The organism is Saccharopolyspora sp. NPDC045941 (assembly GCF_056431445.1).
Genome location: NZ_JBWKKU010000007.1, coordinates 103,469 through 159,077 on the forward strand (window position 1 = coordinate 103,469; position 55,609 = coordinate 159,077).

The window sequence follows — 55,609 nt, forward strand, 5'->3', positions numbered from 1 at the left end:
GGGGGGGTGGTTGTGTGTGGTGCGTGACGGGGGGGGGGGGGGGGGGGGGGGGAGAGAGGGGGGGGGGGGGGGGGGGGGGGTGGGGGGGGAGGGGGGGGGGGGGGGGTGGGTCTTCTTCTTGGGAGGGAAACCCCCCACCCCGTTCTTCTGGAGGCACAGATGGAGAATCCGCGTTGGGTGCGGCGTCCCGAGGGGTCCAACTGGGGCGATTTCGGGCCGGACGACAACCTGGGGCGGCTGAACCTGCTCACCCCGGAGAAGGTCCGGGAGGGCGTGGCCGAGGTCGTCGAGGGCGTCACCCACTGCCTGAGCCTGCCGCTGGACCTGCCCGGCGGCACCGCGCTGAACCCCAACCGGCTCCCGCCGGTCCTGCGGCCGAACCGGCGCGCCGGCGAGGTCAACTACAACTTCGAGATGGACCGCATCGACCCCGGGCACACCGACGTGCTCTGCGACGACCTCGCCGTCCTGCACCTGCAGTACTCGACGCAGTGGGACTCGCTGGCGCACGCCGGTTCGATGTTCGACGCCGACGGTGACGGGGTCGCGGAACCGGTGTTCTACAACGGTTTCCGCGCCGCGGAGCACGTCGTCGGCCCGGCCGGGCTCGACGATGCGGGCATGCAGACCCTGCACGGCGCCAGCACGTCGTCGGCCGGGCCGCTCGGGATCGACCACATGGCGCGGAAAGCGGTGCAGGGCCGGGCCGTGCTGATCGACCTGCACGCCCACCTCGGCGGCGAGCGCACCCTCGTCGGCTTCGATGCGCTGGCCGAGATCATGGCCGCCGACGACGTGGTCGTCGAACCGGGCGACATCGTCTGCCTGCACACCGGCTTCGCCGAGAAGAAGGTGCTGTCGATGCGGGGGAATCCCGATCCGGACGTGCTGCACGGGTTCGGCGCCGTCCTCAACGGACGTGACCCGGAGCTGCTGCGCTGGATCACCGAGTCGGGGCTGGCCGCGCTGGTGGCCGACAACTACGCGGTGGAGGCGTTCCCGGCTCCGGCGGCGCCGGGCCCCAACGCCGCGCTGCCGCTGCACGAGCACTGCCTGTTCAAGCTCGGCGTGCACCTCGGCGAGCTGTGGCGGCTCACGCCGCTCGCCGGGCACCTGCGGGCGAGCGGCCGCAGCCGCTTCCTGCTCACCGCCCCGCCGCTGAACCTGCCGGGCGCGGCCGGTTCGCCGGTCACCCCGGTGGCCACGCTCTGACGCATTTCGCACCGGGAAGGTCCCGGCGCGCTAGGGAAAGCACAGATGACCAAGATCGCCAACTTCTTCACCGAGCTGATGCGCCGGTACCTGCCCGATCCGTTCGTGTTCGCCATCGGGCTGACCTTCCTGACCCTGCTGCTGGCGCTGACGGTGGAGGGCAAGGGCTTCCTCGAGATCACCGAGGCGTGGGGCGACGGGTTCTGGAACCTGCTGTCGTTCACCACGCAGATGGCCGTCATCCTGGCCATGGGGTACGTGCTGGCGAGCGCGCCGGTGACCGACCGGCTGCTCGACGCGGTGGTCGCCCGGGTGCACCAGCCGCGCACGGCCGTCGCGGTCGCCACCCTGATCGGCGCCGTCGGCTCCTACCTGAACTGGGGCTTCGGCCTGGTCATCGGCGGGATCGTGGCGAAGAAGCTGGCGCTGAAGGTGCCCGGCGTGCACTACCCGCTGATCATCGCCGCCGCCTACAGCGGGTTCACCATGTACGGCCTGGGGTTGTCGGCGACGATCCCGCTGACCATCTCCACCAGCGGGCACTCGCTGGAGAGCAAGATGGGCGTCATCGCCCTGGGGCAGACGATCTTCTCGCTGCCGATGCTGCTGACCGCGCTCGCCGTGCTGATCACGCTGCCGGTCCTCAACGCGATGCTGCACCCCAAGCCGGGCCAGCCGGTCAAGGAGATCGACCCGGCGCTGCACACCGAGAGCAAGTCCGCGGCCGTCGAGTCCGCGGACTTCGGCGGCGTCACCGTCGCGTCGCGGCTGAACAACAGCCGCGTCCTGAGCCTGCTGATCGGCGCGCTCGGCATGGTCTACGTGGTCGTCTACTTCGTCAAGGGCGGCGCGGCGGACCTGAACCTGGTGAACTTCTTCATCCTGTTCCTGGGCATCCTGCTGCTGGGCACGCCGCAGGCCTACGTCGCCAAGCTCGGCGAGGGCATCAAGACGATCTCCGGCATCGTCCTGCAGTACCCGTTCTACGCGGGCATCATGGCGATCATGGCCGCCTCCGGCCTGGTGGGCACGATCTCGCAGGTCTTCGTGGACATCTCCACCCCGGAGACGCTCGGGTTCTGGGGCCTGATCAGCTCGTTCGTCATCAACTTCTTCGCGCCCTCCGGCGGCGGCCACTGGGTCATCCAGGGCCCGTTCATGGTCGACGCGGCCAACGCGATCGGCGCGCCGATGCCCGACGTGGCGATGTCGGTCATGCTCGGCAACGCCTGGAACGACCTGGTGCAGCCGTTCTGGATCCTGCCCGCGCTGGCGTTGTCGCGGCTGCGCCTCAAGGACGTCATGGGTTACACGGTGATCATGATGTTCTGGGTCGGGTTGATCTACATCGCCGCGATCCTGCTCTGGGGATTCCTCGGCTGAGCCGTTGTTCGCCGGCCCGGTGCGCCCGCTGTGCTTTCGGGCGCACCGGCCGCTGTCCGACTAGGAGGGTGAAATGCCTTATTTCATCGAAACATTCGACAAGCCGGACCACCAGCAGGTGCGGCTGGACAACCGCCCCGCGCACCTGGCGTTCCTCGAGGAGCACAAGGAGCTGCTGCTGGCCTGCGGCGCGAAGCTGGCCGACGACGGCGATGCGGCCACCGGCGGCGTCTACCTGCTCGACGTCGAAACCCGGGCGGCGGCCGAGGAGTTCATCGCCGCGGACCCCTTCGCGAAGGCCGGCCTGTTCGCCGACACCAAGATCCTCCGCTGGCGCAAGGCCTACCTCGACGGCAAGGGCTACCTGTAGTCCTCACGAGCCGGGCCTGGCGCGGAATGCGAGGAAGCCGCTCGGCCCGTTCCGATCTGCTGGAAGCCGGCCGAAGGCTATCCGGCCGGAGCCGGATAGCCGTCCACATCGGACCATGCCGCCAGGCTCCGGCGGGTCTCGAAGCGGCGCCGCCGGCCGCTGATCGGGTCGGTGAACTCCAGCGCCCGGGCGAGGAGCTGGAGGGGCGCGGTGAAGTCGCCGGCGGCGCGGTCGCGGACGACGGGGTAGAGGTCGTCGCCGAGGATCGGGATGCCCAGGCCGTTGAGGTGCACCCGCAGCTGGTGGGTCCGGCCGGTGCGCGGCAGCAGCCGGTACCGGCCGAGGCCGTCGCGGTGCTCGATCAGCTCGATGCGCGTTTCGCTGTTCGGCTCGCCGGGTTCCTCCCGGGCGGCGAGCACGCCGCGGTGCTTGACGATCCGGCTGCGCACCGTGCGCGGCATCGCCAGCCCGGGGTCGAAGCGGGCGACGGCCTCGTACTCCTTGTGCACCAGGCGGTCGTGGAACAGAGTCTGGTAGGCGCCGCGCAACTCGGGCTTGAGCACGAACATGACCAGCCCCGCGGTCAGGCGGTCCAGCCGGTGCGCCGGGCTGAGCTGCGGCAGGTCCAGGTCGCGCCGCAGCCGCACCAGCGCCGTCTCCACGACGTGCCCGCCGCGCGGCGTGGTGGCCAGGAAGTGCGGCTTGTCCACGACCAGCAGGCCGTCGTCGCGGTGCACGACGTCCAGGGCGAACGGCACCGGCGTCTCGTCGGGCAGGTCGCGGTGGAACCAGACGAACCCGCCCGGCGCGTACGGCGCGTCGGGCGCGAGCGGGCCGTCGACGCCGACGATCCGGCCCTCGCGGAGCATGGCGTCGAGGCGTTCCGGGGCGAGCTTCGGTATCCGGTCGACGAGGTGGTCCCGGACGGTGGCCCAGTGGCCGTCGGCGGGCAGTCGCAACCGGACGGGGTCCAGGCCGTGCCGCTGGGGCAGCGGCGATCTGAGCTTGCGTCGCATCGCCCCGCCAGCGTAACCGGCGGTCACAGCCGGAGCTTGTAGCCCACGTGCGAGGCCTCGAACCCGAGCCGGTCGTAGAAGCGGTGCGCGCCGGAGCGCTGCCTGTCCGTGGTCAGCTGGACCAGGGCGCAGCCACGTCGGCGGGACTCGGCGATGGCCCAGTCGAACATCACGCGCCCGAGGCCGCGGCTGCGGTGCCGTTCGTGGACGCGGACCGCTTCGATCTGCGCGCGCAGCGCGCCCCGCCGGGCCAGCCCGGGGATGAACGTCAGCTGCATGGTCGCCACGACCTCGCCGCCCGGCGTCGCGGCCACCAGCAGCAGCTGCGCGGGATCGGCCTCGATCGCCTCGAAAGCCCGCTGGTAGGGGGCCAGGTCGGCGGCGGACTCCCGGGTCGAGCCGAGCTGGTCGGCGGCCAGCAATCCGACGATCGGCCCGAGATCGTCGCCGGTCGCCCGGCGCAGCAGGTACGTTCCGGACCCGGTGGACAGCTCGACCGGTACGCTCAATTGATCCTCCACTGTGGACTCGGCATCGGGATTCACCCCACCGGACCCTAACTCGGCGGCGCGGGGAGCGCGAAAAACCGGCGGCGCGCGCCGGCGGGTCTTGGCATGATCGTCGGGGACGCCGGAGGAAGGACGGGTATGCCCGAGGTCGCGACGGATCGGCGGCCGGTGGCGGCGCGGTTGGCGGTGGCCACGCTGTTCCTGGTCAACGGAGCGAGCTTCGCCAGCGTCGTGCCCCGCTACCCGGAGCTCAAGGACGCCCTGGCCCTGTCCAACGCCGCGCTGGGCACCGCGATCGCGGCGCTGCCGCTGGGTTCGCTGGTCGCCGGCCTGCTGGCCGGGCCGATCCTGGCCCGCTGGCGGTCGGCGGTCGTCGCGGTCGGCTGCTCGGTGCTGCTGGCGGCGGATCTCGTGCTGATCGGGTTCGTGGGGCACTGGTGGCAGCTGGCGGCGGCGTTCTTCCTCGCGGGTGCGATGGACGCGATCGTGGACGTGGCGATGAACGCGCACGGGCTGCGGGTGCAGCGGCGCTACGGGCGGTCGATCGTCAACTCCTTCCACGGGATGTGGAGCGTCGGCGCGATCATCGGCGGCGCGGCGGGCTCGCTGGCCGCCGGGGCGGCCCTGCCGGTACCCGCGCACCTGACGGCGGCCGCCGTCGTCCTGGCCGCCGCAGCGGTCGTCTGCGTCCGGTTCCTGCTGCCCGGCCAGGATGACGCCGAGCGCACGGGCGGACACCGGGGGAGACCGCGCTTCAAGCTGCTGCTCGCGTTGCTGGCGCTGGGCACGCTGTGCGCCGCGGCGGCGCTGGTCGAGGACACCGCGGCGTCCTGGGGTGCGGTGTACCTGCGCGATTCGCTGGATGCCGTGCCGGTTCTCGCGGGCATGGCGTTCATCGCGCTGCAAGCGGCGCAGACGATCGGCAGGCTCTCCGGCGATCGTCTGGTGGACCGGTTCGGCAACCGGGCGGTGGCGCGCATCGGCGGCACCGCGGTGCTCGTCGGCGTCGGCTCGGCGCTTTTGTGGCCGTCGGTCCCGAGCACGCTGGCCGGATTCGCGCTGGCCGGCTGGGGCGTCGCCACGATCATCCCGGCCGGGTTCCACGCGGCCGACGAGCTCCCCGGACTGCCGGCCGGAACCGGGATCGCGGTCGTCGGCTGGGTCTACCGGCTGGGCATCCTGGCCGGCCCGCCGGTCGTCGGGCTGCTCGCGGACGCGGTCAGCCTGCGCCTCGGCCTCGTGGTCGTCCCGTTCGCGGGGGTGCTGATCGTGCTGCTGGCGTCGCGCCTGCCGCGCCGGCGCCCTAGAGCGGGCTGACCGGTGGCATGGTGAACTCACCCGCCAGTACTTCCGGGCCAGGGACGTAGGACCGAGCGAACAGGATGAAGTTCTTGCCGTTCGAGGGGCTCGGTAGCCAGTTCGCGGTCTGCTGTGCGGGTTCGGTGGCTTGCACCGCGATATCGATGGTTCCGTCGGGATTGGTGACCAGCCCCCGGGTCTCGCTGCTGATGACGTAGCGGTCGATGGGGTTCGGCGTGGGGAACTGGCCGTTGTCGCGAACCTCGTACAGGGTGATCGACCAGAATGCCTTCGACGGGATGCCGCCGGGCGGGAGGCGCAGGACGTAGTTCTGCGTGCCGCGCAGCGGCGCGCCGGCGGCGTCGGTGAAGGTTATCCAGTAGTTGGCCTCGTCCCTAACCATTCCGAGCATGCCGCCGCCGGTTGCGAGCGCGAACGCGCGCAGGTCGTAATTCTTCTGCGCGGTGGTGCCGAGGAGGTTCCCGGGCGGGCTGTGGTCGGTCCAGCCCGTTGCGCGGCCGGCCTTCTCGAGCCGCTCGAAGTAGCGGCCCAGGTTGGGGAATTCCGTCGTCCACGCTGCTTTCGCCGCTGCCGGCAAGCCATCCCAGCCGCATTCCGATCCGCAGATGCCGACCTCGCGGAACCGGTCGACGAGCCCAGCCTCCCCGGCGGGTGGTGGATCGAGGGCCATCATCTGGTTGACGACGTCGACGTAGCTCTTCGGATCACCTTCCACGGGCCGGATCCGCTTCGGTCCGGGTCGGGGCGCCGGTTGCGCCGGGGTGAACCGGAATCCGTCCTGCACGGTGTTCGTCGCGGCCTGGTCGGAGGGGCCGTCGGTCTGGATCCGCAGGTTGACGTACACGTCGTTGGTCGAGGAGCGCACCAAGGTCGCGTCCGCAGGTGCCTGGCCCTGCCAGTCCGGCCCGACGATGAAGTACTTCTGCGCCTGCGTCCCCGTCGTGCGTTCACCGGCGTAGAAGAAGGTGTTGGAGTAGAAGTCGATCAGGGTCAGCACGTAGAAGCGGTCCCCCGTGTCCGGGGTGTCGAGGTGGACAGGGCCTTGTGCGAGATCCAGCCAAGCGGTCGAGTACAGCACGTCTTCGCTCGGCCCGTTCGCCCAGGTGTCATCGGGGCCGGGAAGCGACCGGGAGTGCGCGAAGACGTTCAGGGTCGTGGCGGTTCTGCTGCCGGGTGTTTCGAGCGCGTTCCACCGATGCCGCGACAGTTCGTACAGCGGGAATGCGTATGCGTAGGCTTCTTTGACGGCAGTTCCGAGATCGGGTGACGCCGGATCGCTACCGCTTCGGTGAAGTGTCATTCGTCGTTCCTTCCTTCGGCCCACTACCAGGACCGGTCGCCGCGCAGGACCGCGTCGGCGCCGCCGTCGACGAACACCACCTGGCCGGTGATGTGCGAGTTCTCGGGGGAGGTGAGCCAACCGAGCAGCGGCGCGATCTGCTCGGGCCGGGCGTGGCCGTGCAGTGGCATGGGGACGCTGCCGTCGATGGCCCGGCGACCGGCTTCGGTGTCGAGCATGTCCTGGATCATCGGCGTGACGATGGTGCCGGGAGCGATGGCGTTGAGCGGTATTTCCGCGCCCGCCCACTCCGGGGTGATCGCGGTTCGGCGTACCCATCGCGCGATCGCGGCCTTCGATGACGCGTATACCTGCGCGCCGTCGCCGCGCTCCACCGCGGCGCGGGCGGCAGCCACGGCGGCGTCCTCGTCGCTTGCGAGTGCGGCGTCGACGATGCCGGAATCGGTCGGGTGCAGCGACGCGACCGACGAGATCACGACCGCGCGAGGATCGGTGCCGCGGGCGAGGAGCGGACGCAGGCCTTCGAGGGCGGCGACCGCGCCGAAGTGGTTGACGCTGATCGTCAGCGGGTCGAACAGCGCGATGCCGGCGCACGCGATCACGCCGTCGAGTCGGCCACCGGTCATGTCGTGGGCTCGGTCGACGAGCGTGGTCCGTCCCGCTTCGGTGGCGAGGTCGGCGGTGATGTCGGCGTCACGCAGGTCGGCGCCGATCACCCGGGAGCCCTGTTCGCGTAGATGTGCGCTGGTCGCGGCGCCGATTCCGGAGGCGCTGCCGGTGATGAGGAAGGTGCGGGGCATGTTTCTGCCCTTTCGTGGCGATTGCGCTAGAGGTGCGCATCTGTGACAGGTCGTCAGCCTGTGCCACGATGCTAATGTGTGTCAAGACACAGTCAGGAGGAGATGTGATCCAACCGGAGTCGTCCTTGCTGGATCGGCGGCGGCTGGCCACGAAGCTGGACATCGCGGCCGGCGCGAACCGCCTGTTCCTGGAGCGCGGGTTCGAAGCGACCTCGGTGGAGGACATCGCGCGTGCCGCCGGGATCTCGGTGCGAACCTTCTACCGGCATTGCGATGCCAAGGAGGACACGCTCACCCCGATCGTGGTCGCCGGGATCCGCGACTTCGTCGGCTACCTGGCGGACAGGCCCGCGGAAGAACCGGTGAAGACGTCCGTGCACGCGGCGTTCGTAGAAGCGTTCCGCCGGGATCGCTACGCGCATGTAGTCCCCACGAGGGACCTCTTCGTCGTTCTGACCTCGGTGCCGGGAATTCGCGCGCGGTGGATGGTCGCGGCCCATGAGCTCACCGACGAGTTGCGTCCCGTCCTCGGCGAACGCGCCGGGCTCGACCCGCAGGGCCTCGAAGCCAGGTTGCTGTCGCACACGCTGATCGGTGCCCTGACGGTCGCGTTGGAATACTGGGCCACCTCCGAACCCGAACCCGCTGAACGGGGCGACGTCACCGACCTGGCCGCGTCGGCGCTGTCGGTAATCCGGTTCGAGCGCCTGTGACCGCTTCGGCTTTCAGAGCAGGCCCCGGTCGCGGAATTCCTCGTGCGCGACCGTCCAGGCGCGGGCCTGGTCGCTGATCGTCACGCCGAGCCCGGGACGGCTGGAGATGTGCATCCGGCCGCCGGAGATCTCGAGGTGCTCGTCGAACAGCGGGTCCAGCCACCCGAAGTGCTCGACCCACGGCTCGCGGGCGTACGCCGCTGCGAGGTGGACGTGGATCTCCATCGCGAAGTGCGGCGCGAGCAGGAGGTTCCGGTCGTCGGCCAGCGCCATCACCTTGAGGAACTGGGTGATGCCGCCGACGCGCGGGGCGTCCGGTTGCACGCGGCGTCGTGATCGGGATGCTGGTCGGGGTGCTGCCCGGTCTCGGTCCGGCCGCGACGATCGCGATCCTGCTGCCGCTGACCTTCGACGTCGAACCGGTGACGGCGATCATCATGCTGGCCGGCATCTTCTACGGCGCCCAGTACGGCGGCACCATCACGTCGGTGCTGCTGCGGCTGCCCGGCGAGGCGTCCTCCGTCGTCACGGTCTTCGACGGCCACGCCCTGGCCCGGCAGGGCAAGGCCGGCACCGCGCTCGGGACCGCGGCGATCGGGGCGTTCGTCGGCGGCACCGCCTCGATCGTGGTGCTGTCGGTGCTGGCGCCCCTGATCGCCGGGTTCGCGCTCGACTTCGGTCCGCCCGAGTACACCGCCCTCGCCCTGCTCGGCATCCTGTTGGTCGCCACCGTGAGCAGCGGCGGCCGGCTGAAGGCGATCGTGGCCGCCTGCATCGGGCTGCTGCTGGCGGTGGTCGGCCGGGACGCGTTCACCGGCGCCGAGCGGTTCACCTTCGGCCTGCTGCCGCTGTCGGACGGGCTCGACTTCGTCCCCATCGCGATGGGCCTCTTCGGGCTCGGCGAGATCCTCCACGGCCTGGAGGAACGGCCCAGCGCCCGCGAGGCGCGGTCGTCGTCGAACATGGCCTGGGCCGGGTTGCGCGTCGTCGCGCCGGGCTCCTGCACTGGGGTTCACTACCCGCACCGCCACGCAAAACGAGTTCTCGAACAATTCCTTCACAGGAGGTCGAGCAGCGCGTGCAGGGCTGGGTTGTCGTTCGTTCGGCGCCAAACCAGGTGCAGTTCAACGGGATTCGGTTCGGGGAGCCGGACCTCGCGGAACGTCACGCCTTCGAAGTGCAGCAGGGCCGCGGTGGCCGGCACCAGGGCGGTGCCGAGGCCGACCTGGACCAGCGCCAGGGCCGTGTGGATCTGGCTGACGTGCTGCACGTAGGTCGGCTGCGCGTTGGCGTTGCCGAAGCCCGAGAGCCAGGGAACCGCCGGACAGGCGGTCGATCTGGTCGCGGGTGACCAGCTCGTGCAGCACGACGTCCACCTGCGGCAGGTGTTCGCGAACGGTCGCCAGCAAGCCGCCCAGCACCCCGTACGCCGAGGTCGCGGTGAATCCGATCCGGATGATGCCCGCCTGGCCCGAGGTCACCCGCCGCACCGACAACGCCGCGTTGTCGGCCTCGTGCAGCAGGCGCCGCGCGTCCTGCAGGAAGGCACGCCCGGCCGGTGTCAGCCGCACCGTGCGGCTGGTGCGGTCGAACAGCTGGACCTTGAGCTCCTTCTCCAGTTGCTGGATCTGCCGTGTCAGCGGCGGTTGGGTCATGCGCAGGGCGCTGCGCGGCGGCCAAAGTGCTGTTCTTCAGCCACCGCGACGAAGCCGGTGAGCTGGTTCAGGGTGAACAATGATGCCGTCCCGGTATTGGTGAATGCATTGTTGGACTTGGACGTGCATTGATGGCTCACCTTACTGTCATCCGCAGCCGGTTTCCCCGGGCGCGGCGCTCCGGCGGAGCTGGGGGAACGACCGCCGGTGCCCACCGCCGCCAGGGCCGGCGCAGTCAGATGAATCCGCCCGATGAAGGAGATCTGCCGATGTCCGCGTATTCGCCCACCGATGTGGCCCGGCAGCTGGCCGGCGGGCTGTTGTCCTTCCCGGTGACGCACTTCCGGCCCGACCACGGCTTCGACGAGGCCGCGTACCGGGAGAACATCGGCTGGCTGGGCGGGTTCGGGGCGGCCGGGCTCTTCGCGGCCGGCGGCACCGGTGAGTTCTTCTCGCTGACCCCCGCCGAAGTCGAGTCGGTGGTCACCGCGGCCGCGCAGGAGGCGCCCGAGGGCGTGCCGGTGATCGCCCCGGCCGGTTACGGCACCGCGATGGCCGTCGAGATGGCCCGCTCCGCCGAACGCGCGGGGGCCGACGGCCTGCTCCTGCTGCCGCCGTACCTGACCGAGGCGGACCAGGACGGGCTCGCCGCCCACGTCCGCGCGGTCTGCGCGGCCACCGGCCTCGGCGTGATCCTCTACAGCCGCGCCAACGCGGTCTTCGACGAGACGACCGTCGCCGCACTGGCCGAGGACTGCCCGAACCTGGTCGGGTTCAAGGACGGGGTCGGCAACATCGAGAAGATGACCCGCCTGTACTCGAGGCTGGGCGACCGGCTCACCTACATCGGCGGCCTGCCCACCGCGGAGACCTTCGCGCTGCCGTACCTGGAGCTGGGCGTCACCACGTACTCGTCGGCGATGTTCAACTTCGTGCCCGAGTTCGCGATGCGCTTCTACCGGGCGGTGCGCGACCACGACCGCGCCGCCGTGTACCGGTACCTCGACGACTTCGTGCTGCCGTACTGCGACATCCGCAACCGGCGCGCCGGGTACGCGGTGAGCATCGTGAAGGCGGGCATGAAGGTCATCGGCCGCCCAGCCGGGCCTGTGCGCCCGCCGCTGGTCGACCTCGGCGAGTCCGAGCTCGCGCTGCTGGCCGGTCTCGTCGAGCGCCTGCCCGAGGAGTCCCGATGACCGTCCACATCTGACCGACCGCGGAGGATGCCGATCATGACCGCTCAGCACGGCCCGCTGGTGACCGGAATGCAGGTCGTTCCCGTCGCGGGGCACGACAGCATGCTGCTCAACCTCAGCGGGGCGCACGCCCCGCACTTCACCCGGAACCTGGTGATCCTCACCGACTCCGAAGGCCGCACCGGGGTCGGCGAGGTGCCCGGCGGGGAACCCATCCGCATCACCTTGGAGGAGTCCCGGGACCTGGTGGTCGGGCAGCCGGTCGCGCGGTACCACGCCGTGCTGGCCGGCGTGCGCGACCGCTTCGGCGACCGGGATTCCGGCGGCCGCGGCACGCAGACCTTCGACCTGCGCGTCGCGGTGCACGCCGTGACCGCCCTGGAATCCGCGCTGCTCGACCTGCTCGGCAAGCATCTCGGCGTGCCGGTCGCGGAGCTGCTCGGCGACGGCAAGCAGCGCGACGAGGTACCGGTGCTGGGCTACCTGTTCTTCGTCGGCGACCGCACCCGGACCGACCTGGCCTACCGAGCCCCGGCCGACGAGCCCGCCGACGCCGACGACTGGTCGCGGCTGCGCCACGAGGAGGCGCTGACGCCGGATTCCGTCGTGCGGCTGGCCGAAGCGGCGCAGGCCCGCTACGGGTTCCGCGACTTCAAGCTCAAGGGCGGCGTGCTGCCCGGGCCTGCCGAGATCGAGGTCGTCACGGCGCTGGCAGAACGGTTCCCGGAGGCCCGCATCACGCTCGACCCCAACGGCGGGTGGCTGCTGTCCGAGGCGATCGACCTGTGCCGGGGGCTGCACGACGTGCTCGCCTACGCCGAGGACCCGTGCGGCGCGGAGCGCGGGTACTCGGGACGGGAGGTGATGGCGGAGTTCCGGCGGGCCACCGGGCTGCCCACGGCGACGAACATGATCGCCACCGACTGGCGCGAGCTCGGCCACGCGATCCGCGCCGACGCCGTCGACATCCCCCTGGCCGACCCGCACTTCTGGACGATGAGCGGCTCGGTGCGCGTCGCGCAGCTCTGCGACGCGTGGGGCCTGACGTGGGGTTCGCACTCGAACAACCACTTCGACGTGTCGCTGGCGATGTTCACCCACGTCGCCGCGGCGGCGCCCGGCGAGATCACGGCCATCGACACGCACTGGATCTGGCAGGACGGCCAGCGGCTCACCCGGCAGCCGCTGGTCATCACCGACGGCCGGCTACCGGTGCCGACGGCCCCGGGACTCGACGTGGAGCTCGACATGACCCGGGTGGCCGAGGCGAACGAGCTCTACCGGCGCGAGGGCCTCGGCGCCCGCGACGACGCGCTGGCGATGCAGTACCTCATCCCGGGCTGGACCTTCGACGGCAAGCGCCCAGCCCTCGACCGGTAAGCACCGGGAATGCGTCCGTCTTTGGTTCTTGCTCTATGAAGCGGCGCAGCCGCTTAGCCACCTATGCAACTCGCACCGCCGCGGGCCACCCGCACCGCCACGCAAGGCGAGCCTGGAAAAAGAAAAACCGGTCAGCCGAGCAGCTTGGCGAGGAACCAGCCGACTCGGCTCACCTTGCGGATTCGCGGGTTGCCGGCCACTCCGTGGATCTCCCACTGCTGGCCGCAGACGTCGCACCGCCACAGGCCGATCCGGGTGGTGTCGGGCTCGCAGGGGTGGCCTCGGCGCCCTCGTCTCATGTACCGATGAGATCACAACGGGTACCCGGGATGGTCCCGATCGGTTCCGGAAGATCGGGTGAAACCGTGACTTTCGGCCTTACCGAGCGTGCACGGAAACGACGTAGCGTCATCGGCGGTGTTGCACGTCGGGGAGAGGAGCACCAGGTGACGCTGCGGGAGATGGTCGAGCAGATGGAACAGCGCTGGGAGGAGCTGAACACCCTGCGCGCGAGCCCGGACATGTACGGCAGCGAGAGCCTGGACGGCCAGCTCTCCGAACTGGAGCTGTGGCTGCTGCGGATGCACCGCCTGACCGCGGCGAGCCCCGCCGCATGACGGGCACGCCGGGGGTGCGGATCAGTTGACCAGCCGGTCGCGGGGGGCGAGCTTGTCGAGCAGCCGCAGCAGCTCGGCGCGCTCGGCCGGGGCGAGCCGGTCGAGCAGTTCGATGTCCACCCGGTCGGCGATCGGTTCGACGACGCGCAGTTCGGCCTCGCCGATCGGGGTGAGGCGCAGGAGGCGGCGGCGCCGGTCGGCGTCGTCGACGGTGCGGTGCACCAGCCCGCGCTGCTCCATCCGGACCAGTAGGGAGGCGAGTGTCGCCTTGTCGATCGCGGCCCGCTGACCGAGCTGCGCCTGCTCTATGCCGGGGTTCGCCCGGATCGCGTTGAGCACCGCGTACTGCGGTTTCGTCAGGTGCGGCAGGCGGGACTGCCAGCTCGACGTGTGTTCCTGCATGGCGCGGCGCATGAGGTGGAAGACGGCGTTGTCCAGCTCCACGTGGGCGTCACTTCCGTCAGGGTTGGCGAACGGGGTGTGCGCATCCTAGTCCAAACGGCCCAACTCGCGATCGATATCCGGAACTTCACCGGTCTGGATTACGGTCGATGTCGCAGGTGCACGGATCCTGGCAGGCGTGGTTCAGGCCCGGCAGCGGGTACGTCTCGACACGCCGGGCGCGGTCGATGGTCAGCCACGCCAGCACGCCGCCGGCCGCGCACATGACCGCGGAGATCAGCATCGCCTGCCCGAAGCCGGGGCCGAGCGGCTCGCCCGCGCCGGTGTGCGACAACCCGGCGATCACCGGGAGCACCGCGACCGCGAGGAGGCCCGCCAGCCGGGACACCGCGTTGTTCACGCCGGAGGCGACACCGGCGTTGTCCGGGCTGACGGAGGCGAGCACCGCCGAGGTCAGCGGCGCCACCGTGATGGACAGGCCGACGCCGAACACCAGGACGCCGGGCAGTACGCCGCTGAGGTAGGTGCTGCCGGGCACCGCCCAGGTCAGCAGCGCCAGGCCGACCCCGCAGACGACCGGGCCGATGCTCATCGGCAGGCGCGGTCCGGTGCGCTGCGCGAGCGCGCCGACGCGCCCGGACACCAGCAGCATGATGATCGTGATCGGCAGCGTCGCGATCCCCGCGGCGAGGGCGGTGTAGCCCATCGACTGCTGCAACTGCAGCGACAGCAGGAACAACGCGCCGCTCAAGGCCGCGTAAACGGTGAAGGTCGTCAGGTTCGCGCCGGTGAACTGCGCGGAGCGGAACAGCGACAGCGGCAGCAGCGGGTCCGGGTGGCGCGACTCGATCAGCGGGAACGCGACCAGCGCGGCGACGCCCACCACGGCCGCCGCCGCGCTGGCGGCGTTCCACCCGTTCGTCGGGATCTCGATCAGGGCGTACACGGCACCGGCCAGCCCGACGGTCACCGTGATCGCGCCGAGGACGTCCAACGGCCCGGCGGCGGCCGGGCCGCGGGATTCCGGCACGTGCCGCAGCGCCAGCAGCGCAGCCGCCGCGATGGGGACGTTGATGAAGAACACCCACCGCCAGGACGCCGCGTCCACCAGCCACCCGCCCACGAACGGGCCGATCGCCGAGGCCACGCCGGTCAGCCCTGCCCAGCGGCCGACCGCCTCGCCGCGGTCGTCGTGGCGGATCGTGGAGTTGATCAGCGCCAGGCTGCCGGGCACCAGCAGGGCGCCGCCGACGCCCTGCAGCAGGCGGGCGGCGATCAGGGCCGCGCCGTTCGGCGCCAGGCCGCAGCCCAGCGAAGCAAGTGTGAACAGCACCAGCCCGAGCGTGTAGACGCGGCGACGGCCGTAGCGGTCACCGAGCGCGCCGCCGAGGAGCAGCAGCGCGCTGAGCGTGAGCAGGTAGGCGTCCAGCACCCACTGCAGGACGCTGAGGTCGCCGCCCACGTCCCGGCCGATCGCCGGCAGCGCGACGTTGACGACGGAGCCGTCCAGGAACGCCACCCCGGAGCCGAGGATCGTGGCGACGATGATCCAGCGGCCGGACCGGGAGCGAAGGGCTGTGGCGGCGGTCACCGCCCGACCATAAGGGGCGTGCCCGGGACCCGCCGTCGATCACCTGGTCCCCGGCGTGAACGCCACCGGCAGGTGCTTGATCCCGTTGATGAAGTTCGACACCAGGCGCTCGACCGGCCCGGCCACCCGCAGGTCGCGCATCCGCCACAGCGCCTCGCGGTAGAACGCCCGCAGCTGCAGCCGGGCGAAGTGCGCGCCCAGGCAGACGTGCGGGCCGTTGCCGAAAGCGACGTGGTCGTTGGGCGCGCGCCGGATGTCGAAGCGGTGCGGGTCGGGGAACCGCCGCTCGTCGAAGTGCGCCGAGCAGTGGAAGACCACGACCTTGTCCCCGGCGGCGATGCGCCGGCCGCCGAGTTCGGTGTCGGCGGTCGCGGTCCGGCGGAAGCTGAGCACCGGCGGGTGGTAGCGCAGCGTCTCCTCCACGGCGGAGTCCAGCAGCCCGGGATCCGCCAGCAGCAGCCGCAGCTGGTCGGGGTTCTCGGCGAAGGCGAGCATCCCGCCCGGCAGCGCGCTGCGCACGGTGTCGTTGCCCGCCACCGAAAGCAGGAAGAAGAACATCTCCAGCTCGGCGTCGGCCAGGCCGCGCCCGCCCGGCTCGGCGGTGGCCAGCGCGGTCATCACGTCGTCGGCCGGGTTCCGGCGCTTGAACGCGGCGAGGTCCTGGGCGAAGGCGAACATGTCCGCCAGCGTCGCCGGGGACCGCGGGTTGACCGGCTTGCCGTCCGCGCCGCGGACCACCTCGGAGTGCTCCGGGTCCTGGTAGCCGATCACGCGGTTGGTCCACTCCAGCAGCATCCGCCGGTCCGCCTCCGGCACGCCGAGCAGATCGGCGAGGTTGCGCAGCGGGTAGTCGTCGGTGACCTCGGCGGGCAGGTCGCACTCGCCGCGCTCGACGACGCCGTCGACCAGCAGGCGGGCCCGCTCCGCGACCTCGTGCCGGAACCGGTCGATCCGCCGGGGCGTGAACGCGCGGCTGACCAGGCGGCGCAGCCGCCCGTGCTCCGGCGGGTCGAGGTTGAGCATCATGCTGCGGATGAACGGCAGGTCCGCCGGGTCGGGATCGCGGATCTGGGTGGCGCCGAGCCAGGACGAGTACGTCGCGGCGGACTTCAGGACCGCGACGACGTCGGAATACCTGGTCACGGCCCAGAATCCGGGCCCGGCGGGCCAGTCGCCGATCTCGTGCTCCTCCTGGCGGCTCACCGGCGCGTGCCGCCGCAGCCAGGCGAAGTCGTCGTGCGGCACGCCGTCGGCGTACCTGTGCGGATCGAACACGTCCGGAACATGGGCGGGCGCTGCCATCGCGACTCCTTCACCGCAGCCGTTGCAGGCCTACTCTGGCCGCGGCGCGCGACCCCGTCAACGCCCGCCTCAAGTCCGAAGTGGACTATCCGGGTGCCGGCACCGCCAAGCCGGGGGCGGGCAGCTGCGAGACCGCGGCGTCCGGCGCGTAGCGGCGCAGCAGGTCCAGGCCGATCTGCGCGCGGCGCACCCGCTCCCGGCCGAGCGCCACCGCCGTCGGCGTCAGGTGGGTGCCGCTGGGGTAGATGTTCGGCGCGTTGCGCAGCCCGAACTTGACGTGCACCGGGGCCGCGACGCGCACGATCTCGGCGATCTCGAAGTGCCGGATGAAGCCGCCCATGTCGTCGGGCGCCTCGACGTAGACGTCCAGCGGCAGGTCGGTGGCGGCGCGGATGGCGGCCAGCTGCCCGATGCTGAGGTCGGTCGGCACGTTGTAGGTGTCGGCGCCCAGGTCCTCGGCGATGCGCACCGAGGCGGGGTTCGCCAGTCCCATCTGGACGCTGATCTTGAACTGCAGGTCCGGCGGCAGGTCGCCGGCCGCGCGCATCGCCGCGGCCACCTTGAGCACGCCGAGATCGGTGATCAGCACGCTGCGGATGCCCGCGTCGGCGGTGCGGCGGATGTCCTCCAGCACGTGCACCAGCTGCTCGGTGCCGCGAGCCTGGGCGGCGACCGGGCCGCCGGCCGGGGCGGTGGCCATCGGGCTGGTGTCCCACCCGGCGACCGGCCGGGCGAACAGGCTCAGCTCGACCGACCGCCCGGCGGCCGTGGCGGCCATCGCGCGCAGCTCGTCGTCGGTGAGCAGCATGCCGCCGCTGCCCTGGGAGATGCGGTGCACCGGCACCTGGCGGGCGTCCGCCTCGGCGAGCACCGCGTCGAGCACCTCGGGGCCTTCGGTGCTGGGGATCTCCACCCGGTACTGCGCGCCGTCCGGGAACCGCTTGGTGCTGGTGGCGGGGGAGTCGTCGGTGGGCAGTCCCTGGGACCGCAGGAATTCACGTGTCTGGCGCACCGGTAGCTCCGTCCGAAATGTCGAACAACGTTCGTCAAATCGTATGGTCGGCCGGACCGGGTGGTCAAGGGACCCGGCTCACCGTGGTCGATATCGGATACGATGTTCGAAATATCGGTCAACGGGCCGACGAGTTCCGACAGGGGGAAGTACGCGTGGCACGAGCGGTACCTGCCGTGGAACGGGCCTTCGACGTCCTGGAGCTGTTCCTGGACGCCCACGAGCTGAGCGCGCCGGAGATCACCGCGCAGCTGGGCCTGCCGCGCACCACGGTGCACGAGCTGGTCGGCACCCTCAGCGAGCGCGGCTACCTGATGCCCGCCGGCCGCGGCAGCAACCGGTTCCGGCTGGGCGTGCGCGGCTTCCAGCTCGGCGCGGCCTACGCCGAGCGGCTGGACCTCGCCCGCGAGGGACAGCTCGTCGCGGAGGAGATCGCCGAGCGCTGCCAGGAAACGGTGCACGTCGGGGTGCGCGACGGCACGGACGTGCTGTACGTGGCCAAGGTCGACAGCAGCCACCCGGTCCGGATGGTCTCGGCCGTGGGCCGGCGGCTACCCGCGCACTGCACCGCGCTCGGCAAGGCCCTGCTGGCGGCGCTGCCCCGCGCCGAGGTCGACGAGCTCTACGGCAACCGCCGCCTGGAGGCGATGACCGAGCACAGCATCACCACCCGCAAGGCGCTGCACCGGGAGCTCGACGCCATCGCCGAAGGCGGCGTGGCGGGGGAGTACTGCGAGTCCAACGAGTCGGTGGCCTGCGTCGCCGCGCCGGTGCGCGACCAGTCCGGCGCGGTGGTGGCCGCGATGAGCATCTCGGCGCCGATCCTGCGCTGGAACGACGAGACCGAGGCGGCGCTGCGCGAGCTCGTCGCGGAAGGCGCGTCGGCCCTCTCCGAACGCCTGGGCCACACCGGCTCCTGACGCCGCACGCGCGGCAGCCGGGAAGGCCGCCGAGGTTCCGCTACGCCGCCGCGCAAGTCGGTCCACCGGATCGTCGTTCAGTGCCGGACGATCACGACCGGGCACTTGGCGTGCTGGGCGCAGCGCTGGCTCACCGACCCGAGCAGCGCGCCGTAGAAGCTGCCGTGGCCGCGGCTGCCGACCACCAGCAGGTCGGCGCCCTCGGAGGCGTCGAGCAGTGTCTGCGCCGCGTGGCCGTGGGTGAGCTCGCGCTGCACGGGGACCGCCGGGCTGAGCTCGTGCTCGATCTCGTCGACGGTGTCGGCCAGGCTCTTGCGCGCGGCCTCCTCGAAGTCGTCCGGCGGCATCGGGCCGCCTTCCCAGCTGTAGAAGGCCGGGAACTCCCACGAGGTGATCGCGTGCACCGCGGCCCCGGAAAGGGCTGCCTGCCGCAGCGCCCACCGCAGGGCGCACTTGGACGAATCCGAGCCGTCCACCCCGACGACGATCCGGTGCTGGGTTCCGCTGTTCATGGCGCTGGCCTCCGGTTCCGCGATCCGCAGTGGCGGGCTCAGCCGCCGGCCCGCTCGACGAGCTCGTCGGACAGTTTCCGCAGCCGCGCCCTGGCCTGCCCGTCGTAGGCCTGTTCGAGCGCGCGGCAGGCGCGGGTTCCATGGAAGTACTCCCCGGTCACCTCGTCCAGTCCCGGGTCCGTGACCAGCCGCATCGTCGCCGCGACGCCCTCGGCCACCGTGGCCACCGGGCTCACCCCGGCCTCGCGGACCATCGCGGTGTTCATGTAGGTCGCCGGGTGCAGCGCGTTGACCGTGACGCCGGTGCCGCGCAGCTGCTCGGCCAGGTCGAAGGTGAACATGATCTGCGCGAGCTTGCTCTGCGCGTACGCGCGGTAGCCGAGGTAGTTGCGGGTCAGCATGGGGTCGTCGAAGTCGATCGGGTGCTGCCCGGCCGAGGCGACGTTGACCACCCGGGCCGGCGCCGAGAAGATCAGCAGCGACTGCAGCAGCCGCGTCAGGTGGTATCCGGCCAGGTAGTTCACCGCGAACCGCAGCTCGATGCCGTCCGCGCTCTCCTCCCGGCCGCTGTCCGGCGGCCCGGAGCCGACGCCCGCGTTGTTCACCAGCACGTCCAGCCGGTCGCAGCGCAGCCGGGCGTCGTGGGCCAGCCGTTCGACCTGGCGGAGCTCGGCGAGGTCGGCGACCAGCACGCCGAGGCGGTCCGAGCCGGTGGCCGCCGCGATCTCCGCGCGCACCGCTTCGGCCCGCTCCGCGCTGCGCCCGTGGATCAGGATCCGGGAACCGGTCTCGGCGAGCCGGTGGGCCAGGGCCCGGCCGAGTCCGCCGGTCGCGCCGGTGATCAAGATGCAACGCTGGCTGGGATCGCGCACGGCTCGCTCCGAACTGTCGGCGGTGATTACGACCAGTGTGCGGACGTGCGCCGGGAAATGTCATTCGCGCGTGCCGGAGATCCCCGGCAGAGGTACCACGAAAGCGTTGTGTCGCAAGGTAATCACCGAGGAAGTCGAGATGGGCGGTACGGATAGTGCGGTCCTTACCCGAGTGGGTGCTTGTGACTGTCCGTAACGCGCGATACACCTGAGAACGGTGTGGTGATTCTCCGCACCTGGAACTCGCCGAGGGAGCGACCATGACCACCAACGAGGAGAGCTCCACCGGACGCTATCTGGTGCTGCTGGAAGACAACTCGACGATCATCGGGACCCGCGAGCTGACGCGGCTGACGGGCATCCGCTGCGCCAACACGGCCGACGCGGCGGGCGCGGCGCCGGGCGAGCTGTTCCGCGGCGCGGGCGGGATCGTGCTGCACCAGCTCGGCATCGCGTTGGTCAGCGCCGACGCCGAGCAGGCGGCGGCCCTGACGAACGCGGCCCGGGAGACCGGCCCCATCGCCGCGTTCGAGCCGGAGCGCCGGGTGTTCGCCATCGGCGCGGAACCGGCCGTCGCGGACGGCGAATTCACCTGGGGTCTGCAAACCGTGCGCGCCGACCGCGCGCAGCCCACCGGCAAGGGCGTGCGGGTCGCGGTGCTCGACACCGGCCTCGACCTCAAGCACCCGGACTTCGCCGGCCGGGACATCGTCACGGGCTCGTTCGTGGAGGGCCAGGACGTGCAGGACGGCCACGGGCACGGCACGCACGTGATCGGCACCTCCTGCGGACCGCGCACCTCGCAGGCCGGGCCCGGCTACGGCATCGCGTCCGAGGCCAGCATCTACGCGGGCAAGGTGCTCGGCGATGACGGTTCGGGCTCCGACAGCGGCATCCTCTCCGGCATCGAGTGGGCGATCTCCAACGGTGCCGCGGTGGTGTCGATGTCGCTCGGCGCGCCGACGCAGCCCGGCGAGGCGTTCTCCGCGGCCTTCGAGCGGGTCGCGCAGCGCGCGATGGAACGCGGCACGCTGATCATCGCCGCGGCCGGCAACGAGAGCGAGCGCTCCGCCGGGAAGATCGCGCCGGTCGGCCACCCGGCCAACTGCCCGTCCATCCTGGCCGTCGGCGCGATCGATTCGCAGCTGCAGATCGCGGACTTCTCCAGCGGCACGGTCGACGAGATCGGGCAGGTGGACCTGGTCGGTCCCGGCGTGGACGTCTACTCGAGCTGGCCGGGAGCGGAGCGCTACCGGAAGCTCAGCGGCACCAGCATGGCCACGCCGCACGTCGCGGGTATCGCGGCGCTGCACGCGCAGCAGCACGCGGAGCGGGCGTGGGGCCTGTGGGCGCGGTTGTCGCAGACCGCCCGCCGGCTGCCGCTCGCGTCGACCGACGTCGGTGCGGGCGTGGTCCAGGCGCCGTAGCGGCCGGAGGTCGCCGCGCGGTCATTCGTCGAGGATGGCCTGCGCGGCGACCTTCGCGCAGTTGCCGAGGTCCTCTGCGGCGGCTGCCGCCTGGTCGAGCGCGACGTGCAGCTCGGACGGTTCGGCGGAGTTCGGCGTCTCGTAGGCGGCGGCCAGCATGTCGAGCTGCCGGGCCAGCCGGGCCCCCGCCGCGGTGACGGCCAGCAGCGCCTCGCGGGCCGCAGCGGTTTCGCCCGGCACCCGGCCCTTCCTGGCAGCTCGTTCCAGTTCCCGGCCGGCCTGCGAGATCACTTCGCCTGTCGTGCCGACGTCCCGCCAGCGCGACGGCGTTTCGCTCTCCATCTGGTTTGCCCCCCACAAGCACCCGTTCGCCCGCCCGGGTCAGCTCCGCTGCAGCGCCCGCTCCAGCTCCGATTTCGTCATCTTCGAACGGCCTTTGATGCCGGCGCGCTGGGCGTCCGCGTAGAGCTGCTGCTTGGTGCGCCCGCCCGGGCCGGAGCCGGATCGCAGCCCACCGCGGCGCTGCGGCGGGATGTCCTGCGTGGCGGTCCTGCTCTGCTGCCTGGCTTCGCCGCGCTGCGCCCGGTTCTTGTTGACCGTTCGCGCCGCAATCTCCTCGGCGCGGTCCTCGGTGCTGCCGCGCTCGATCGCCTGGTCCTTGATGTGCTGGTACTGGCGTTCCTCCGTTGCGGTCCAGCTCTGCTGCGGCATGCCCGTTCACCTCGCCTCCGCACGACTTTCGACGTGCTTCGCGTACCCCGTGCGGGCGTCGGCCACACGTGTCAGCGGCGGGCGCGGAGGCGCGCGGCGGCGACGGAGCCGAGCGCTCCGGCGGCGACCTCCAGGCGGCGCGCGCCGGAGACCGCGAGCCGCTGCCGGAACACGTCGTACCCGGATTCCACGATGCGGTCCAGGATCTCGCCGTACAGCGTGAAGGCGGTGCGCACGCACGGCCGGGACCAGGGTGCGAGCAGCGCGATGCCCGGCTCCGCGGCGCGGTACTTCGAGCGGGTGCGCGCGACCTGGTCGGCCAGCGCGCGGCGCACCGGGCGGTCCGGACGGCCCGATTCCCGGCACCAGGCCAGCCGGTCCCGGTCGACGCCGAACACCGCGAGCTCCTCCATCGGCAGGTAGACCCGGCCGCGGTCGAGGTCCTCGCCGACGTCGCGCAGGAAGTTGGTGAGCTGGAAAGCGCCGCCCAGCGCCGCGGCGTAGGGCTCGGCCTCGCCTGCCGGGCACACCGTGCCGAGCACCGGGAGCAGCTGGAGGCCGATCACCGCCGCCGAGCCGTGGATGTAGGCGTCCAGCGCCGCCCGCGTCGGGTAGGCGTGGACGGTCAGGTCCATCCGCATCGAGGCCATGAAGTCGGTGAACAGCGCCGGGTCGATGCCGTGCCGGGCGACGGTGTCGACGAGCGCGGCCAGGATCGGGTCGTCGCTGGACCCGGCGCGCAGGCCCGCGCGCAGCTCGCCGTCCAGCCGGTCCAGCGCCTGCTGCCGGTCCGCCACGGTCCGCCGCCGGTCGGTGTCGTCGACGATGTCGTCCACCCACCGCGCGAAGCCGTAGAGCGCGTGCACCGAAGGCCGCTGCTGCGGCGCCAGCAGCCGGGTCGCGAGGAAGTAGGTGCGCCCGTGCGCGGCGTTGAGCACCCGGCACCGCTGGTAGGCGGGGCGCAGCTGCGGCCGGACGCCCGCGGCGTCGAGCTCGCGGCGCGCCGCCACTCGCGGCCAGGTGCCCGTGTCCATACCGGGAATCTCAGCACACGGAGTGCGCGAGCGTGCGCACGGTGGGCATCCGCGGTGAACCCGGTCACTACCGCCGGAGTCCTCTTAGGACTGTTCGGCCGGCCCGCTGCGCTCGCCCCGCGGGACTCCGCCGAGGCCGCTCTCGGCCAGGGCCTCGTCGAGGCCGTCGAGCAGGACCACGCCCAGGGTATTCGCGACCGAGCCGGAGGCCAGTTCGCTGCGCAGCCGGAAGGCGAGCAGCCGCACCCGGCGCGGATCCGGCCGGTCCTGCCGCACGGCCTCGCCCAGCCGCCGGGCGATGAGTTCGATCTCGGCGGTGTCGCCGTAGCGCGCGTGCACCGTGGGCAGCGCCAGCAGCACGACCTTGGCCACCCGGCTCAGCCCGGTGAAGTCCGGGCGCGCCGGCGGCGCGGGCGCCGGCTGGGCGGGCACCACGGGGTCCGCCGGACGCTCGTCGAGCACCGCGACCGACTGCGCCCTGGCCCACGAGCCGATGTCGCCGCCGTGCCTGCCCGCGCAGATCAGCCCGGAGCCGGTCAGCCCGGCGCGGGCGGGCGCGCCCTGCCACCCGGTGCCGCTGGTGGCGATCAGCTCGTGCTCGCGCAGCGTCTGCACGACGTCGGCGAGCTCCGCCCACGACGGCTGCAGCGCGGCCGCCACGGCCGCCGGGCTGGCGAAGAAGTCCGCGATCTCGGGCCGGAAGCGGTCGTCCTCGTACAGGTATCGGAGGAAGGCGCGAGCGATCGACTCAAGCCTGGACACGGTTGGCCTCCAGAGTGCTCGTCCAGGGTGCAGGGCGAGAGGGAGGGCGGACCCGGGTCCTGCCGAAGACCGCAGAACGCACCGGCGCGCAGCCGGTTCCGGATTTTTGGTGCCGCTGTCCCCAGTTTCAGCGGATCCGCCGTGCGGCCGCCGGGTCCCGGGCGGCCACATCGGAGGAGCGTAAGCGGACCGGGGCCGTGATCGCAGGGGTCTTTCGTCACCCACAAGCTGGGGATTTCGACGCCGCCGCGTGACTGTCCACTGTGTTCAACTCGGCCGGGAATCGCGCCGCTGCGGCGAACGTGACGGAAGTTGCTCGAGGGACCGCCGGTCGCGACCCACATCCAAGCCACGACCGACGGCCGGTCGCGCGCACGAAATCCCCTCTTCGTTCCGCGCGCGCGGCGGGCGCTCCAGATCGCCCACGGGATCGAGACCCGCGGGCGAGATCATCATGACGCCGAGATCTGGAATTTATTTAGCACGAGTTCCGGGGGACTCCGGCGCGCGGTCGTCGGCGCCGGTGCGCAGCCCGTCGAAGGCGATCTTGGTCACCGCGTCGGCGACCTGCGCGGCCCGCAGGCCGCGGCTGGGCCGGTACCACTCGATGATCGAGTTCACCATGCCGAACAGCAGGCGGCTGGTCAGCGCCGGGTCGACGTCCGGGCGGATGCTGCCCTCCGCCTCGGCCTGCCGGACCAGCTCGCTGACCACCTGGTCGAACTCGCGGCGCCGGGCCAGCGCCTGCCGCTCGACCTTGGTGTTGCCCCGCACCCGCAGCAGCAGCGTGACGAACGGCAGCTCGTCGACCAGCACCTCGATGCTGCGCCGGACCACGTGTTCGAGCCGGTCGATGGCCTTGCCGGTGGTCGACGCCGCTTCCTCGGTGACCGCGAACAGGGCGTCCAGGGCCCGGTTGACGCTCAGCCGCAGCAGCTCGTCCTTGCTGGACACGTGGTAGTAGATCGCCGACTTGGTGATGCCCAGCCGCTGGGAGAGGTCCTCCATGCTGGTGCCCTCGTAGCCGCGCTCGTTGAACACCCGGACGGAGACGTCCAGCAGTCTGCCGAGGTCGTAGCCCGGCCGACCTCGGCGATTCGCGCGACCAGCGTTCCCCGACATGGCTCGCAGTATTTCAGCCGGCCGAACGGGGTTCGCGGCGGTCCACCACGCGGCGCAACTTGCCCACCGAGCGCTCCAGCGTGTCCGGGTCCACCACGGCGACCTCGGTGCTGACGCCGACGCCGTCCTTGATCGCGCGGACCAGTTCGGCGGCGGCGGGTTCGCGGCGGCCGGCGGGGCAGTCGGTGCGCGCCTCGACGCGGACCGCCATCTCGTCCATCCGGCCCTTGCGGGTGAGCACCAGCTGGAAGTGCGGCGACAGCCCGGGCGTGCGCAGCACCAGCTCCTCGATCTGGGTGGGGTAGACGTTGACGCCGCGCAGGATGATCATGTCGTCGCTGCGGCCGGTCACCTTCGCCATCCGGCGCATCGGCCGGGCCGTGCCGGGCAGCAGCCGCGTGAGGTCCCGGGTGCGGTAGCGGATGACCGGCATGGCCTCCTTGGTCAGCGAGGTGAACACCAGCTCGCCCTCGGCGCCGTCGGGCAGCACCTCCTCGGTGAACGGGTCGATCACCTCGGGGTAGAAGTGGTCCTCCCAGATGTGCAGCCCGTCCTTGGTCTCCACGCACTCGTTGGCCACGCCGGGCCCCATCACCTCGGACAGGCCGTAGATGTCGACCGCGTCGATGTCCAGCCGCTCCTCGATCTCCTGCCGCATCTGCTCGGTCCACGGCTCGGCGCCGAAGATGCCGATCTTCAGCGACGTGCCGCGCGGGTCGATGCCCTGGCGCTCGAACTCGTCGACGAGGGTGAGCAGGTAGGAGGGGGTGACCATGATGATCTCGGGCTTGAAGTCCTGGATGATCTGCACCTGCCGGGCGGTCATCCCGCCGGAGGCCGGGATCACGGTGCAGCCGAGCCGCTCGGCCCCGTAGTGCGCGCCGAGCCCGCCGGTGAACAGGCCGTACCCGTAGGCGACGTGCACCTTGTGGCCCGGCCGCCCGCCGGCGGCGCGGATGGAGCGCGCCACCACGTCGGCCCAGACGTCCAGGTCCCGCTCGGTGTAGCCGACGACGGTCGGGTTGCCGGTGGTGCCGCTGGAGGCGTGCAGCCTGCGGACCTGCTCCATCGGCACGGCGAACATGCCGAACGGGTAGTTCTCGCGCAGGTCCTGCTTGGTGGTGTGCGGGAACTTCGCCAGGTCGGCCAGGCTCCGGCAGTCCTCCGGGCGGACGCCCGCCGCGTCGAACTTGTCGCGGTACAGCGGCACGTTCTCGTAGGCGTGTTGCAGGGTGTGCTGCAGGCGCTCCAGCTGCACCGCGGCGAGCTCGTCGGCGGAGTACCGCTCAGCGGGGTCGAGATCGGCCGGATCCGGTGCGGCTCCGAGCCGGCGCGGGGTGCCCGTTGTCGCGGTCATGGCTTGGCTCCCTCGGACTGGTTCTCGGACGAGCCGTTCAACGACCGGCTGTGGCCCCGGAATTCGGCGATCGGCTCGTCGCCTCGGTGCACCGACACGTCGTAGATCCCGCTGCGGCCGAAGCGGGTCCGCTCCTCGGCGCGGGCGACCAGCAGGTCGCCGGCGCGGGCGGGGCGCATGAAGGTGATGTCCGCGCGCGCCGCGACGGTCGTCGGGCCGTGGCTGTTGCACGCGCAGGCGAAGGTCGTGTCGGCCAGCAGGAAGATGTAGCCGCCGTGCGCGATCCCGTGGCCGTTGACCATGGCGTCGGTGATCCGCATCCGGGCCAGGGCGAACCCGCTGCCGGTCTCGACGAGCTCGATGCCCAGCGCCCGCGAGGCGCGGTCGTCGTCGAACATGGCCTGGGCCGGGTTGCGCGTCGTCGCGCCGGGCTCCTGCACTGGGGTTCACCGCCTCATAACCGAACGAATAGTCGGTAATTAATACTGCGCCGCCGGACGCTGTCAAGGGTTCCCGCCCGGGCCGGTGTTTCTGGCTCGGTACAGCAGAATTTAGCTGCACCGGGTGGTGTGCGACACCGGTCGCCGGTGGTATTTTTTCGAACGAACGGTCAGTTAAAGAACCAGCCGGAGGAGGTCGGGCCGCATGGCTGCCCTGCGGAGCTACGTCAACGGTGCCTGGCACGCGCCAGCGGACAACGGGGTGCCGTTGCGCGACGCGGTGACCGGCGAGGAGGTCGCACGGGTCTCCTCGGCGGGGATCGACATGGCCGCGGTGCTGGCTCACGGGCGCGGCAGCGGCGGCCCGGCGCTGGCCGAGCTGACGTTCCACCAGCGCGCCGCGCTGCTGAAGAGCCTCGCATCGCACCTGCGCGAGCACCGCGAGGAGCTGTACGCGCTGTCGGCCCGCACCGGGGCCACGCTCGGCGACTCCAAGTTCGACATCGACGGCGGCATCGGGGTGCTGTTCGGCTACTCCAGCAAGGGCCGCCGGGAGATGCCCAACAGCACCGTCTACGTCGACGGCGCGGTCGAGCCGCTGAGCAAGGGCGGCACGTTCGTCGGGCAGCACGTCTGCACGCCGCTGCAGGGCGTCGCGGTGCAGATCAACGCCTTCAACTTCCCGGCGTGGGGGCCGCTGGAAAAGTTCGCGCCCGCGTTCCTGGCCGGGGTGCCCAGTCTGATCAAGCCGGCGAGCCAGACCGCGTACCTCACGCACCGGCTGGTGGAGCTGATGCTCGGCTCCGGCCTCCTGCCCGAGGGATCGCTGCAGCTGATCTGCGGCAGCGTCGGCGACCTGTTCGAGCACCTCACCGACCAGGACCTGGTGTCGTTCACCGGCTCGGCGGCGACGGGGCAGCGGTTGCGCGCCCACCCGGTGGTGGCGGCGAACTCGGTGCGGTTCAACGTGGAGGCCGACTCGCTGAACTGCTCGATCCTGGGCCCGGATGCCGGGCCCGGCACCGAGGAGTTCGACCTGTTCGTCAAGCAGCTGGTCACCGAGATGACGGTCAAGGCCGGGCAGAAGTGCACCGCGATCCGCCGGGCGCTGGTGCCGGCGAACCGGATCGACGACGTGGTGGCGGCCGCCAAGGCGCGGCTGGAGAAGGTCGTCGTCGGCAACCCCGCCTCGCCTGACGTGCGGATGGGCGCGCTGGCGAGCCTGGAGCAGCGCGAGGAGGTCCGCCGCTCACTGAAGGCGCTGCTGGAGGCCGGGACCCTGGTGCACGGCGACCCCGAGCGCGTCGAGGTTGTCGACGCCGACCCGGAGCGCGGCGCGTTCCTGCCGCCGCTGCTGGTCCGCTGCGACGACCCGGACCAGCCGCAGCCGCACGAGGTGGAAGCGTTCGGCCCGGTGAGCACCGTGCTGCCGTACGAGACGATGGCGCAGGCCGTGGAGCTGGCGCGGCGCGGCATGGGCAGCCTCGCCGGATCCGTGGTGACCGCCGACGCCGAGTTCGCCCGCGAAGTGGTGCTGGGCGCGGCGTCGCGGCACGGCCGGATGCTCGTGCTGAACCGGGAGAACGCCGGGGAGAACACCGGGCACGGCTCGCCGCTGCCCGCGCTGGTCCACGGTGGACCGGGCCGCGCCGGCGGCGGCGAGGAGATGGGCGGCGTTCGCGGCGTGCTGCACCACATGCAGCGGACCGCGGTGCAGGCCGACCCGGCGACGCTGACCGCGATCACCGGGCAGTGGGTGCCCGGAACTCCGCGCAACACCACCGAGAAGCACCCGTTCCGCAAGCACCTCGACGAGCTGCGCATCGGCGACACGGTGGTCGCCGGGCCGCGCACCGTGACGCTGGAGGACGTCGAGCACTTCGCCGAGTTCACCGGCGACACCTTCTACGCGCACACCGATGAGGAAGCGGCGAAGGCCAACCCGTTCTTCGACGGCCGGGTCGCGCACGGCTACCTGGTGGTGTCCTTCGCCGCCGGGCTGTTCGTGGACCCGGACCCGGGGCCGGTGCTGGCCAACTACGGGCTGGAGAACCTCCGGTTCCTCACGCCGACCTACCCGGGCGACGAGATCACTGTGACGATGACCGCGAAGCAGATCACGCCGCGGGTCGGCGCTGAGCACGGCGAGGTCCGCTGGGACGTGGACGTGACCAACCAGGACGGTGCCTCGGTGGCCAAGTACGACGTGCTGACGCTGGTCGCCAAGCGGCCGGGGGAGCAGGGGGCATCATGACCAGCGCGGTGGACCGGCTCGGCGACGCCGGGCTGCAGGAGCACTTCGACGAGCGGATCGCGCACGACCAGCGCATCGAGCCGCGGGACTGGATGCCGGAGGGCTACCGCAAGACCCTGGTGCGCCAGATCGCCCAGCACGCGCACTCCGAGATCATCGGCATGCAGCCGGAGGGCAACTGGCTGACCAGGGCCCCGAGCCTGCGGCGCAAGGCGATCCTGCTGGCGAAGGTGCAGGACGAGGCCGGGCACGGGCTCTACCTGTACTCGGCGGCCGAGACGCTCGGCGTGGACCGCGCGGAGCTGACCGAGAAGCTCATCACCCGCCGGCAGAAGTACTCGTCGATCTTCAACTACCCGACGCTGACCTTCGCCGACATCGGCGTCATCGGCTGGCTGGTCGACGGGGCGGCGATCTGCAACCAGGTGCCGCTGTGCCGCAGTTCATTCGGGCCCTACGCGCGGGCCATGGTGCGGATCTGCAAGGAGGAGTCGTTCCACCAGCGGCAGGGCTACGAGCTGCTCATGACGATGATGCGCGGCACCGACGAGCAGCGGGAGATGGTGCAGGACGCCACGAACCGCTGGTGGTGGCCGGCGCTGATGATGTTCGGCCCGCCGGACGCCGACTCGCCCAACACCCAGCAGTCCATGGCGTGGCGGATCAAGCGGCACACCAACGACGAGCTGCGGCAGAAGTTCGTGGACATGTCCGTGCCGCAGGCGGAGGCGCTGGGCGTCACGCTGCCCGATCCGGCGCTGCGCTGGAACGAGGAGCGCGGGCACTACGACTTCGGCGAGCCGGACTGGTCCGAGCTCAAGCGGGTGATCGCCGGACACGGGCCGTGCAACGAGGAGCGGGTGGTCCGGCGCCGGGCCGCGCACGAGGAGGGGCAGTGGGTGCGCGATGCGGCAGCCGCCCACGCCGCGAAGCAGGCCGCACGCGAGGAGGTCGCGCGATGAGTTCGGACGCCGAGACCGGTGCGCCGCGGTCCGCGTGGCCGCTGTTCGAGGTTTTCGTCCGCGGCAAGCGGGGTTTGAACCACGTGCACGTGGGCTCGCTGCACGCCGCGGACGAGGAGATGGCGCTGCACAACGCGCGCAACCTCTACACGCGCCGCAACGAGGGCGTGAGCATCTGGGTGGTCCGGGCGGACGCGATCACCGCGTCCAGCCCGGACGAAAAGGACCCGTTCTTCGCGCCCAACGGCGACAAGGTGTACAGGCACCCGACGTTCTACCGGATCCCCGACAACGTCCCGCACATTTGAGGTCACCCCAATGTCGTTCGACAACGCCTACGAGGCGCTGACCGCGGCGGAGCCGGAGGGCGAGTCCCGCTGGGCCTTCGGCACCGGCTTCGACGACCCGCTGTCCGGAGTGGACACCACGCTGCCGGAGGGCGTCGACGGCGACGCGTTCGCCCGGTACTGCCTGATGCTCGGCGACGACGCGCTGATCGCCTCGCAGCGGCTGACCGAATGGGTCACCCGCGCGCCGGAGCTGGAGGACGAGCTGGCGCTGGCCAACATCGCGCTCGACCTGCTGGGCCAGGCGCGGCTGCTGCTGTCCCGCGCCGGGCAGGCCGACGGCAGCGGGCGCGACGAGGACGAGCTGGCGTACTTCCGCGACGAGCGGGAGTTCCGCAACGTGCGGCTGGTCGAGCCGCCGAACGGCGACTTCGCGCAGACCATCGCCCGGCTGCTGGTGTTCGCGACGTGGCGGCTGGCGCTGTTCGCCCGGCTCGCCGAGTCCCGCGACCCGGTGCTGGCGGCGATCGCGGCCAAGGGCGTCAAGGAGCTGGCCTACCACCGCGAGTACGCGGCGCAGTGGGCGGTCCGGCTCGGCGACGGCACCGAGGTGTCGCACGCGCGGATGCAACAGGGGCTCGACGACGTGTGGCCGCTGGTCGACGAGCTCTTCGCGCCGAACGCGACCGACCGGGAGATGGTCGCGGCCGGTGTCGGCACCGATCCGGCGCAGGCGCGCGCCGAGTTCGACGACGTCCTGGACCGGGTCACCGCCGCGGCCACCCTGCGACGCCCCGATGCGCTGGCGCTGGCCGGGGTGGCCGGGCGGACCGGCCGGGACGGCGTCCACACCGAACACCTGGGCTTCCTGCTGGCCGAGCTGCAGAGCCTGGCCCGAGCGCACCCGGAGGCGACGTGGTGACGAGCACGAAGCCGGGCCTCCGGCACGCCCGAGTGGTCGCCGAGTCGGTTACCGACCCGGAGCTGCCGGTTCTGACGCTGGCCGACCTCGGCGTCCTGCGCGACGTCGAGATGGCCGCGGACGGGACGGTGGTCGTGTCGATCACGCCCACCTACTCCGGCTGCCCGGCGATGCGCGAGATGCGCGCGGACCTCAGCCGCCGGCTGCGCGAAGCCGGCTTCGCCGACGTCGAGGTGCGCACGGTGCTGGACCCGCCGTGGACCACCGACTGGATCAGCCCGGTCGGCCGGCGGAAGCTGGCCGACTACGGCATCGCCCCGCCGGGCGCCGCCCCGCAGCGCTCGCCCGGCCCGGTGCCGTTGACGCTGACGGCGCCGCGCGCCCAGGTCCGCTGCCCGCAGTGCGGTTCGCCGGACACCGAGCAGGTCTCGCAGTTCGGTGCGACGGCGTGCAAGGCGCTGCGCCGGTGCCGCTCGTGCCGCGAACCCTTCGAGCACATCAAGGAGATCTGACGTGGTCCGTCCCGCCCCTGTCGACGCGCCCGCCCCGGCCGCCACCGAGCGGACGGGCCGCCGTCGCACGACCTTCCACCCGCTGCGGGTCAGCCACGTGGAGCGGCTGTGCGAGGACGCGGTCGCGGTCAGCTTCGACGTCCCGCCGGAGCTCGCCGAGGAGTTCGCCTTCCGGCCGGGCCAGTCGCTGACGCTGCGCCGCCGGGTGGACGGCCGCGAGGAGCGCCGGTCGTACTCGATCTGCGCCCCGCACGGCGCGGCGCCGCGGATCGGCGTGCGCCACGTGCCGGGCGGGCTGTTCTCCAGCTGGCTGGTGCAGGAGGTGCGGCCCGGCGACGAGATCGAGGTGCTCCCACCGGTCGGCGGCTTCAGCCCGGACCTGACCGCGCACGAACGGCACGTGTGTGTCGCCGCCGGATCGGGCATCACGCCCGTGCTGTCCATCGCCGCGTCGGTGCTGCGCGAGACGGACGCGACCGTGACGCTGCTCTACGGGAACCGGCGCAGCGACACGGTGATGTTCGCCGACGAGCTCGCCGACCTGAAGGACCGCTACCCGGCGCGGCTGGAGCTGGTGCACGTGCTTTCGCGGGAGCCGCGCGAGTCGGAGCTGTTCACCGGCCGGCTGGACGCGGCGAAGATCCGGGCGCTGCTGTCCACGGTGGTCGATGCCGGTTCGGTCGACCAGTGGTGGCTGTGCGGGCCGTACGGCATGGTCAGCGACGCCCAGGACGTGCTGCGCGAATGCGGCGTCGCCACCGGGCAGATCCACCAGGAGCTGTTCTACGTCGAGGACGTGCCGCCGGAGCCGGCGCGCCACGAGGAGCCGGTGGTCGAGGGCCCGACCAGCGAGGTCACGGTGGTGCTCGACGGCCGGTCGACGCCGATGTCGCTGCCCCGCGACGTCCCGGTCCTGGACGCGGCCCAGCGGATCCGCCCCGACCTGCCGTTCGCGTGCAAGGGCGGCGTCTGCGGCACCTGCCGGGCGAAGGTCACCTGCGGGGAGGTCCGGATGCGCCGCAACTTCGCACTGGAGGAATCCGAGGTCGCGGAGGGCTTCGTCCTGACCTGCCAGTCGCTGCCGACCACCGACGAGGTCACGGTCGACTTCGACGCCTGATCGCTAGCCCTGCAGGGCCAGGCGGATCTCCTCGCCTGTGTGTCCACTGTGGTCAGGAGGCCTTGCGGGAGCGGCGTCCTTCGGTGCCGGTGGGTTTCCGGATGGCCGCGGCCACCGCCTCTTCCAGCTCGGCGCGCTTCATCTTGGAGCGGCCCTTGATGCCCAGCTGCTTCGCCCGGTCGTCGAGCTCGGCCTTGGTCAGCTCCGACAGGTCTTCCTCGGCCTGCGCGGGCTTGCGGCCCTTGCGCGCCTCGTCGACGCTGCGCCGCAGCGCCTCGGTGAGGTCGATGACGTCCGTCGGCTTCGGCGGCTCCTCCGCCGCCGTCACCTCGCCGCCGTGCGCCTTCTCCGCCAGCAGCTCCTCGACCTTCGCGGTGTAGGTGTCCTCGTACTGCTCCGGTTCCCACGGCCCGCTCATCGACTCGATGATCGTGGTCGCCATCTGCAGTTCCTTCTCCGACGGCTTCGCCTGCTCGCCTTCGTCGCCGATCAGCTCGCCCGGGTCGCGGACCTCGTCGGCGAAGAAGAGGGTGTTCAGCGCCAGCACGGTGTCGTCGGCGCGCACCGCGGTGAGGTACTGCTTGCCGCGCAGCACGAAGGTCGCGATCCCGGCCTGGCTGGTCTCGTGCATCGCCCGGCGCAGCAGGTTGTACGGCCGGTAGTGCTCCTTGCTGTTGGGGGCCAGCCAGTAGGTCTTCTGGAAGTGCACCGGGTCGATCTCGGTGAGGTCGACGAACGTGGTGATGTCGATGGTGCGGGAGCGGCCGGGGGCGATCTCGTCGAGTTCGGACTGCTCCACGGTGATGACCCCGCCGTCGAACTCGCGGCCCTTGACGATGTCGTTGAAGCCGACTTCCTCGCCGGTCCGCTCGTTGACGCGCTTGTAGCGGATCCGGTCGGCGGTGCCGCGCTCGTACTGGTGGAACTGGATGGTGTGGTCCTCGGTCGCGGCGTAGAGCCCGACCGGGATGGTGACGAGGCCGAAGTTGATGGAGCCGGTCCAGATCTTCCGCGGCATGGTTGCCTCCCATCGCCCCGGCGCCCGAGCGCCGCCGGTGTTCACCATGCGGTGATGGGCGCAAGATCGCAGAAGTCCTGCTCATCGCCGTGGCGTCGGGTTGCCCCCGGTATTTCCCCGGGCCCGGGGTGGGGAAACAACGCGGTGGGTGCCGTCGGCCAGCCGTTGCGTCCGGCCGCGGCGAGCGAGCAGTTCCAGCAAGGGGACCGCAACGCGGCGCGAGGTGTCCAGCGCCTGCCTGGCCTGGCTGAGGGTGAACGGCTCTGGTAGCCGAGCCAGCCGTGCCACGGCGGCGTCGTCGGCGCCCGGCAGGAGCACCAGGCCGGGAGCCAGGCGCAGCAGCGCGCCGGCGTGTGCGGCTGCGGCGAGTTCCTTCTCGCCGAGGCCCAGTTCGGCGAGTTCGCCGGCGGTCGGGGCTTGGAACGGGTGGTCGAGGAGCGTGCGCCGGATCGTCTCCACCGCGCGCTGCACGTGCTCGGGCAACCGGCTCCGTCCCTTGTGCAACCGTCCTTCGCTCAAAGCGATCCCGGCTGCTCGGGCGATCGGGGTCAACAGGTCCGGATCGGGCAGGTCCAGGGCGCGGCGGGCGGCCTCGGCGGGCATGCCGTCGTCCAGCGGGTGCGTCTCGCGGTGCCGTGCCAGCAGGCCGTCGAGGCGGCCGGCGAGTTCGTCGCGGCGCTCCTCGTCCAGCAGCCAAGGCCCGGGCCCGGGCGGGGTGGCGCCCATCGCGCGCAGATCGTCGGCGCGGACCAGGCGGCGACGCCGCAGCTCGGCCGCGCCGTCGGGGCGGCCGTCCATGGTGTCCAGTTCGGCCGCCCGCGCGCGGGCCGCTCCGCGCCTGGTCAACCGCGGCGGGCGGACGTCGAGCACCACGATTCCGCCGCAGATGCACCGGCTTCCCGGATCGCGCAGCAGGGCTCGGTCGCCGATGCGGAGGGGCAGCGGGGTGCGCAACGTCAGCCGCGCCGTGTCATGGCCGAGCGGCCGGACGCGCGCCCCGACCGCCGCCGCGCCGACGTGCAGCACCAGGTCGCGGGGAAGACGTGGTGCCGCTCCGGTGCCGACGGGAGCAGGCGAGGCCGCCCGGTGGATCCGGACGTCGAGGACGTCGGTGGTCAGCCACCGGTCCGGGGTCAGCAGCGCGTCGCCGCGCCGCACCTGGTCGAGGTCCACACCGCGGAGGTTGACCGCTACCCGCGCGACGGCGCCGACCTGGTGTTCGGATGATCCGAGCGCCTGCAGGCCCCGGACCGTCGCTTCCACCCCGGCGGGATGCAGCAGGAGCCGGGCATCTTCGCGGAGGGTTCCTGCCGGGAGGGTGCCGGTCACGACCGTTCCAGCGCCGCGGATGGTGAACGCGCGGTCCACCCAGAGCCGCACGTCGGCATCTTGGTCGGCCGCGGGTAGCCGGTGGACGAGCTCGTCGATCTGGCGCCGCAGCTCGCCCAGACCGGCACCGGTGCGTCCGCTGACGTGCACGGCGGGGATGCCGGCGAGCGACGTGCCGCGCAGCCGTTCGCGGGCCTGCTCGGTGGCGGGGCCGGGATCGGCCAGGTCGCAGCGGGTGACGGCGAGCAGGCCGTGCCGGACGCCGAGGGCTGCCAGGGCGTCCAGGTGCTCGCCGGACTGCGGCATCCAGCCCTCGTCGGCGGCGACGACGAACAGCACCGCGGGCACCGGCCCGACCCCGGCCAGCATGTTCGGCACGAACCGCTCGTGGCCGGGCACGTCGACGAAGGCCGCGGTGCAGCCGTCCGGCAGCCGGGTCCACGCGAACCCGAGGTCGATCGTCAGGCCCCGGCGGCGCTCCTCCGCCCAGCGATCCGGCTCCATCCCGGTCAGCTCGCGGATCAGCGTGGACTTGCCGTGGTCCACGTGCCCCGCGGTGGCGATGACGTGCATCAGGCCACCGCCAGCACCGCGCGATGCAGCAATTCGTCGTTTTCGGGGGGCAGCGCGGCCAGGTCGAGCAGGCAGCGGTCGCGTTCGATGCGGGCGAGGACGGGAGGGTGCCCTTCGCGCAGGAGTTTCGCGAAGCGATCGGGGAGCGCGACGGCCGCGCTGGGCAGCGTGACGCCGGGGGCTCCGCCGCCGCCGACGGTCGCCTCGCTGTGCTGAGCCGAGGCCGGGACACCGGCGGCGGTCAGCAGATCCGCGAGCCGTTCGGCGCGGCGCAACAGGTCGGCGCGGTCCTGCCGGAGCCGCTGCGCGGTCGGCGTGCTCGGACCCCGCACGGTGGCCTCCAGCGCGGCGAGGGTGAGCTTGTCGACGCGCAGCGCACGCGCCAGCGGATGCCGCCGGAGGCGGTGCACGATCTCGGCCCCGCCCAGCAGCAGCCCGGCCTGCGGCCCGCCGAGGAGCTTGTCGCCGCTGGCGATGACCAGATCCGCGCCGTCGGAAAGCGCCGTGGTCGCATCGGGTTCCCGCGGCAGGGCGGGATGCGGGTGCAGCAAGCCCGACCCGATGTCGGCGACCACGGGCACCCCGAGTTCGCGCAGCGCGGCGACCGGCACGGACGAGGTGAAACCGGTGATCACGAAGTTCGACGGGTGCACCTTGAGGACGAAGCCGGTGTCCGGTCCGAGCGCCGCCCGGTAGTCGTCGAGCCGGACCCGGTTGGTGGTGCCGACCTCGCGCAGCCGGGCGCCGGTGGCGGTGAGCAGCTCGGGGATGCGGAACCCGTCGCCGATCTCGACCATTTCGCCGCGTGCCAACACGATTTCGCGGCCCTGCGCGAGCGCGGTCGCCGCCAGGGCGAGCGCTGCGGCGCCGTTGTTGACCACGTGCGCGGCCTCGGCTCGCGGCACGGCGGCCAGCAGCGCGGCGATGGCGGCCGCGCCGCGCGGGCCGCGCCGGCCGGTGTGCAGGTCGAGTTCGACGTCCGTGGTCCCGGCGGCCTGTTGCAGGGCGTGGATCGCCGCGTCCGACAGCGGCGCGCGGCCGAGGTTGGTGTGCAGCAGGACGCCGGTCGCGTTGAGCACCGGCCGGATGCTCGACGCGGATTCCGGTAGTGCGGCAAGGGTTTCCGCGACGACCCGGTCGGGCGCGATCTCGCTGGCGCGAGCCCGTTCCTGCGCCGCGTGCACCGCGTGCTTGACCAGCCGGTGGCCCAGCCGCCCAGCAGCGGCGGCCACCTCGGGATCGGCCAGCACCCGGTCGGTGCCCGGCACCAGCTGCCGCGGATCGGACATGCCCCGGACTATAGGAGCTGTTCCGGATGTGGTCGCGCGGGCGAAGCGCCGGAGCTGCCCTCGATGTGCCGAAGCCACGTGGTGGAGGCGCCGTTCTCGCGCGAAATCGGCGCGCCTGGCCGGGTGCCGGACAAGTCGACTGTGACAATGACTGTTGACAAGGTCTGTACTCTGCGGGGTATGGCTCGCACGCCGCGCGAAGCGGATTCCGGCAGGTGGATCGACACCGGCGATGGGCTGCGGTTGGCCGTGCGGGAGCACGGCGACCCGGCCGCCCCGACGCTGCTCGCGGTGCACGGATACCCCGACGACCGCTCGATCTGGGACGGCGTGGTGACGGCGCTGTCCGGGCGGTACCGGGTGATCACCTACGACGTGCGCGGGGCGGGGGAGTCCGACAAGCCCCGCGGCACCGACGCCTACCTGCTGGACCGGCTCGCCGACGACCTGCGCCGCGTCGCCGATGCGGTGAGCCCGGACCGGCCGGTGCACCTGCTGGCCCACGACTGGGGCTCGATCCAGGCCTGGCACGCGGTCACCGATCCGCGGCTGGCCCACCGGTTCGCCTCGTTCACGTCGATCTCCGGGCCCTGCCTGGACCACGCGGGCCGCTGGATGCGGGCCAAGCTCCACCGGCCCACGCCGCGCGGGCTGCGCGATCTGGTCGCGCAGCTGATCTTCTCCGGCTACATCGGCTTCTTCCATCTTCCGGTCCTGCCCGAGCTGGCGTGGCGGACCGGGGCGCTGCCCAAGCTGATCGGTGCGCTGGAGCGGCTCGATCCCCGCGCGGCGGCGAACCCGACGCGCCCCGCGCTGTCCGACGGCCTGCACGGCTTGCAGCTGTACCGGGCGAACATGCGGTCCCGGCTGGGCAAACCGGGGGAGCGCCGCACCGGGATCCCGGTGCAGGTCCTCGCGCCCGGCGGCGATCCGTTCGTGTCGACGCCCCTGCAGACCGGGGTCGCGCCGTGGGTGCCGAACCTGCGGGTGCGCCGGCTGCCGGGCGGCCACTGGCTGCCGCGAAGCCGGCCCGAGCTCGTCGCGCGGTGCGCCGCGGAACTCGTCGACCACGTCGAAGGCGGCGCGGAGCCGCGAGCCCTGCGGGCCACCCGGATCCGCCCGGGGCGCCGCCACTTCCAGGACCGGCTGGTGGTGATCACCGGCGCGGGCGGCGGGATCGGCCGGGCGACGGCGCTGGCCTTTGCCGCGCAAGGCGCGCACGTGGTCACCGCCGACATCGACGAGGCCGCCGCCAAGGCCACCGCGGAGCTGGTCGCGCGCACCGGTGCGGGCGCCACCTCCTACCGCGTCGACGTGGCCGACCAGGCGGGCATGGAGCGCTTCGCCGAGCACGTGCACGCCGAACTCGGCACCCCGGACGTGGTGGTGAACAACGCGGGCATCGGCGTCGCCGGGTCCTTCGTGGACACCGAGGTGGCGGACTGGGAACGCGTCATCGACATCAACCTCTGGGGCGTCATCCACGGTTGCCGGCTGTTCGCCGGGCAGATGGTCGACCGCGGCGAGGGCGGGCGGATCGTCAATGTCGCCTCCGCCGCCGCGTACCTGCCGTCGAAGCTGCTCCCGGCTTACAGCACCACGAAGGCGGCGGTGCTGGCGCTCAGCGAATGCCTGCGCGCCGAGCTGGCCGCCGACGGGATCAAGGTGACCGCGATCTGCCCCGGGCTGATCAACACCGGGATCACCGGCAGCACCCGGTTCGTCGGCGTCGCCGACGCCGAGCAGGACCGGCGCCGCCGCGCGGCCAAGCAGCTCTACCAGCGGCGGAACTTCACGTCCGAGCGCGCCGCCGCGGAGATCCTGCGCGCGGTCCGGCGCGACGCCGCGGTCGCGCCGATCACCGCCGAAGCCAAGGTCGGCCTGGTGCTGTCCCGCCTGACCCCCGGGCTGCTGCGCGCGGCGGCCCGGGCCGACCTGACGCCCCGCTGATCCGAGGAGGCCGGAGATGTCGCAGATCGATCCAGGGGAACCGGACCGCGTCGCGTTGCAGGCCCGCGACGTCGCCTTCGACTGGGCCCAGCTGCCGATGCACTGGATTCCCGGCGAGCCGTTCGCCACCCACATGATCAACTTCCTGCACCTGGTGCTGCCGGAGGGCGAGCGCTGGTTCGTGGAGGTCTTCAAGCAGGCGATGCCGCTGATCAAGGACGACCGGCTGCTGGAGGACGTCCGCGGCTTCGTCGGCCAGGAGGCGATGCACGCCGAGTCGCACCAGGGCGTGCTGGACCACTTCGACGCGCACGGCCTGGACACCCGGCCCTACGTCGCGCAGGTCGGCTGGATGTTCCGCAAGATCCTCGGCGACCGGCCGCACACCGGCAAGCGCGCCGAGTCGTGGCTGGTGCAGCGGCTGGCGATGATCGCGGCGATCGAGCACTACACGGCGTTCCTCGGCCAGTGGGTGCTGGACGCGGCGGAGCTCGACGCCGCGGGCGCCGACCCGACGATGCTCGACCTGCTGCGCTGGCACGGCGCCGAGGAGGTCGAGCACCGGTCGGTCGCCTACGACCTCTACATGCACGTCGACGGCGGCTACCTGCAGCGCTGCCGGACGATGGCGATCGCGATCACGGTGCTGGCCATCCTGTGGGCCCGAGGCGTCCGCTACCTGATGGCGCACGACCCGGTGCTGCGCGGCCGCCGCAAGCCGCGCTTCCGCGACATGCTGCGCACCGGGCGCCTCGGGCTGACGCCCGGCTACTGGCAGATGCTGAAGGCGATCCCGCCCTACTTCCGCCGCTCCTACCACCCGTCGCAGTACGGTTCGACCAGCCAGGCGGTGGCGTACCTGGCGAAGTCGCCCGCAGCGCAGGCGGCCGAGCACTGATGGCCGAGGTCGATCGCGCCGTGCCGCCGGCGCTCACCCACGCCGGCCCGGACCGGTTCCTCTGGGCGCTCGACAAGCTGACCACCGCCGTGGAATGGCTGCACCGCAACGACCGCCGCGACCACCCGCCGGTCCGGCCGGTGGACCGCGACATCCCGCTGCTGGTGTCGGAGGTGCGCGCCGAAGCGGACGAGGTGATCAGCCTGCGGCTGACGCGCCCGAGCGGCGCGCCGCTGTCCTCCTGGCAGCCCGGCGCGCACCTCGACGTCGTGCTGCCCTCCGGCCGCAAGCGGCAGTACTCGCTGTGCGGGGATCCCGGCGAGCTCGGGCACTACCGGATCGCGGTCCGGCGGCTGGCCGACGGCGGCGGATCGCGCGAGATCCACGACGAGCTCCGCTCCGGCAGCCGGATCGTCGCGCGCGGGCCGCGCAACGCGTTCCCGTTCGTCACCGCGCCGCGCTACCTGTTCATCGCGGGCGGCATCGGCATCACGCCGATCCTGCCGATGGTCCGCACCGCCGCGGCGCGCGGCGCGGACTGGCGGCTGGTCTACACCGGACGGTCGCGCGAGTCGATGCCGTTCCTCGGCGAGCTGGCGGCGCTGGACCCGGCGCGCGTCTGGATCCGGCCGGACACCGAGTTCGGCATCCCGGCCTCCGGCGCGGAATTGCTGGAGCACTCGCCGCCCGACGCGGCGGTGTACTGCTGCGGGCCGATCCCGATGATCACCGGCGTGCGGGTCGATCTGCCCGGCAGCGCGGCGGATTCGCTGCACTGGGAGCGGTTCTCGGCGCCGCCGATCGTCGACGGCCGCCCGTTCACCGTCGAGCTGGCCCGCACCGGCGAGACCGTCGAGGTGCCCGCGGACCGGTCGGCGCTGGACGTGATCGGCGAGGTCGTGCCGCAGGTGCCCTACTCCTGCCGTCAGGGCTTCTGCGGCACCTGCCACGTCCGGGTCCTCGCCGGGGAGGTCGACCGCCGGGGCCGGGCCGAGGACGACCGGATGGCGATCTGCACCTCCCGCGCGACGGGCCGGGTCGTGCTCGACCTCTGAACCGATCGCAGCGACGAAAACCACTCCCGGTGGGGCTCCCCGGTGTCGTACGGTCTGAGGTGGGAGATCGATCTTGGGGAGAAGCCATGGAGCTCACTGGTCTGGTGGAGATCACGTCGGTCGACGAACTGCGCGAGATCGTCGGCGAGCCGCTGCAGCGCGTCGCGGACAAGGCGCGCCCCGGCCTGCACGAGCTGGACCGGCAGTGGCTCGCGGCCTCGCCGTTCTGCCTGATCGCCACCTCCGCCGCGGACGGCACGTGCGACGTCTCGCCGAAGGGCGACCCGGCAGGGTTCACGCTGGCGCTGGACGACCGGACGATCGCCATTCCGGACCGGGCGGGCAACCGGCGCGTCGACGGCTTCCGCAACGTGCTGTCGAACCCGCACGTCGGCCTGATCTACTTCATCCCCGGCCGCGGCGACACGCTGCGCATCAACGGCCGCGCGCGGCTGGTGCGCGACGCGCCGTTCTTCGACGAGATGGTGGTCAAGGGCCACCGCCCGGCGCTGGCGCTGGTGGTGGAGATCGACGAGGTCTTCCACCACTGCTCGAAGGCCTTCCTGCGCTCCGCGCTGTGGAAGTCCGAAACGTGGGAGCCGGACGCCGTGGCCTCTCGCGCGCAGATCGCCAAGTTCCTGGAGCGCCCAGATGACTCGCTGGCGGAACTGGAGCGCTACTACGGCCCGTCCTACGCCAACGGCCTCTACTGACGGGCCCTCAGCGCGCCGAACCCCGGACCGCCGAACCGACCACGTCGGCGGCCTGGACCAGGCCACCGGCGGTCTCGTCCAGCACCTGGGCGAGGATCTCGCGCAGCGGAGTGCCGCCGGTGCCGACCAGCCAGCTGTGCATGGCCGAGCCGAAGCAGCTCATCAGGGTGATCGAGTAGGCGACCGTGCGCGGGTCGTCGTCGCCGGTGCCCGTCCGTTCCGCGACCAGCGCGGCCATGTCCTGGACCCAGCGCTGCCTGATGAGGTGCAGCTCGTAGTCGCCGGCGTGCTCGAGGCCGTCCAGCAGCTCGGCGCGCATCAGGTGCTGCGCGCGGTCCTGTTCGATGCGTTCGGCCGCGTCCAGCAGCGCCGCGGCCAGCGATCGCATCGGGTGCTCGCCGGCGGGCCGGGCGGCCAGCACTTCGCGCATCCGTTCGGTCTCGCGGCCCGGGTCGCCGAAGAGCACGGCGTCCTTGCTGGGGAAGTGGCGGAAGAACGTGCGCGGGGCGATGTCGGCGGCCTCGGCGATCTGTTCCACCGTGGTGCCGGCGAAGCCATGCTCGGTGAACAGCTTCAGGGCCGCCGCTTCGATGGCCGCGCGGGTGCGCATTGTCCGGCGATGGCGGCGGTCCTGAGGTCGGGAAGCCGGGTTCTCCGCCGCAGCGGCCGTCATACCTGCCAGATTCGTCCCGGCTCCGGCCCAGGTCAAGCGCGCCGACGACGACCGATGCGGGCGCTGGGCTTGCACCGCCTGGCCACCGGGTTTCTCCTGGAACCACGCGTGTGGGGAGAACGGCGATGGCGGAGTGGTTGGGTTGGCCGGTGGTTCGCCAGCTGACCGGGGCGGACCCGCTGGGCAGGGGCCCGGCGGCCCGGTCGCGGCGCACCGATGAGCGGCGGGCGCGCACCGAGGACGCCGACGCGGTGGTCCGTTCGGTGTGCCCGTACTGCGCGGTGGGCTGCGGCCAGCGGGTCTTCGTCCAGGACGGCGTGGTCACCCAGATCGAGGGCGATCCCGATTCGCCGATCAGCCGCGGCCGGCTGTGCCCCAAGGGCTCGGCGAGCCGCGAGCTCGTGACCTCGCCGCTGCGGCAGACCAAGGTCCGCTACCGCCGCCCGCACGGCACCGGGTGGGAAGACCTCGACCTCGACACCGCGCTGGACATGATCGCCGACCGGGTGCTGGCCACCCGGGCCGCCACCTGGCAGGACGCCGACGCCGACGGCCGGCCGCTGCGGCGCACGACGGGCATCGCGAGCCTCGGAGGAGCGACCCTCGACAACGAGGAGAACTACCTCATGAAGAAGCTCTACACCGCCCTCGGCGCGATCCAGGTGGAGAACCAGGCCCGCATTTGACACTCCTCCACGGTGCCCGGTCTGGGCACCTCGTTCGGGCGCGGCGGCGCCACCACGTTCCAGCAGGACCTCGCCAACGCCGACTGCGTCCTCATCCAGGGGTCCAACATGGCCGAGGCGCACCCGGTCGGCTTCCAGTGGGTGGTGGAGGCGAAGCGGCGCGGCGCCACGATCATCCACGTCGACCCGCGCTTCACCCGCACCTCGGCGCTGGCGCACCGGCACGTCGCGCTGCGCGCGGGCAGCGACATCGCGTTCCTCGGCGCGCTGATCAACCACGTCCTGACCAACGACGCCTACTTCCACGACTACGTCGTGGCCTACACGAACGCCCCGATGATCGTGGGCGAGGACTTCCGCGACACGGAGGACCTCGACGGCGTCTTCTCCGGCTTCGACCCCGAAGCCGGTAGCTACGACACGACGACCTGGCAGTACGAGGGCAGTTCCGCGGTGCCGTCGGTCGGCGGTCACGGCCCGGAGACCGCGGTGCCCACGACGCCGCACGGACGCGAGCGCGACGCCAGCCGCCCGGAGCGCACCGGATCGGGCGGCCCGGTCTATCGCGGTCGTGCCGAGACAGACCCGACGCTGCAGCATCCCCGCTGCGTGTTCCAGCTGCTCAAGCGGCACTACGCGCGCTACACGCCGGAAATGGTGGAGGAGGTGTGCGGGGTTCCGCGCGAGGACTTCGAGTGGGTGGCCGAGCAGCTCGTGGCGAACTCCGGCCGGGATCGCACCACGGCGATCGCCTACGCGGTCGGCTGGACGCACCACACGGTGGGCGTGCAGTACATCCGCGCCGCCTCCATCCTGCAGCTGCTGCTGGGAAACATCGGTCGGCCCGGAGGCGGGATCCTGGCGCTGCGCGGGCACGCCAGCATCCAGGGCTCGACCGACATCCCGACGCTGTTCAACCTGCTGCCCGGCTACATCCCGATGCCGCACGCGCACGCCGACTTCGACCTCGACTCCTTCGTCGCGCCCGACGAGCTCGCGCGCGGCTACTGGGGCAACATGCGGTCCTACCTGGTCAGCCTGCTCAAGGCGTGGTGGGGCGAGCACGCCACGGCCGACAACGACTTCTGCTTCGACCGGCTGCCGCGGCTGACCGGCGACCACGGCACCTTCCAGACCGCGATCGACCAGATCGAGGGGCGCTGCAAGGGCTACTTCGTCGTCGGCGAGAACCCGGCGGTGGGCACGGCGAACGCCCGCCAGCAGCGGATGGGCCTGGCGAACCTGGACTGGCTCGTGGTGCGCGACCTCAACCTGATCGAGACGGCCACCTTCTGGCTGGACGGCCCGGAGATCGAGACCGGGGAGATGCGCACCGAGGACATCGGCACCGAGGTGTTCTTCCTGCCCGCCGCGGCGCACACCGAGAAGGACGGCACCTTCACCAACACCCAGCGGCTGCTGCAGTGGCACCACAAAGCCGTTGAACCGCACGCGGATCAGCGCAGCGACCTGTGGTTCTTCTACCACCTGGGGCGGCGGATCCGGGAGAAGCTCGAACCCGGCGCCGAGCGGGACCGGGCACTGCTGGAGCTGACCTGGGACTACCCGGTCGAGGGCGAGATCCGCGAGCCGAGTGCGGCGGCCGTGCTGCAGGAGATCAACGGCTTCGACGCCGCCGGCGATCCGCTGTCGTCGTACACCCAGCTGCGTCCGGACGGGTCCACCCGCTGCGGTTGCTGGATCTACTGCGGCGTTTTCGCCGACGGGATCAACCAGTCCGCGCGGCGTCGCCCGGGCCGCGAGCAGTCGTGGGTCGCGCCGGAGTGGGGCTGGGCGTGGCCGGCGAACCGGCGGCTGCTCTACAACCGGGCATCGGCCGATCCGGACGGCCGGCCGTGGAGCGACCGGAAGGCCTACGTCTGGTGGGACGACGAGCGCGGCGAGTGGACCGGCCACGACATCCCGGACTTCGACCGGGCCAAGCGGCCGGACTACCTGCCCGACCCGGACGCCACCGGGCCCGAGGGCATCGCGGGCACCGAGCCGTTCATCATGCAGAGCGACGGGCGCGGCTGGCTCTACGTCCCGGCCGGGCTGGTCGACGGACCGCTGCCGGCGCACTACGAGCCGCAGGAATCGCCGCTGGAGAACCGGATCCACGCCGCCCAGCAGCGGAATCCGGCGCGGCAGGTGTGCTCGCGGCCGGAGAACCGCTACCAGCCCAGCGGCGCCGAACCCGGCAGCGAGGTGTTCCCGTACGTGTTCACCACGTTCCGGCTCACCGAGCACCACACCGCGGGCGGCATGAGCCGGTGGCTGGCGCACCTGTCCGAGCTGGCGCCGGCGATGTTCCTGGAGGTTTCCCCGGCGCTGGCGGCCGAGCGCGGGCTGCGGCACCTGGGCTGGGCGACCGTGGTCACCGCCCGCAGCGCCATCGAAGGCCGCGTCCTGGTGACCGCCCGGATGCGGCCGCTGAGCCACGGCGAGCGCACCATCCACCAGATCGGCATCCCGTGGCACTGGGGGCCGAACGGCCTGACGACCGGCGACGCGGCGAACGAGCTGATCAACGTGGCGCTGGACCCGAACGTGCACATCATGGAGACCAAGGCCGGTGCCTGCGACATCCGGCCGGGCCGCCGCCCGCGCGGCGCGGCGCTGGTCCGCTACGTCGAGGAGTACCGCAGGCGGGCCGGGATCACCGAGCGCACCGGCACGGAGCACGCCGACAGCCCGAGGCGAGGAGGCGAGTGAGCGCGTGGAATCGAACCGGTTGAGCGGACCGCTGGCGGACCCGGCGGGGGAGGCGGGCTACCCGCCGGACCACCCCGACCGCGTCGGGTTCTTCACCGACACCAGCGTGTGCATCGGGTGCAAGGCGTGCGAGGTCGCCTGCAAGGAGTGGAACCTGCTGCCCGAGGACGGCCTCGACCTCACCGGGATGTCCTACGACAACACCGGTGCGCTCGGCGCGACGACGTGGCGGCACGTGGCCTTCGTCGAACAACACGGGTCCACTGTGGACCTGGGCATGCCAGGCATGGGCGAGGACCAGGTCCGCTGGCTGATGTCCTCGGACGTCTGCAAGCACTGCACGCACGCGGCATGCCTCGACGTCTGCCCGACGGGCGCGCTGATCCGCACCGAGTACGGCACGGTCGTGGTGCAGGACGACGTGTGCAACGGCTGCGGTTACTGCGTGCCCGCCTGCCCGTACGGGGTGATCGACGTGCGGCCGGACACCGGAGGCGCGGCCAAGTGCACGTTGTGCCAGGACCGGCTGGGCGCGGGGCTGATGCCCGCCTGCGCGACGGCGTGCCCGACGGAGTCCATCCAGTACGGCCCGCTCGACGAACTCCGCGACCGCGCGCAGCTGCGCGTCGAAGAACTGCACGCACAGGGCATCGCCGAGGCCAGGCTCTACGGGCACGACCCGGCGGATGGGGTCGGCGGCGACGGCGCGTTCTTCCTGCTGCTGGACGAGCCCGAGGTGTACGGGCTGCCACCGGACCCGGTGGTGACGACGCGGGACCTGCCGTCGATGTGGCGGCACGCGGCGGGCGCGGCGCTGACCGCGGCGGCCGTGATCGCCGGGTGTTTCCTCGGGGGCAGGCGGTGAAGCGCGGCGACCGGCTGATGGTGCCGGAGGCGGAGTTCCGGTCCTACTACGGGCGCCCGGTGCTCAAGCAGCCGGTGTGGAAGGTCCCGGACGTTCCCGCGTACCTCTACCTCGGCGGGCTGGCGGGGGCGTCGTCGGCGATGGCGCTGTGCGCGGACTTCGCCGGGTACCGGCGGCTGGCGCGCTCCGGCAGGCTGGCCGCGGCGGTCGGCGCGACGGCCAGCGTCGGGGCGCTGATCCACGACCTCGGGCGCCCGGCGCGGTTCCTGAACATGCTCCGGGTCCTGAAGCCGACCTCGCCGCTGAGCGTCGGGTCCTGGATCCTGGCGCCGTTCTCGGCGTTGTCCAGTGCGGCCGTGGCCAGCGAACTCACCGGGCGGCTCCCGGTTCTGGGCCGTGCGGCGGCCACCACGGCCGGGGTGATCGCGCCCGCGATGACGACCTACACCGCGGTGCTGCTGGCCGACACGGCGGTCCCGGGCTGGCACGAGGCGTACCGCGAGCTGCCGTTCTTGTTCGCCGGGAGCGCCGTGTCGAGCGCGGGTGCGATCGGCATGCTCACCGCGCCGGGCGAGTCCGGCCCGGCGCGGCGGATGGCGATGACCGGGGCGGCGCTGGAGTTCGCCGCCGCGCAGCGCATGCACCGGCGGATCGGGCTGGTCGGCGAGGTCTACCGGCAGGGGCGCGCGGGCGCGGTGTGGCGTGCTGCCCGGGCGCTGACCGCCTTCGGCGCGGGAGCGGCGCTGTTCGCCGGGCGCAGCCGGACGGCCGCGATCGCCTCGGGGTTGAGCCTGACCGCGGCCGCCGCCGCGACGCGGTACGCCGTCTTCGAGGCCGGTCGTGCGTCGGTCCGGGATCCCCGGTACACGGTGGTGCCGCAACGCGAACGCTCCTGACCAGCGGAATCGCTTGATGCAGGTATCTATACACTCGCTATATACATCGCGTGTATAGTTCCCGGCATGTCGATCAGTCTCACCTTGCTGGGGCTGCTGGAAGGTGGCCCCAGCTACGGATACGACTTGAAGCGCGCCTACGACGAGAGCTTCGGGCACGCCAAGTCGCTGGCCTACGGGCAGGTCTACTCGACGCTGTCCCGGCTGCTGCGGGACGAACTGGTCGAAGTGGACGGAGTCGAGTCCGGCGGGGGACCGGACCGCAAGCGCTACTCGATCACCGAGGCCGGCCGGCGCCGGATCGAGGAGTGGCTATCCACTCCGGAGAAACCCGTGGCAGAACTCCACAACACGCTCTACGCCAAGGTCGTCCTCGCCGTCCGCTCCGGTCGCGACGCGACGGAGGTGCTCGACCGCCAGCGCGGCGCCCACCTGGCCCGCATGCGCGAACTGACCCGCCGCAAGGCCGGAGCCGAACCCGGCGAGCAGTTGGTGCACGACTACGCCCTCTTCCACCTGGAGGCGGACCTGCGGTGGCTCGAACTCGCCGTGACCCGCCTCGAACCGCTCGCCCAGGAGGTTTCCCAGTGACCGAACCAGCGGTGACCCAGGCGCCCGCAGCCGAACCGCTGCTGCGCGGCACGGACCTGCACCTGTCCTTCGGCCCGACGCCGGCGCTGCGCGGCGTGTCCCTGTCCGTCTCGGCGGGGGAGATCGTCGCGGTGATGGGCGCGTCCGGGTCCGGGAAGTCGACCCTGCTGCATTGCCTGGCCGGCATCCGCCTGCCGCAGTCGGGCCAGATCAGCTACCGCGGCACGGAGCTGACGGCGTTGTCCGACGAGCGGCGGAGCGCCCTGCGCCGCGAGGAGTTCGGCTTCGTCTTCCAGTTCGGGCAGCTGGTGCCGGAGCTGACGGTGCGCGAGAACGTGGCGCTGCCGCTGCGGCTGTCCGGGGTGGCGCGCCGCGAAGCGGAGTCCAAGGCCGCGTTGTGGCTGGAAGAGCTGGAGATCGCCGACGTGGCCGGTTCGCGCCCCGGCGACATCTCCGGTGGGCAGGGCCAGCGCGCGGCGCTGGCCAGGGCCCTGGTCGCCGAGCCCGCGGTGATCTTCGCCGACGAGCCGACCGGCGCGCTGGACTCCGCCGGTGGCGAGCAGGTGATGAAGTTGCTGACGCGCGCCGCGCGGGGCGCCCGCGCGGCGGTGGTGCTGGTGACCCACGAACCGCGCGTCGCCGCCTATGCGGACCGGGAGGTCGTGCTCCGCGACGGCAGCACCCAGCTCACCGGGGTGGCCCGATGACGACTGCGCAGGACTGGATGCGGGACCTGGCCTTCGGGCTCCGCCTGGCGGTGACCGGCCGGCGGTCGTGGGGACGGCTGGTGGTCACCGCCGCGGGTGTCGGGCTCGGCGTGGCACTGCTGCTGGCGGCGGCATCGATCCCGAACGTCACCTCCTCCCGCGACGCCCGGTTCGACGCGAGGTGGGGTGTCGGCGCCGTCACCGGGGACGCCGCCTCGGTGCTGGTGGCGGAGACCGCGACGCAGTTCCGCAACGAGCGGGTCCAGGGGCTGTGGGTGCAGAACCAGCGCCCCGACGGGCCGGTGGCTCCCGGGCTGCACCAGAACCCGCGGCCGGGAGAGGTGGTGGTCTCGCCGGCGTTGCAGGAGCTCCTCTCCGGGCCGGGCGGCGCGCTGCTGCAGCCGAGGTTCCCCAACGTGGTCGGCGTCGTCGGCGCCGAGGGCCTGCTCGAACCCAATGAGCTCTTCTTCTACGCCGGAACCGACGCGCTGTCGCCGCGGAGCAGCAACGTGAGCGGCGTGTTGGACCACTTCGGGGAGGCCCCCGGACACAGCCGCGCGACGTTCTCCACCAGCGAGTGGCTCATCCTCGCCCTCGGCCTGGCCGCGCTGCTGGTGCCGATCGTGGTGTACGTCGCGGCCACCGTGCGGCTGGCCGAGACCGCGAGGCAGCGCCGGCTGTCGGCGATGCGCCTGGTCGGTGCCAGCGGCGAGCAGATTCGCCGGATGGCAGCGGGCGAAGCGCTGGCGGGCGCGGTGCTGGGCGTCGTGCTGGGCTGGGCGCTGTTCCTCTTCGGACGGACGTTCGCCAGCGGAGTGACCGTCGCGGAGGCCGCCGTCTTCGCGTTCGACATCAACCCGGTGTGGTGGCTCGCGGCGCTCGTGACCGTCGGCATCCCGGCCGTCGCCGTCACCGTCACGATCGGCTCGCTGACGCACACCATCGCCGACCCGCTGGACGTGACCCGCCGGACGGTGTCGCGGCGGCGTCGCCTGGGCTGGCGCTTGGTGCCGCTCGGACTCGGCCTGCTGGGATTGCTGGCGGTCACCATGGGTTTGGACAGCGTGGACGACCTGCCGCTGTTCGTCGTCTCCGCGGTGCTCGTGCTGGTCGGGATCCCGGTGCTGCTGCCGTGGTGCGTCGAGCGCGCGGTCGGACGCCTGCGAGGCGGTCCGACGGCGTGGCAGCTGGCGATCGGACGGCTGCAGCTGACCAGCGGTCCCGCCGCGCGATCGGTCAGCGCGATCGCGGTGGTGGTCGCCGGCGTGATCGCCCTGCAGACGCTGATGGCCACGGTCGAAACCGAGCACGCGGACCGCGGCACTTCGCAGGACTCGGTGCGAGCGGCATCGGCCAGCGGGCGAATCGCCGGTGAACGACCGGCCGATCCCGCCGAGATCGGGCGGATCGAGCAGGAGGTGCGATCGCTGCCCGGAGTCGACGAGGTGCGGGTCGCGACGATTGCCCTGGTCACGGGGCAGGACCGGGCGAGCGCTGGGCTGCTCATCGCCGACTGCGCGCAGATCGCCCGGCTGCTCCAGGTGCCGGACTGCCGGGACGGCGACGCGTTCGCCCCGCCCGGCCGCAGCCCGTTGCGGCCCGCCGAGCGCGTCGAGCTGGCGGAATCGCCGTACGGACTGGAGTTCCGCTCCAGCACGCCACCACCGGCCTGGAACGTGCCGGAGTCGGTGCGGCCGGCGTCCGCGCCGGTCGGGTTCGCCGACTACGACATCGCGATGGTGCTGACCCCGGCCGCAGCCGCCGGCATTCCGGCGGATGTCCAGCACCTGCAGGTGGACATCCGCCTCAACCCGGCGGCCCCGAACGACCTGGACGAGCGCTTCCGCAACATCGCCGCGGCGCACCTCGTCGACTACAGCGCCTCGATCACGACGGCGAGCGGAGGGGGCACGGCCTCGAGCGAGGAGTCGGCCCTGGTCGCGATCCGCGCCGCGCTGCTGGCGGGCGCGCTGCTCACCTTCACGCTCATCGGGTGCAGCCTGTTCGTCTCGGCTGCCGAGCAGATCCAGGAACGGCGCAGGCCGCTGGCCGTGCTCGCGGCGGTGGGTGTCCCGAGGCGAACCCAGTGGTGGTCGCAACTCCTGCAGAACGCGGTGCCGATGCTCGTCGCAACGGCGCTGGCGACGGTTGTCGGCATGCTGCTCGGGGCGCTGACGGCGGTGGCCACGAACAGCGGGAGGAGGGGGCAGATCGTCTTCGACCTGCCCGGCATGCTCGGCCTCTTCGCGTTCGCGGCAGCGGCGGTCCTCGTCGTAACGGCCCTGACCCTCCCGGCGCTCGGCCGAGCCGCCCACCCGACGGGCCTCCGTACCGAGTGACCCCGCCGGGCGAGTAGTCCCGAGTGGATGGGCGCCTCCCGCTGACATCGGCGGAGGCGCCCATCGTAGCGTTTGTCTACTCTATTAGTTCAGTGCTGAATGAAATCGTCTCACTGGCGGCGCACCATCTCGGTGATCCAGATGGGCGCGAACGGTGACGTGCAATTCGGTGGGGTCGGGTAGTCCTTGAGCACCTCCAGGCGCTCGCCGATGTCGAGTGCACGGGGGCGGTGCTCGGCATGACTGATCCCGATCTGGGCCAGGCAGCTGTTCATCGCCCACTGCAGGCGGTCCGGGGCGCCTTTCATCTCCGCCTCGATGACGTCGAGCAGCTCCGCGAGGTCGAGGCCCTCGGGCTTCTTCGCCACGCGTTCGGTGGTCAGCGCCCAGCCGGCGCTCGCGACCACCGGATCCGGATCGGCGGACCAGGCCAGGCGCAGCTCTTCGGCGTGCGAGCTCTTCTTCACCACGTAGTTCACGAGCCAGTCGTGCACCTTGGGGGTGCGCGCCTCGCGCAGCATGACGTCCAGCTCGGCACGCTCGAACGCCTTCGGGCGGCAGATCAGGGTCGCCAGCAGCCTCGCCGCGGAGTCGCCGGTCTCCCAGAGTTGGCGCGCGAGTTCCTGCTGCGTCTTCAGCCGCTTCGCGAGCGCGCGCAGCTTGCCGAGGTTCACGCCGTGATCGTCACCGTGCTTCTCGTTCACCTTGCGCGCCTTCGGGTCCTCGAGCGCGGCCAGCTCGGCCATCACCTCGGCCACCGACGTCTCAGCCACCTCGGCCTCCTGTCCATCCGTGTGGGATCAGCCTACGAGGCAAGGGATGTCGCGCCGGGCAATTCGGTCTCTTCGGACGAGCCGCAAAGCCTTTGCTCGGTCTTTTCGGTGTGTCCATGTGAACTGATCGAATGCGTTCGGGGACGCTCTGTGAGCACTCAATAGGGTGAGTCGTGGCTCATGTCTCACCGTGGGTGATTGGATTTTCGGCAATGAGCTCATCGTCGATCAAGAAATGAGCTGGAAAAACCCAGCAATCGCGGCGATCTTGTCGATGTTTCTATGACGATGGCCACTCGCTGATGGTTTGGTCCTCGGTTTCCGGCTACGTAGCGTGGCCCCTCGTCGGCGCCCCCGAGCCGACGAGCAAGACCGGAAGTCCGCTTCGCCGAACCCTGCCCAGCGGGCCCTTCCGACCCCCGACACGTGCATCAGGGCAGGGGCCTGACGACGACGGCGAACCCGGCGTCCCGGCCGAGCAGTCTCGGCCGCGTCGATCGCCGCCCCTGGCGTCAGCGCAGGCGTCGCTGGAGACGAAGAACATGGCTAGCTCCCGAGGCAAGCACCGCAAGTCCACCACCGGCCGCAACGTCGCGCGGGTCGCCCTCGCCGGCGCGGTCGTCGCCGCCCCGTTCGCCCTGGCCCTGCCGGCCAACGCCGCGTCGCAGTCCACCTGGGACGCCGTCGCGAAGTGCGAGAGCGGTGGCAACTGGTCGATCAACACCGGCAACGGCTACTACGGCGGCCTGCAGTTCAACCAGTCCACCTGGGCCGCCTACGGTGGCACCAGCTACGCCTCGAACGCCTCGCAGGCCAGCCGCGAGCAGCAGATCGCGGTCGCCGAGCGCGTGCTGCAGAAGCAGGGCCCGGGCGCCTGGCCGGTGTGCTCGAAGAAGGCGGGTCTGACGGCCGGTGGCGGCCTGCAGAACCAGAGCGTCTCTTCGACCACCACGAAGAAGACCACTCCGAAGACGGAGACCAAGCCCAAGGTCAAGACCGCGACCAAGAAGACCGAGGTCAAGAAGACCGTCCAGGTCGAGGGCGCCTACACCGTGCAGGCCGGCGACACGCTGAGCTCGATCGGTGCCCAGTTCGACGTCAGCTGGCAGTCGATCTTCGAGAAGAACCACGGCGTCGTCAGCGACGCCAACCTGATCTTCCCGGGTCAGCAGCTGACCGTGAAGTGACCCGTCCGGTCCGCGTGACCGGGCGACAGCAAGGGACCCCGCCTGCCTCTCTCCGGCGGGGTCCCTTGCATTTCCGGTCGAGGCGCGGGGAACGGGCTCCTTTCAGCTTGCGGCGGCGCAGGTCGCTGCGGATGTCCCACGCGGTCCAGCTGACGCCACCCAGGGCGAGGCCGGACATCAGGATCAGCACCAGGACTTCGGTCACGGCGGGCTCCCTTCGATCGGGACCGTCGGAGTGCTTCCCGAGCCTAATGACCGTTCCGTTGATCGCCGAACGTGTTGAGTTTTCAAACCCGATCGGGCGAAGTGTCCACATCGTCCGATCGTCGCTGGCACCTCGAATTCCGCGTGCCCGAGGCGAATTCGGCACGCGGTCCGGACGCGCGCCCCGTCACTCGCCTTGTACGTTCCGTGTCTTCCGATCATCACTCGGGATGAATGCTGCCCGGCAGGGTGATTCATCGGCATGTTGGGACCGGTCGCATCGCCCGTTGCCCCGATCATTCTCGTGATCAAGCCCGGCCGCGCTCGGTGCGGGAAACGGCACGTGCCGCAGGAAAGGGGGAGAGCAAGATGGACGCAGGTCATTACGCCGCGCTGGTGGAGGTGACCGCCTTGGGCGGCTGGGTCGGCCCGACGACGATCGCCGCCGGTGCCCTGCTGCTGATCGTCGCGCTGTTTCGCCGAACGCGCGCCACACTGGCGAAGAAGCGACGGACGGCGCGCCCGAGTGCGGCCCAGTGGTGGTGACGCGTCATCCGGAGCTGACCTAGGCGTGTCGCGCGTGTGCGGGCGCCGAGGGGGGAGGGACGGATGACCGACACCACGCGGGACTCGAGGGAGGCGGCGGAGCGCGCCCCGACCGCAGACCGGCCGGCCGATCAGAGCTGGCGGGTCGTCCCGGCACCGCCGATGCGCAGGGCGCAGCGCCAAGACCTGCGCACCGCCATCGCCGTCGATCTGGGGCGGCTGGCGGCGTCGATGTCGCGGCGGCTCGGCATGGGCAGCGGCGGGATGATCGGTGGCCGACTCGCGCTGAGCGTACAACCGAGAGCCCTGCGCAGGCTGGCAATCGGGCGGCGTGTCGTGATGGTCACCGGGACGAACGGCAAGACGACGACCACGCAGATGGTGGCCGAGGCGTTGCGCTCGCAGGCTCCCGCCGTCAGCAACGGCACCGGCGCGAACATGCTCGACGGACACGTCGCCGCGCTGATGACCAGGCCGGACGCCCCGTTCGCCGCGCTGGAGGTCGACGAGCTGCACCTGGCGCAGGTGACCGACCAGTTCGAGCCGGCCGTGATCCTGCTGCTCAACCTCAGCCGGGACCAGCTCGACCGGGTCGGCGAGATCCGCACCGTCGCGGCGAGCCTGCGGCGCGCCCTGGCGCAGGCGCCGGGCGCGCAGGTGATCGCGAACCGGGACGACCCGAACATCGTCTTCGCCGCCGCCGGTCATCCCGCGGTCACCTGGATCTCCGGTGGCGTGCGCTGGAAGGACGACGCGCTGAACTGCCCGAGCTGCGGCGCGTTCATCGGCGACACCGACCGGGACTGGCGCTGCGCCTGCGGCTTGGCGCGTCCCGCCGCGGAGTGGACGGTCACCGGAACCGGCGCGGTGTCCGCCGACGGTTCCCACCACGAGCTCGCGCTGTCGCTGCCGGGCCACGTCAACCGGGTCAACGCGACGTTCGCGCTGGCCGCGGCGCTGCACCTCGGCTGCGACGAGGACGCGTCGCTGGCCCGGATCGGGCGGATCTCGGAGGCCGCCGGCCGGTACCAGACGGTCCGGCTCGCCGGGCGGGACGCCCGGCTGCTGCTGGCGAAGAATCCGGCCAGCTGGCTGGAGATGCTCGACCTCGTCGACGGTGGCGACGCACCGCTGGTGCTGGTGGTCAACAGCCGGGAGGCCGACGGCTACGACGTTTCCTGGCTGTGGGACGTGGATTTCGAGGTGCTGCGCGACCGGCCGGTCCGGGTGGCGGGGGACCGGGCGCTGGATCTGGCGGTGCGGCTGCGCTACGCCGAGGTGCCCTGCGCCGTGTCGTCCGATGTGGACGAGGCGCTGGCCGGGTCGGCCACCGGCGTGCCGGACGTGATAGCCAACTACACCGCCTTCCGCGACCTCGTGACCAGGAGCAGGCGATGATGCGCGACCGCGTCCGGCTCGCGCTGGTGCTGCCCGACCTGCTGGGCACGTACGGCGACCGGGGCAACGTGCTGGTGCTGGCGCAGCGGCTGAAGTGGCGCAACATCGACAGCGAGACGGTGACGGTGCTCTCCGATTCCGCCGCGGTGCCGGAGTCCTGCGACCTGTACCTGATCGGCGGTGGGGAGGACGTCGCGCAGGTGGCCGCGGTC

Annotated in this window: 55 protein-coding genes and 2 pseudogenes (1 of these 57 only partly in view); 31 read left to right on the forward strand and 26 right to left on the reverse strand. The window is 71.9% G+C overall.

The features are described from left to right. The first annotated feature begins 159 nt into the window (after positions 1 to 159). From AC07FN_RS07780 to AC07FN_RS07790, 3 genes are all read left to right on the forward strand, one after another. On the forward strand, positions 160 to 1,212 hold the full coding sequence (locus AC07FN_RS07780) for a cyclase family protein (RefSeq protein ID WP_478394905.1): 1,053 nt from the start codon (positions 160 to 162) through the stop codon (positions 1,210 to 1,212). A gap of 45 nt (positions 1,213 to 1,257) precedes the next feature. Further along, positions 1,258 to 2,595 carry a short-chain fatty acid transporter gene (locus AC07FN_RS07785; protein WP_358574201.1) on the forward strand — a complete coding sequence of 446 codons (1,338 nt, stop codon included), beginning with the start codon at positions 1,258 to 1,260 and terminating at the stop codon, positions 2,593 to 2,595. Positions 2,596 to 2,668: 73 nt separating this feature from the next. After that, on the forward strand, positions 2,669 to 2,965 hold the full coding sequence (locus AC07FN_RS07790) for a YciI family protein (RefSeq protein ID WP_358574200.1): 297 nt from the start codon (positions 2,669 to 2,671) through the stop codon (positions 2,963 to 2,965). 77 nt (positions 2,966 to 3,042) lie between these two features. Here the strand turns inward: AC07FN_RS07790 and AC07FN_RS07795 are convergent, their stop codons facing one another. Next, positions 3,043 to 3,981 (reverse strand): pseudouridine synthase, encoded by a 939-nt coding sequence (locus tag AC07FN_RS07795; protein ID WP_478394906.1) that lies wholly within the window; start codon positions 3,979 to 3,981, stop codon positions 3,043 to 3,045. A 23-nt stretch (positions 3,982 to 4,004) separates the two neighbouring features. Next, positions 4,005 to 4,490: a GNAT family N-acetyltransferase gene (locus AC07FN_RS07800; RefSeq protein WP_478394907.1), complete on the reverse strand. Its 486-nt coding sequence runs from the start codon at positions 4,488 to 4,490 to the stop codon at positions 4,005 to 4,007. A gap of 138 nt (positions 4,491 to 4,628) precedes the next feature. On the opposite strand from AC07FN_RS07800, the gene AC07FN_RS07805 reads away from it, so the two are divergent. Continuing rightward, the gene (locus tag AC07FN_RS07805) at positions 4,629 to 5,807 is read left to right on the forward strand and encodes an MFS transporter (protein WP_478394908.1); all 1,179 of its coding nucleotides are present in this window, start codon (positions 4,629 to 4,631) and stop codon (positions 5,805 to 5,807) included. Here AC07FN_RS07805 and AC07FN_RS07810 read toward each other — a convergent pair. Continuing rightward, on the reverse strand, positions 5,794 to 7,110 hold the full coding sequence (locus AC07FN_RS07810; RefSeq protein WP_478394909.1) for a DUF1254 domain-containing protein: 1,317 nt from the start codon (positions 7,108 to 7,110) through the stop codon (positions 5,794 to 5,796). The two genes, AC07FN_RS07805 and AC07FN_RS07810, sit on opposite strands and share 14 nt — an antisense overlap. A gap of 23 nt (positions 7,111 to 7,133) precedes the next feature. Further along, positions 7,134 to 7,910: an SDR family oxidoreductase gene (locus AC07FN_RS07815; RefSeq protein ID WP_478394910.1), complete on the reverse strand. Its 777-nt coding sequence runs from the start codon at positions 7,908 to 7,910 to the stop codon at positions 7,134 to 7,136. A gap of 104 nt (positions 7,911 to 8,014) precedes the next feature. On the opposite strand from AC07FN_RS07815, the gene AC07FN_RS07820 reads away from it, so the two are divergent. Further along, positions 8,015 to 8,623, forward strand: a complete 609-nt coding sequence (locus tag AC07FN_RS07820) for a TetR family transcriptional regulator (RefSeq protein ID WP_478394911.1) — start codon at positions 8,015 to 8,017, stop codon at positions 8,621 to 8,623. A gap of 12 nt (positions 8,624 to 8,635) precedes the next feature. Here the strand turns inward: AC07FN_RS07820 and AC07FN_RS07825 are convergent, their stop codons facing one another. Then, positions 8,636 to 8,947 (reverse strand): enolase C-terminal domain-like protein, encoded by a 312-nt coding sequence (locus tag AC07FN_RS07825; protein WP_478394912.1) that lies wholly within the window; start codon positions 8,945 to 8,947, stop codon positions 8,636 to 8,638. A gap of 17 nt (positions 8,948 to 8,964) precedes the next feature. Here AC07FN_RS07825 and AC07FN_RS07830 point away from each other — a divergent pair. Further along, a pseudogene (locus AC07FN_RS07830) lies at positions 8,965 to 9,510 on the forward strand (tripartite tricarboxylate transporter permease); the annotation flags it as partial. Positions 9,511 to 9,680: 170 nt separating this feature from the next. Here the strand turns inward: AC07FN_RS07830 and AC07FN_RS07835 are convergent. Both AC07FN_RS07835 and AC07FN_RS07840 read right to left on the reverse strand, forming a co-directional pair. Continuing rightward, complete coding sequence (locus tag AC07FN_RS07835; RefSeq protein ID WP_478394999.1) at positions 9,681 to 9,893, reverse strand: LysR substrate-binding domain-containing protein; 213 nt, start codon at positions 9,891 to 9,893, stop codon at positions 9,681 to 9,683. Between the two features lie 76 nt (positions 9,894 to 9,969). Continuing rightward, positions 9,970 to 10,278 (reverse strand): annotated as a pseudogene (locus tag AC07FN_RS07840) (LysR family transcriptional regulator); the annotation flags it as partial. Positions 10,279 to 10,547: 269 nt separating this feature from the next. Here AC07FN_RS07840 and kdgD point away from each other — a divergent pair. Then, on the forward strand, positions 10,548 to 11,474 hold the full coding sequence (gene kdgD / locus AC07FN_RS07845) for a 5-dehydro-4-deoxyglucarate dehydratase (RefSeq protein ID WP_478394913.1): 927 nt from the start codon (positions 10,548 to 10,550) through the stop codon (positions 11,472 to 11,474). 36 nt (positions 11,475 to 11,510) lie between these two features. Next, positions 11,511 to 12,854 (forward strand): enolase C-terminal domain-like protein, encoded by a 1,344-nt coding sequence (locus AC07FN_RS07850; protein ID WP_478394914.1) that lies wholly within the window; start codon positions 11,511 to 11,513, stop codon positions 12,852 to 12,854. Positions 12,855 to 12,985: 131 nt separating this feature from the next. On the opposite strand, the gene AC07FN_RS07855 is transcribed toward AC07FN_RS07850, so the two are convergent. After that, complete coding sequence (locus AC07FN_RS07855) at positions 12,986 to 13,153, reverse strand: hypothetical protein (RefSeq protein ID WP_478394915.1); 168 nt, start codon at positions 13,151 to 13,153, stop codon at positions 12,986 to 12,988. 147 nt (positions 13,154 to 13,300) lie between these two features. On the opposite strand from AC07FN_RS07855, the gene AC07FN_RS07860 reads away from it, so the two are divergent. Beyond that, on the forward strand, positions 13,301 to 13,471 hold the full coding sequence (locus AC07FN_RS07860; protein WP_165968058.1) for a hypothetical protein: 171 nt from the start codon (positions 13,301 to 13,303) through the stop codon (positions 13,469 to 13,471). Positions 13,472 to 13,492: 21 nt separating this feature from the next. Here AC07FN_RS07860 and AC07FN_RS07865 read toward each other — a convergent pair whose 3' ends face one another. The 4 genes from AC07FN_RS07865 to AC07FN_RS07880 form a co-directional block, all read right to left on the reverse strand. Then, positions 13,493 to 13,915, reverse strand: coding sequence for a MarR family winged helix-turn-helix transcriptional regulator (locus AC07FN_RS07865; RefSeq protein ID WP_478394916.1), 423 nt, complete (start codon positions 13,913 to 13,915; stop codon positions 13,493 to 13,495). Positions 13,916 to 14,000: 85 nt separating this feature from the next. After that, positions 14,001 to 15,464, reverse strand: a complete 1,464-nt coding sequence (locus AC07FN_RS07870) for an MFS transporter (RefSeq protein WP_478394917.1) — start codon at positions 15,462 to 15,464, stop codon at positions 14,001 to 14,003. A 39-nt stretch (positions 15,465 to 15,503) separates the two neighbouring features. Beyond that, positions 15,504 to 16,766 (reverse strand): cytochrome P450, encoded by a 1,263-nt coding sequence (locus AC07FN_RS07875; protein WP_478394918.1) that lies wholly within the window; start codon positions 16,764 to 16,766, stop codon positions 15,504 to 15,506. Positions 16,767 to 16,851: 85 nt separating this feature from the next. Next, the gene (locus AC07FN_RS07880) at positions 16,852 to 17,778 is read right to left on the reverse strand and encodes a U32 family peptidase (RefSeq protein WP_478394919.1); all 927 of its coding nucleotides are present in this window, start codon (positions 17,776 to 17,778) and stop codon (positions 16,852 to 16,854) included. Between the two features lie 155 nt (positions 17,779 to 17,933). Here AC07FN_RS07880 and AC07FN_RS07885 point away from each other — a divergent pair, with 155 nt between their 5' ends. Next, complete coding sequence (locus AC07FN_RS07885; protein ID WP_478394920.1) at positions 17,934 to 18,698, forward strand: IclR family transcriptional regulator; 765 nt, start codon at positions 17,934 to 17,936, stop codon at positions 18,696 to 18,698. A 77-nt stretch (positions 18,699 to 18,775) separates the two neighbouring features. Here the strand turns inward: AC07FN_RS07885 and AC07FN_RS07890 are convergent, their stop codons facing one another. Both AC07FN_RS07890 and AC07FN_RS07895 read right to left on the reverse strand, forming a co-directional pair. Beyond that, entirely contained in the window at positions 18,776 to 19,210 is a 435-nt protein-coding gene (locus tag AC07FN_RS07890) for a universal stress protein (protein WP_478394921.1), read from the reverse strand. Between the two features lie 38 nt (positions 19,211 to 19,248). Continuing rightward, positions 19,249 to 20,055 (reverse strand): SDR family NAD(P)-dependent oxidoreductase, encoded by an 807-nt coding sequence (locus AC07FN_RS07895; protein WP_478394922.1) that lies wholly within the window; start codon positions 20,053 to 20,055, stop codon positions 19,249 to 19,251. A 287-nt stretch (positions 20,056 to 20,342) separates the two neighbouring features. Between AC07FN_RS07895 and AC07FN_RS07900 the strand changes: the two genes are divergently transcribed. Further along, entirely contained in the window at positions 20,343 to 21,509 is a 1,167-nt protein-coding gene (locus AC07FN_RS07900) for a S8 family serine peptidase (RefSeq protein ID WP_478394923.1), read from the forward strand. Positions 21,510 to 21,530: 21 nt separating this feature from the next. Here the strand turns inward: AC07FN_RS07900 and AC07FN_RS07905 are convergent, their stop codons facing one another. The 7 genes from AC07FN_RS07905 to paaI form a co-directional block, all read right to left on the reverse strand. Further along, the gene (locus AC07FN_RS07905) at positions 21,531 to 21,851 is read right to left on the reverse strand and encodes a hypothetical protein (protein WP_478394924.1); all 321 of its coding nucleotides are present in this window, start codon (positions 21,849 to 21,851) and stop codon (positions 21,531 to 21,533) included. Positions 21,852 to 21,890: 39 nt separating this feature from the next. Continuing rightward, complete coding sequence (locus tag AC07FN_RS07910) at positions 21,891 to 22,220, reverse strand: plasmid stabilization protein (protein WP_132483692.1); 330 nt, start codon at positions 22,218 to 22,220, stop codon at positions 21,891 to 21,893. Positions 22,221 to 22,291: 71 nt separating this feature from the next. Beyond that, a complete protein-coding gene (locus AC07FN_RS07915; protein ID WP_478394925.1) occupies positions 22,292 to 23,254 on the reverse strand; it encodes a phytoene/squalene synthase family protein in 963 nt (320 codons plus the stop codon). 84 nt (positions 23,255 to 23,338) lie between these two features. Continuing rightward, positions 23,339 to 24,016, reverse strand: a complete 678-nt coding sequence (locus tag AC07FN_RS07920; RefSeq protein WP_478394926.1) for a hypothetical protein — start codon at positions 24,014 to 24,016, stop codon at positions 23,339 to 23,341. A gap of 474 nt (positions 24,017 to 24,490) precedes the next feature. Further along, entirely contained in the window at positions 24,491 to 25,138 is a 648-nt protein-coding gene (locus AC07FN_RS07925; protein ID WP_478394927.1) for a TetR/AcrR family transcriptional regulator, read from the reverse strand. A 13-nt stretch (positions 25,139 to 25,151) separates the two neighbouring features. Further along, complete coding sequence (gene paaK, locus AC07FN_RS07930) at positions 25,152 to 26,495, reverse strand: phenylacetate--CoA ligase PaaK (RefSeq protein WP_478394928.1); 1,344 nt, start codon at positions 26,493 to 26,495, stop codon at positions 25,152 to 25,154. Next, positions 26,492 to 26,893 (reverse strand): hydroxyphenylacetyl-CoA thioesterase PaaI, encoded by a 402-nt coding sequence (gene paaI, locus AC07FN_RS07935; RefSeq protein ID WP_478395000.1) that lies wholly within the window; start codon positions 26,891 to 26,893, stop codon positions 26,492 to 26,494. The genes paaK and paaI overlap by 4 nt, the downstream gene beginning before the upstream one ends. Positions 26,894 to 27,140: 247 nt before the next feature. On the opposite strand from paaI, the gene paaZ reads away from it, so the two are divergent. From paaZ to paaE, 6 genes are read left to right on the forward strand one after another with little or no spacing between them, the layout of a single operon-like run. Continuing rightward, positions 27,141 to 29,189, forward strand: a complete 2,049-nt coding sequence (gene paaZ, locus AC07FN_RS07940) for a phenylacetic acid degradation bifunctional protein PaaZ (protein WP_478394929.1) — start codon at positions 27,141 to 27,143, stop codon at positions 29,187 to 29,189. Next, positions 29,186 to 30,151 (forward strand): 1,2-phenylacetyl-CoA epoxidase subunit PaaA, encoded by a 966-nt coding sequence (gene paaA / locus AC07FN_RS07945; RefSeq protein ID WP_478394930.1) that lies wholly within the window; start codon positions 29,186 to 29,188, stop codon positions 30,149 to 30,151. Before paaZ ends, paaA begins: the two co-directional genes overlap by 4 nt. Continuing rightward, on the forward strand, positions 30,148 to 30,459 hold the full coding sequence (gene paaB / locus AC07FN_RS07950; protein WP_478394931.1) for a 1,2-phenylacetyl-CoA epoxidase subunit PaaB: 312 nt from the start codon (positions 30,148 to 30,150) through the stop codon (positions 30,457 to 30,459). The genes paaA and paaB overlap by 4 nt, the downstream gene beginning before the upstream one ends. A gap of 10 nt (positions 30,460 to 30,469) precedes the next feature. Next, positions 30,470 to 31,360: a 1,2-phenylacetyl-CoA epoxidase subunit PaaC gene (paaC, locus tag AC07FN_RS07955; RefSeq protein ID WP_478394932.1), complete on the forward strand. Its 891-nt coding sequence runs from the start codon at positions 30,470 to 30,472 to the stop codon at positions 31,358 to 31,360. Continuing rightward, positions 31,354 to 31,872 (forward strand): 1,2-phenylacetyl-CoA epoxidase subunit PaaD, encoded by a 519-nt coding sequence (gene paaD / locus AC07FN_RS07960; protein WP_478394933.1) that lies wholly within the window; start codon positions 31,354 to 31,356, stop codon positions 31,870 to 31,872. The genes paaC and paaD overlap by 7 nt, the downstream gene beginning before the upstream one ends. A 1-nt stretch (position 31,873) precedes the next feature. Next, positions 31,874 to 32,992 (forward strand): 1,2-phenylacetyl-CoA epoxidase subunit PaaE, encoded by a 1,119-nt coding sequence (gene paaE, locus AC07FN_RS07965; RefSeq protein WP_452612372.1) that lies wholly within the window; start codon positions 31,874 to 31,876, stop codon positions 32,990 to 32,992. Between the two features lie 52 nt (positions 32,993 to 33,044). Here paaE and ku read toward each other — a convergent pair whose 3' ends face one another. From ku to selA, 3 genes are all read right to left on the reverse strand, one after another. After that, positions 33,045 to 34,010, reverse strand: a complete 966-nt coding sequence (gene ku / locus AC07FN_RS07970) for a non-homologous end joining protein Ku (protein WP_478394934.1) — start codon at positions 34,008 to 34,010, stop codon at positions 33,045 to 33,047. Between the two features lie 81 nt (positions 34,011 to 34,091). Continuing rightward, positions 34,092 to 35,912, reverse strand: a complete 1,821-nt coding sequence (gene selB / locus AC07FN_RS07975) for a selenocysteine-specific translation elongation factor (protein ID WP_478394935.1) — start codon at positions 35,910 to 35,912, stop codon at positions 34,092 to 34,094. Continuing rightward, entirely contained in the window at positions 35,912 to 37,201 is a 1,290-nt protein-coding gene (gene selA / locus AC07FN_RS07980; protein ID WP_478394936.1) for an L-seryl-tRNA(Sec) selenium transferase, read from the reverse strand. Before selA ends, selB begins: the two co-directional genes overlap by 1 nt. A gap of 180 nt (positions 37,202 to 37,381) precedes the next feature. On the opposite strand from selA, the gene AC07FN_RS07985 reads away from it, so the two are divergent. The 4 genes from AC07FN_RS07985 to AC07FN_RS08000 all read left to right on the forward strand — a co-directional run bounded on the left by AC07FN_RS07985 (position 37,382) and on the right by AC07FN_RS08000 (position 41,817). Then, positions 37,382 to 39,151, forward strand: a complete 1,770-nt coding sequence (locus tag AC07FN_RS07985) for an SDR family oxidoreductase (protein WP_478394937.1) — start codon at positions 37,382 to 37,384, stop codon at positions 39,149 to 39,151. 16 nt (positions 39,152 to 39,167) lie between these two features. Further along, the gene (locus tag AC07FN_RS07990) at positions 39,168 to 40,049 is read left to right on the forward strand and encodes a metal-dependent hydrolase (protein WP_478394938.1); all 882 of its coding nucleotides are present in this window, start codon (positions 39,168 to 39,170) and stop codon (positions 40,047 to 40,049) included. Beyond that, positions 40,049 to 41,104, forward strand: a complete 1,056-nt coding sequence (locus tag AC07FN_RS07995) for a PDR/VanB family oxidoreductase (RefSeq protein WP_478394939.1) — start codon at positions 40,049 to 40,051, stop codon at positions 41,102 to 41,104. Before AC07FN_RS07990 ends, AC07FN_RS07995 begins: the two co-directional genes overlap by 1 nt. 86 nt (positions 41,105 to 41,190) lie before the next feature. Then, the gene (locus tag AC07FN_RS08000) at positions 41,191 to 41,817 is read left to right on the forward strand and encodes a pyridoxamine 5'-phosphate oxidase family protein (RefSeq protein ID WP_478394940.1); all 627 of its coding nucleotides are present in this window, start codon (positions 41,191 to 41,193) and stop codon (positions 41,815 to 41,817) included. A 7-nt stretch (positions 41,818 to 41,824) separates the two neighbouring features. Here the strand turns inward: AC07FN_RS08000 and AC07FN_RS08005 are convergent, their stop codons facing one another. Beyond that, entirely contained in the window at positions 41,825 to 42,427 is a 603-nt protein-coding gene (locus AC07FN_RS08005; protein WP_478394941.1) for a TetR/AcrR family transcriptional regulator, read from the reverse strand. 188 nt (positions 42,428 to 42,615) lie between these two features. Between AC07FN_RS08005 and fdh the strand changes: the two genes are divergently transcribed. The 6 genes from fdh to AC07FN_RS08035 all read left to right on the forward strand — a co-directional run bounded on the left by fdh (position 42,616) and on the right by AC07FN_RS08035 (position 51,289). After that, a complete protein-coding gene (gene fdh, locus AC07FN_RS08010) occupies positions 42,616 to 45,891 on the forward strand; it encodes a formate dehydrogenase (RefSeq protein ID WP_478394942.1) in 3,276 nt (1,091 codons plus the stop codon). Between the two features lie 4 nt (positions 45,892 to 45,895). Next, positions 45,896 to 46,756, forward strand: coding sequence for a 4Fe-4S dicluster domain-containing protein (locus tag AC07FN_RS08015; RefSeq protein WP_478394943.1), 861 nt, complete (start codon positions 45,896 to 45,898; stop codon positions 46,754 to 46,756). Next, a complete protein-coding gene (nrfD, locus tag AC07FN_RS08020; protein ID WP_478394944.1) occupies positions 46,753 to 47,652 on the forward strand; it encodes an NrfD/PsrC family molybdoenzyme membrane anchor subunit in 900 nt (299 codons plus the stop codon). Before AC07FN_RS08015 ends, nrfD begins: the two co-directional genes overlap by 4 nt. A gap of 66 nt (positions 47,653 to 47,718) precedes the next feature. After that, positions 47,719 to 48,243: a PadR family transcriptional regulator gene (locus AC07FN_RS08025; RefSeq protein ID WP_478394945.1), complete on the forward strand. Its 525-nt coding sequence runs from the start codon at positions 47,719 to 47,721 to the stop codon at positions 48,241 to 48,243. Beyond that, entirely contained in the window at positions 48,240 to 48,950 is a 711-nt protein-coding gene (locus AC07FN_RS08030; protein WP_478394946.1) for an ABC transporter ATP-binding protein, read from the forward strand. The genes AC07FN_RS08025 and AC07FN_RS08030 overlap by 4 nt, the downstream gene beginning before the upstream one ends. Continuing rightward, positions 48,947 to 51,289 (forward strand): FtsX-like permease family protein, encoded by a 2,343-nt coding sequence (locus AC07FN_RS08035; RefSeq protein WP_478394947.1) that lies wholly within the window; start codon positions 48,947 to 48,949, stop codon positions 51,287 to 51,289. Before AC07FN_RS08030 ends, AC07FN_RS08035 begins: the two co-directional genes overlap by 4 nt. 110 nt (positions 51,290 to 51,399) lie before the next feature. On the opposite strand, the gene AC07FN_RS08040 is transcribed toward AC07FN_RS08035, so the two are convergent. Then, positions 51,400 to 52,035, reverse strand: coding sequence for a DNA alkylation repair protein (locus AC07FN_RS08040; protein WP_478395001.1), 636 nt, complete (start codon positions 52,033 to 52,035; stop codon positions 51,400 to 51,402). A 569-nt stretch (positions 52,036 to 52,604) separates the two neighbouring features. Here AC07FN_RS08040 and AC07FN_RS08045 point away from each other — a divergent pair. The 4 genes from AC07FN_RS08045 to AC07FN_RS08060 form a co-directional block, all read left to right on the forward strand. Then, entirely contained in the window at positions 52,605 to 53,249 is a 645-nt protein-coding gene (locus AC07FN_RS08045; RefSeq protein ID WP_478394948.1) for a LysM peptidoglycan-binding domain-containing protein, read from the forward strand. Between the two features lie 573 nt (positions 53,250 to 53,822). After that, positions 53,823 to 53,999 (forward strand): hypothetical protein, encoded by a 177-nt coding sequence (locus tag AC07FN_RS08050; protein ID WP_478394949.1) that lies wholly within the window; start codon positions 53,823 to 53,825, stop codon positions 53,997 to 53,999. A gap of 63 nt (positions 54,000 to 54,062) precedes the next feature. Further along, entirely contained in the window at positions 54,063 to 55,397 is a 1,335-nt protein-coding gene (locus AC07FN_RS08055) for a MurT ligase domain-containing protein (RefSeq protein ID WP_478394950.1), read from the forward strand. Beyond that, positions 55,394 to 55,609, forward strand: the 5' end (the start) of a protein-coding gene (locus AC07FN_RS08060; protein WP_452612390.1) for a type 1 glutamine amidotransferase. Its footprint extends 510 nt past the window's final position; the window shows 216 of its 726 coding nt (coding positions 1-216); the start codon lies at positions 55,394 to 55,396; its stop codon lies off the right edge, out of view. Before AC07FN_RS08055 ends, AC07FN_RS08060 begins: the two co-directional genes overlap by 4 nt.

Coding starts and splice junctions, on each gene's coding strand:
- AC07FN_RS07780 (WP_478394905.1), top strand. CDS start 160: ATGGAGAATCCGCGTTGGGTGCGGCGTCCCGAGGGGTCCAACTGGGGC.
- AC07FN_RS07785 (WP_358574201.1), top strand. CDS start 1,258: ATGACCAAGATCGCCAACTTCTTCACCGAGCTGATGCGCCGGTACCTG.
- AC07FN_RS07790 (WP_358574200.1), top strand. CDS start 2,669: ATGCCTTATTTCATCGAAACATTCGACAAGCCGGACCACCAGCAGGTG.
- AC07FN_RS07795 (WP_478394906.1), bottom strand. CDS start 3,981: ATGCGACGCAAGCTCAGATCGCCGCTGCCCCAGCGGCACGGCCTGGAC.
- AC07FN_RS07805 (WP_478394908.1), top strand. CDS start 4,629: ATGCCCGAGGTCGCGACGGATCGGCGGCCGGTGGCGGCGCGGTTGGCG.
- AC07FN_RS07810 (WP_478394909.1), bottom strand. CDS start 7,110: ATGACACTTCACCGAAGCGGTAGCGATCCGGCGTCACCCGATCTCGGA.
- AC07FN_RS07815 (WP_478394910.1), bottom strand. CDS start 7,910: ATGCCCCGCACCTTCCTCATCACCGGCAGCGCCTCCGGAATCGGCGCC.
- kdgD (WP_478394913.1), top strand. CDS start 10,548: ATGTCCGCGTATTCGCCCACCGATGTGGCCCGGCAGCTGGCCGGCGGG.
- AC07FN_RS07850 (WP_478394914.1), top strand. CDS start 11,511: ATGACCGCTCAGCACGGCCCGCTGGTGACCGGAATGCAGGTCGTTCCC.
- AC07FN_RS07855 (WP_478394915.1), bottom strand. CDS start 13,153: ATGAGACGAGGGCGCCGAGGCCACCCCTGCGAGCCCGACACCACCCGG.
- AC07FN_RS07875 (WP_478394918.1), bottom strand. CDS start 16,766: ATGGCAGCGCCCGCCCATGTTCCGGACGTGTTCGATCCGCACAGGTAC.
- AC07FN_RS07890 (WP_478394921.1), bottom strand. CDS start 19,210: ATGAACAGCGGAACCCAGCACCGGATCGTCGTCGGGGTGGACGGCTCG.
- AC07FN_RS07900 (WP_478394923.1), top strand. CDS start 20,343: ATGACCACCAACGAGGAGAGCTCCACCGGACGCTATCTGGTGCTGCTG.
- AC07FN_RS07905 (WP_478394924.1), bottom strand. CDS start 21,851: ATGGAGAGCGAAACGCCGTCGCGCTGGCGGGACGTCGGCACGACAGGC.
- AC07FN_RS07910 (WP_132483692.1), bottom strand. CDS start 22,220: ATGCCGCAGCAGAGCTGGACCGCAACGGAGGAACGCCAGTACCAGCAC.
- AC07FN_RS07915 (WP_478394925.1), bottom strand. CDS start 23,254: ATGGACACGGGCACCTGGCCGCGAGTGGCGGCGCGCCGCGAGCTCGAC.
- AC07FN_RS07925 (WP_478394927.1), bottom strand. CDS start 25,138: ATGTCGGGGAACGCTGGTCGCGCGAATCGCCGAGGTCGGCCGGGCTAC.
- paaK (WP_478394928.1), bottom strand. CDS start 26,495: ATGACCGCGACAACGGGCACCCCGCGCCGGCTCGGAGCCGCACCGGAT.
- paaI (WP_478395000.1), bottom strand. CDS start 26,893: ATGTTCGACGACGACCGCGCCTCGCGGGCGCTGGGCATCGAGCTCGTC.
- paaZ (WP_478394929.1), top strand. CDS start 27,141: ATGGCTGCCCTGCGGAGCTACGTCAACGGTGCCTGGCACGCGCCAGCG.
- paaA (WP_478394930.1), top strand. CDS start 29,186: ATGACCAGCGCGGTGGACCGGCTCGGCGACGCCGGGCTGCAGGAGCAC.
- paaB (WP_478394931.1), top strand. CDS start 30,148: ATGAGTTCGGACGCCGAGACCGGTGCGCCGCGGTCCGCGTGGCCGCTG.
- paaC (WP_478394932.1), top strand. CDS start 30,470: ATGTCGTTCGACAACGCCTACGAGGCGCTGACCGCGGCGGAGCCGGAG.
- ku (WP_478394934.1), bottom strand. CDS start 34,010: ATGCCGCGGAAGATCTGGACCGGCTCCATCAACTTCGGCCTCGTCACC.
- selB (WP_478394935.1), bottom strand. CDS start 35,912: ATGCACGTCATCGCCACCGCGGGGCACGTGGACCACGGCAAGTCCACG.
- selA (WP_478394936.1), bottom strand. CDS start 37,201: ATGTCCGATCCGCGGCAGCTGGTGCCGGGCACCGACCGGGTGCTGGCC.
- AC07FN_RS07985 (WP_478394937.1), top strand. CDS start 37,382: ATGGCTCGCACGCCGCGCGAAGCGGATTCCGGCAGGTGGATCGACACC.
- AC07FN_RS07990 (WP_478394938.1), top strand. CDS start 39,168: ATGTCGCAGATCGATCCAGGGGAACCGGACCGCGTCGCGTTGCAGGCC.
- AC07FN_RS07995 (WP_478394939.1), top strand. CDS start 40,049: ATGGCCGAGGTCGATCGCGCCGTGCCGCCGGCGCTCACCCACGCCGGC.
- AC07FN_RS08000 (WP_478394940.1), top strand. CDS start 41,191: ATGGAGCTCACTGGTCTGGTGGAGATCACGTCGGTCGACGAACTGCGC.
- AC07FN_RS08005 (WP_478394941.1), bottom strand. CDS start 42,427: ATGCGCACCCGCGCGGCCATCGAAGCGGCGGCCCTGAAGCTGTTCACC.
- AC07FN_RS08025 (WP_478394945.1), top strand. CDS start 47,719: ATGTCGATCAGTCTCACCTTGCTGGGGCTGCTGGAAGGTGGCCCCAGC.
- AC07FN_RS08035 (WP_478394947.1), top strand. CDS start 48,947: ATGACGACTGCGCAGGACTGGATGCGGGACCTGGCCTTCGGGCTCCGC.
- AC07FN_RS08040 (WP_478395001.1), bottom strand. CDS start 52,035: ATGGCCGAGCTGGCCGCGCTCGAGGACCCGAAGGCGCGCAAGGTGAAC.
- AC07FN_RS08045 (WP_478394948.1), top strand. CDS start 52,605: ATGGCTAGCTCCCGAGGCAAGCACCGCAAGTCCACCACCGGCCGCAAC.
- AC07FN_RS08050 (WP_478394949.1), top strand. CDS start 53,823: ATGGACGCAGGTCATTACGCCGCGCTGGTGGAGGTGACCGCCTTGGGC.
- AC07FN_RS08055 (WP_478394950.1), top strand. CDS start 54,063: ATGACCGACACCACGCGGGACTCGAGGGAGGCGGCGGAGCGCGCCCCG.